Here is a 57671-nt window from a genome sequence, read left to right as displayed (position 1 = left end):
ACCAGACCAACGATGGCCAACCACCAGATGTGCCAGATCATCGCGAAACCGAACACGGTCAACAGAGCCCCCATGACCACACCGGTGGCGGTGTTGTTTGGCATGTGGATCGGCTCGTACTTGGCCGGAGCCTTGTATGCGGTGCCGTTTTCCTTGGCTTCGGTGAACGGGTCGATGCTTTCTGCTTTTGGCAGCACGGCAAAGTTGTAGAACGGTGGTGGCGAGGAGGTCGACCATTCCAGGGTGTGGGCATTCCACGGGTCGCCGTGCTCGCACATGTTCTGCGGCAGCTTGCGGTCACGGATACTCACGTAGAGCTGGATCAGCTGGCAGGCGATACCCGCAGCGATCATCACCGCACCGAACATGGCAACGTACAGGTACGGTACCCACTCAGGGTTGGTGGTGGCGTTCAGACGACGGGTCATGCCCATGAAGCCCAGTACATAGAGCGGCATGAACGCGACGAAGAAGCCGGAAATCCAGAACCAGAACGCTGCCTTGCCCCAACCTTCGTGCAGCTTGAAGCCGAACGCTTTAGGGAAGTAGAAAGCGAAACCAGCGATGTAGCCGAATACCGCGCCGCCGATGATCACGTTGTGGAAGTGCGCGATCACGAACAGGCTGTTGTGCAGTACGAAGTCAGCGCCCGGAATGGCCAGCAGTACGCCGGTCATGCCGCCGATGGCGAAGGTCACCATGAAGCCCAGGGTCCACAGAACCTGGCTGGTGAAACGCAGACGGCCCTGGTAGATGGTGAACAGCCAGTTGAATAGCTTCACACCCGTCGGGATCGAAATCAGCATCGTCGCCAGACCGAAGAAGGCGTTGACGCTGGCACCCGAACCCATGGTGAAGAAGTGGTGCAGCCAGACCATGAAGCCCAGGATCGAGATCGCGCCGCTGGCGTAGATCATCGAGTGGTGGCCGAACAGACGCTTGCCGGTGAAGGTCGAGATGACTTCGGAGAAGATCCCGAACGCCGGCAGAATCAGGATGTAAACCTCGGGGTGACCCCAGGCCCAGAACAGGTTGACGTACATCATTGGATTGCCACCAAGTTCATTGGTGAAAATGTGGAAATCCATGTAACGGTCAAGCGTCAGCAGCGCCAGGGTAGCGGTCAGGATCGGGAACGAAGCCACGATCAGGACGTTGGCCCAGGTGCAGGTCCAGGTGAAGATCGGCATGTCCATCAGCTTCATGCCAGGGGTACGCATTTTCAGCACGGTGGCCAGGAAGTTGACCCCCGTCAGCGTCGTACCCAACCCGGATAGCTGAAGTGCCCAGATGTAGTAATCCATCCCCACGCCCGGGCTGTATTGCAGGCCCGACAGCGGCGGATAGGCAACCCAACCGGTCTTGGCGAATTCGCCAACGCCCAGGGACAGGTTGATCAGCACCACGCCGGACACCAGCAGCCAGAAGCTCAGGGAGTTCAGGAACGGATAGGCAACGTCACGCGCGCCGATCTGCAGCGGCACTGCAAGGTTCATCAGGCCGGTGAAGAATGGCATCGCCATGAAGATGATCATGATCACACCGTGAGCGGTGAAGATCTGGTCATAGTGTTCAGGCGGCAGGTAGCCAGGCGAACCCTCGGTGGCCATGGCCAACTGGGTACGCATCATGATGGCGTCGGCAAAACCACGCAGCAACATGACCATGGCGACGACAATGTACATCACGCCGATTTTCTTGTGGTCGACCGAAGTCAGCCACTCGGTCCACAAATAGGTCCACTTCTTGAAGTAGGTGATTGCAGCGAACAGCGCCAGACCACCGAGCGCGATCATGGCGATGGTCACCATCACGATCGGCTCGTGGAACGGGACCGCTTCCCAACTTAATTTACCAAACATCGTTTACTCCTCTGCCCCGGCAGCTGAATGCGAACTCATGTCCATCCCTTCCATGGCGGCCATTTCGTGCTCTTTCTTCTCGTGGTGCATCGGCTTGCCCGGTTTCATACCTTCGTACTTGTCGACGATGATCTGGAACAGGTTCGGCGTGACCGAGGAGTAGAGCTCGACTGGGTTGTTCTGGCTCTGCTTGGACAGGGCTGCGTATTCAGCTTGTTCAAGCTGTTTAGGTGCCTTTTTGACTTCGCTTACCCAGGCGTTGAAATCTTCCTGAGAAGTAGCGATAGCTTTGAATTTCATGCCGGTGAAACCCGCGCCGCTGTAGTTGGCGGAGATACCGTCCATTTCAGCGTTCTGGTTGGCGATCAGATGCAGTTTGGTCTGCATGCCCGCCATCGCGTAGATCTGACCGCCCAGAGCAGGGATGAAGAACGAGTTCATCACGGCGTCCGAAGTGATCTTGAAGTTGATCGGGGTGTGCGCCGGGAACACGATCTTGTTGACCGTGGCAATGCCTTGTTCCGGGTAGATGAACAGCCATTTCCAGTCCAGCGCGACCACTTCAATGGTGACCGGCTTGACGTCGGATTCCAGCGGCTTGTAAGGATCCAGGGCGTGGGTCGACTTGTAGGTGACGTAACCCAGGGCAATGATGATCAGTACCGGAATAGTCCACACCGCGATTTCGATCTTGGTGGAGTGGGACCATTTTGGCGTGTAGACGGCGTCCTTGTTGGAAGCGCGATATTTCCAGGCGAACGCGAAGGTCATGAAAATGACCGGCACGACGACCAACAGCATCAGCAGCGTTGCGGTGATGATCAGGTTTCGCTCATCCAGGCCGACCTGGCCCTTGGGATCGAGCAAGGTCATGTTGCAGCCTCCCAGCAACAACGTGCCGAGCAGCGGCAATAAGCCTAGTAGTCTGGGGTACCTGTTTTTACTCATCTCACGACCTCTAAAGCAGCTTGCGCAATGCAGTTGGGTTTTGATCGCCAACACTTCACCCTGCCAAGGGTTGGCATTTTTCTTGGATTGAATAAGGGCCTGCCCGTCGCGCGTCAGACGCTGTTCGACTATTGCTGGGCCTGCGGTATGTTCTTATTCGAATTCGTGGTCAAGGGCCTTGTTACAGACCAATTCCATTTGGTGCGGAAAGTCGGAAGGCACCGACACCTGGGCATCGCATGAAGCCATCAGGCCTCTCGACACCCTATCTCTGCTCATGCGAGCAGTGCCGGGAATTCAGTGCGGGCGATTGTAGATATGTAGCGATTCATAAACCATGTCTCATCCCGAAATAATTTTTATCCGATCCAGCAACAATGATTAACGGTTTTTGCAAAAGTGGGCCATGGTATCGAAATTAATTCTCAACAAAAACACCAAAAAATGTAGGGCTACCATGCGAAGTTCAGACAGCTTCCGGGGCTCTGCACTCGCCTTCGACCCGGCTCTACCCCCTATGTGACAAGGGCTTTGGCCATTCGCCAGCCCCTGTTAAAACTGCCTGTTTCGAGGGATGAGCGCTGAAACCGGCAGTGGCTTGAACAGCTCGCTTTCGGTGCCTGGCGGCGCCCCGATTCAGCGTCTTGAAATGCCTTGCGACACTCGAGCTGTGACAACATGTCGCACACGTGTCGCACCCTTCCTTGTCGCGCATCATGGTCTTTTTACCTGACCTCTGAATATGCAAAACGCCCCGGCGTCTCACCGAGAACCGGGGCGTTTTTTTGTTTCCTGCAACGGTACGGCGAACAGCCTCAGCGCAGTGCTTTGCGATTACGCGAAGTGAGCAGCGGCACCAGCACCACGATCAGCACGAATGCCAGCAGCGCCCACTGCGCCAGCGACAAACCGAGGATCGGTGGGTACGGCGTCGAGCAGAAACCGTCAACCTGGAAGCCCAGCGGGAAGATCTTCGCCAGTGGCAGACCGTCGACGATCGGTTGCAGCACGTCGATGCCGCAGCTGACCGCCGGGTAAAACTGGGTATAGACGTGATGCCCGGCTACCCCAGCGCCCGCGATGGCGCTGATCACCACCAACGCTTCGAACAACGTGATGCTGCGGCGGGTGCGCATCGCAGCGCCAATGAACGCGAACAGCGCAATCAGCAACAATGCGTAGCGTTGCAGGATGCACAGCGGGCACGGCGCTTCGCCCAGAACCACTTGCATGTAAAGCGCGCCACCGATCAGCGCCAGACAGATAATGCCCAGCAACACCAGATAGCGCCGCTCACGCCCCAATCGCATCGTTTCCTCGCTCATCGCGTTTCCTTTTATGTCCGTGGATATCGGTTGCCCGGAAGTCTACACGCTGCCCCTGCCCTTTGAGAGTATTGAACGGGCCGGTGAAGTCGGGGGAATAAACGATAAACCGGTTAAGCACGGATTAACTTTTAAACGATTTTTAACCTTCTAGGCCGCGACGCGGCCTTCGCGAGCAGGTTCCCCTGCCTGTGAGACGGATCGCTTGCCTACTGCTTCCAGCGATCCGCCGCCGCATGATCGCTGTCGCGCCCTTCCACCCAGCGCGGGCCGTCACGGGTATTTTCTTTTTTCCAGAACGGTGCGCGGGTTTTCAGGTAGTCCATGACAAAGGCACAAGCATCGAACGCCGCCTGACGGTGGGCGCTGGCAGCGCCGACGAAGACGATCGGCTCGCCCGGCTCCAGCGCGCCGATGCGGTGCAACACTTCCAGCTTCAACAGTGGCCAGCGCTGCTCGGCCTCCGCGGCAATCTTGCCCAAGGCTTTTTCGGTCATGCCCGGGTAGTGCTCCAGAAACATCCCGGCGACGTCGAGGCCGTCGTTGAAGTCGCGCACGTAGCCGACAAAACTCACCACCGCACCGACGCCCACATTGGCCGCGTGCATGGCGTTGACTTCAGCACCCGGATCAAACGGCGCGCTCTGCACGCGAATCGCCATGGATCAGCCTCCGGTCACGGTGGGAAAAAACGCCACTTCATCGCCATCGCTCAGCGGTTCATCGAGCTGGCAAAGGTCTTCGTTGCGGGCACACATCAGGTTCTGCTCGCTCAGTACCTCGGCGCCGTCACGCTGGGCCAGTAGCGCGCGTACATCGTCGACCGTGGCGAAATCGCCTTCGACCTTCACCGAGTCCACTCCGAGCGCTTCACGGTAGCGGGCAAAAAACTTCACGGTGACGTTCATGGCTGATCCGCCTGGAAATGGCCGCTCTTGCCACCGAGTTTTTCCAGCAGCCGCACGCTCTCGATGGTCATGCCGCGATCCACGGCCTTGCACATGTCATAGATGGTCAGCGCGGCAACGCTGGCGGCGGTCAGCGCTTCCATTTCGACGCCGGTCTGCCCGGACAACTTGCAGCACGCCACGATACGCACAGTGTCGTCGCCTTCGACACTGAGCTCGACCTTGACGCCGGTGAGCATCAACGGGTGGCACAGAGGAATCAGATCGCTGGTTTTCTTCGCTGCCTGGATGCCGGCGATCCGCGCCACGGCAAACACATCCCCCTTGGGATGACCGCCGCTGACGATCATTTGCAGGGTTTCGGGCAGCATGCGCACCAGCGCCTGGGCCGTCGCTTCGCGGAACGTCGCGGCTTTTTCGGTGACGTCGACCATATTGGCGCGACCTTGGGAATCGAGATGAGTCAGCACAGGGTTACTCCTGATCAGGAGCGTCGATTGTAAACCTGTGGGTCAATTTTCCGCACGTTTGATTATCCGATCTCCACAATCCCACAGGGTTTTGTGTCGGACATAAAAAACCGGACGGCTTTGGGCCGCCCGGTTTGGGTGCGGGTTACAGATGCGATTCGGCGTATTCGGCCAGAATCGAACGTGGCACCCCTTGCAGGGTGATGTGTACACCGTTGGGGAAGTCTTTGAAGCGCTCGGTCAGATACGTCAGCCCGGAGCTGGTCGCGGACAGGTAAGGCGTGTCGATCTGCGCCAGGTTGCCCAGGCACACCACTTTGGAGCCGGCGCCGGCACGGGTGATGATGGTTTTCATCTGGTGCGGCGTGAGGTTCTGGCATTCATCGATCAGGATCAGACTCTGCTGGAAGCTGCGGCCTCGGATGTAGTTGAGGGATTTGAACTGCAACGGCACTTTGCTGAGGATGTAGTCGACGCTGCCATGGGTGTTTTCGTCATCCATGTGCAAGGCTTCGAGGTTGTCGGTGATGGCGCCGAGCCAAGGCTCCATTTTTTCCGCTTCGGTGCCCGGCAGGAAGCCGATTTCCTGGTCCAGCCCCTGCACGCTGCGGGTGGCGATGATGCGCCGGTAGCGTTTGCTGACCATGGTCTGCTCGATCGCCGCCGCCAGGGCCAGAATGGTTTTACCGGAACCGGCCGCGCCAGACAGGTTGACCAGGTGGATATCCGGATCGAGCAAGGCGTACAGCGCCAGGCTTTGATAGATGTCGCGCGGTTTCAGGCCCCAGGCTTCCTGGTGCAGTAGAGGTTCCTGGTGCAGGTCAAGGATCAGCAGCTTGTCCTCCTCGATCTCCTTGATCCAGCCGACGAAGCCCTGTTCATCGATGATGAACTCGTTGATGTGTACGGCGGGCAGGTTGTCGATCAACTGCACCTGGTGCCAGGTGCGGCCATGATCCTGCCGGGTTTCGACTTTGCTCACCCGATCCCAGAACGAACCGGTCATGGTGTGATAACCATTGGGCAGCAACGAAATGTCGTCGACCAGTTGGTCGGTGCTGTAGTCCTCGGCCGCAATCCCGCAAGCCCGGGCCTTGAGGCGCATGTTGATGTCTTTTGTGACCAGCACCACGGGCAGCTTTGCATCGCGCGCGCGCAGGTCGATCAACTGGTTGATGATGATGTTGTCGTTCAGATGCTCGGGCAGAATAATGTTCGGCTCGGTACGTTTGCTCATCAGAATTGACAGCAAACCCTTGGGCCCACTCTTGCCGCGCTGGATCGGAACGCCGAGTTCGACGTCTTCGGGGCTGGCATCGCCCAGGGTCTTGTCGATCAGGCGAATCGCCTGGCGGCATTCCGCGGCAACGCTGTGATGCCCGCTCTTGAGCTTGTCCAGCTCTTCAAGCACGGTCATCGGGATGGCGACGTGGTGTTCTTCGAAATTAAGCAGGGCGTTTGGATCGTGAATCAATACGTTGGTATCGAGTACATAAAGGATTGGCTGGTTGGAAGAAGAGCTACGTCCGTGATCATCCATACTCGGTCACCTTTGTGGGAGCCAGTCGACGCAATACCATGACAGTGCTGCGCCTCGAAGTGACTACCGAATTCACCTGTGGGTGAACTGCACACGCTGGGTCTTGGAAGACGCCACCTGTGTTGCAGGTTTCGGCGGTCTGTCTTCGTAATACTCCAAAACCTGTGACAGAAAAAAGCACTTTGACGCTTTTTTGAAGTTTATTTTTCAGAATGACCAATAGCACTTGGCGGACTGCCAGCACCCCGCTAAAGTCAGAAGTCCGCCTGTATCGAAATCCCTCCCAAAAGCGCCCCGGACTCAACGTTTACGCGGTTTTGCCCGTTTCAGCGAAATGCGCCCTGACAGTTTTCCCAACCGATGCCGCTTTGCGCCGTTTGCGTAATGAGCCAGGGCATCGCCGTTTTCAGCGCATCCTGCTTCACATTGAAGTTGATCACCCCGTGGCGCCACAGCAGCATCAGGGTCAACACCCGTTGTGCACTCTGATTGCCCTTGAGCTTGCCGGCGCCGTCCTGGGCATCGATATCCCATAACGCCACCTGCACACCCTGAGACTTGAAAAAGCCTTCAGCATCGGAGCGACGCTGGCCATCGGGCGGGCGGAATAACGGCACGTAGTTCTCCGGCAGCTTGCCTTTGACCAGCTCGACGCTGCGCCTCACCGAATCCTGCCAGTCTTGCCAGTGGCTGTGGGAGCGGAACTCCCAGCCTTGTACGCCAACGCATTGCTGCGAATAGGTGTCTTGCAGGCTGGCCACCGAACGTTCGGCCAGGCGCGCCTGAATGTCCTTACCGAGGACGAAGAATGTAGCGTTCATGTTCGACTTGCGCAGGTATTCCGTGGCCCAGGCCGTGTTATCGGGCGCGGCATTGGCAGCGCTGTCGAAGGTCAGCAGGAACAGGCGATCATTCATCGCATCGCCATTGCGCTCATAGTCGCCAAAACGATCGACTTCGCTGCTGGTCTGCGGGAACAGCGCGGCCTTGCGTAACTGCTCATCCAGATACTGGGCGTGGAATAGCCGACTCGGCTCGGCCCACTTGATGTAGTAGCTGTCGTCGCTGATCTGAAACTTGGCCGCTTGCTCACGCAGGGTGTCCATGTCCTCGACCAGGAAACAGAAGGAAGCATCCTGATCGCAACTCTGCTGGGCAAAGTTGTAGTTGCTCAGCAAGCGTTGCCACAGATGCTGGCGCAGGCGATTGACCGACTCCAGATTGAGGGTACGCAGGCCAAGGCGTTGAGCCAGGCTCGCTTCATCCAGGGATTCGCTGGCCAGCAAAACGCGGGCGAACATGAGGATTTCGGCCCGTGACGCGACGTCGAACAGCGTCGGATTGCTGAGTTGCTCAGGCCAGGTACTGCGATCCAGCGTCGCCACCTCGCCCGGCGCCGCCAGGGCGCCGAAACTCAATAGCGAGGCGAAGAATAGAAAAACGATACGCAATGGGATGTCTCCATAACAAAACCCGCGCGGCACTATAGCCGATCGCGGCTCATCGAACCCCTGTGGCGAGGGGGCTTGCCCCCGTCGGGTTGCGAAGCAGCCCCAAAAACTGCGTCCCCGTTCCTTCAGGTAAAACGCATGCAGCCGTTTTGCGACCGCTTCGCGGTCGAACGGGGGCAAGCCCCCTCGCCACAGGTTCTCCTCCCGCCATCAGGACCAAGCTCACCACCGATCACCTATGACACCCATAGCTGGAGTCAACACAGACAACCCCCTAGAATCGCCCCCACGATTAAAGGAGACGACTTCATGCTGATGGTGATTTCCCCCGCCAAGACCCTCGATTACGAAACACCGCCGGCGACCCAGCGCTTCACTCAACCGCAATACCTCGACCATTCCCAAGAGCTGATCCTGCAACTGCGCGACCTGACACCCGCGCAGATCAGCGAGCTGATGCATGTCTCCGACAAGATCGGCGGCCTCAATGCCGCGCGTTTCGGCAGCTGGACCCCGGCTTTCACCCCAGCCAACGCCAAGCAAGCCTTGCTGGCCTTCAAGGGTGATGTGTACACCGGCCTGAATGCACAAAGCTTCAGCGAAGCCGATTTCGATTACGCCCAACAGCATTTGCGCATGCTCTCCGGCCTGTATGGCCTGCTGCGCCCTCTGGACCTGATGCAGCCCTATCGGCTGGAAATGGGCACCAAACTGGCCAATGCCCGTGGCAAAGACCTGTACGCCTTCTGGGGCACGCGAATCAGCGAATGGTTGAACGAAGCGTTGGCCGATCAAGGCGATGATGTACTGCTGAACCTGGCCTCCAACGAGTACTTCTCGGCGGTCAAACGCAATGCCTTGAACGCGCGCATCATCAATACCGAGTTCAAGGATTTGAAGAACGGCCAATACAAAATCATCAGCTTCTACGCGAAAAAGGCTCGCGGGATGATGAGTCGCTTCGTCATCGAAGAACGCATCAATGACCCGGCCGTCCTCAAGCAGTTCGACGTTCAGGGCTATCGCTACAGCAGCGAGCAGTCTAAACCGGACAATCTGGTGTTCCTGCGCGATCACGCACCGGAGTAATCAAACCCCGCACCAAGTCGACGCACGATATCGGTTACTTCATCGTGCGTCGCCCTTTGATCATCGAACAACCCCCCTTCTTTCGCCGCTTTATTGGCGCCAAAAAACAAGCGCTCTCTTTTCTAACTTTAGTTTCACTCGACATTGATCATTTTTTTCCGTAGTGGCACAGATTTTTTTTGCTCGTAGTGGCAAAAAAGTATCCATGGCAATAATCACCCTATATATAAAGGGCGAAACGGCAAGTGCTATCAATATGAGAGCAGTGCCATCTTTTTCAATATTTCAAGAAATTTCAGAATTCGCGATGGATGGGCCGGAACTATGTCCAAATGCGCCGCTCATACCACCGGTAACGATTCTCTCGGCGATTGTGCGAGATAACTTACACAGACAAGAGACTCATATAGCGAAGTTGTCACACATACTATTGCTTACTGGGCCCCTTATTTGGGCAACACATGAAGGACAGGAGATAACGCACTATCACTATCCCCTACAAGGCCACGGCTGCGCCCCTATAAACGTGCTCACCCGAGCACCCAACCGCTTGATTCACGGGCCTTTGGCCTGGCTTTGAGCGCGCAAGACCTTTGCACGAATGTCTTCTGAACAGAGGATCGGCTGCATAACAGGGCAAGTCATAACAATAAGGCCTGGTTGCGCACACCTTGAGTGCACTTATTTAGACACTCGTAACTTCGTATGCCTGCACACGGCATTGTGGCGCCTTTAAGACGCACTTGCGAGTGCACTATGACCGCTGAACACCATTAACTCCGGCCATGTAATGGCTTGATAAAACACAGAGGTAATTGCGATGCGCATCAGCATATTTGGTTTGGGTTACGTCGGCGCAGTCTGTGCCGGTTGCCTGTCTGCACGGGGCCATGACGTCGTTGGCGTCGATGTTGCCAAAGACAAAATCGATATGATCAACGCCGGCCGTTCGCCTATCGTTGAACCGGGTCTGGGCGAACTTCTGGCACAAGGTATCGAGACTGGCCGTCTGCGCGGTACGACCAACTTCGCCGAAGCGATTCGCGACACCGACCTGTCGATGATCTGCGTTGGCACGCCGAGCAAAAAGAACGGCGACCTGGAGCTGAACTACATCGAGGCGGTGTGCCGCGAAATCGGTTTTGTCCTGCGTGACAAGACCACCCGCCACACCATCGTGGTACGCAGCACCGTGCTGCCGGGCACCGTGGCAAACGTGGTGATCCCGATCCTCGAAGACTGCTCCGGCAAGAAAGCAGGCATCGACTTCGGTGTAGCGGTCAACCCTGAGTTCCTGCGTGAAAGCACCGCGATCGCCGACTACGACCAGCCGCCAATGACCGTCATCGGCGAGTTCGACAAGGCTTCGGGTGACGTTCTGCAATCGCTGTACGAAGAGCTCGACGCGCCGATCATCCGCAAGGACATCGCCGTAGCCGAGATGATCAAGTACACCTGCAACGTGTGGCACGCCACCAAAGTGACCTTCGCCAACGAAATCGGCAACATCGCCAAGGCTGTCGGCGTCGACGGTCGCGAAGTGATGGAAGTAGTCTGCCAGGACAAGACGCTGAACCTGTCCCAGTACTACATGCGCCCTGGTTTCGCGTTCGGCGGCTCCTGCCTGCCAAAAGACGTCCGCGCCCTGACCTACCGCGCCGGTTCCCTGGACGTGGAAGCACCGCTGCTCAACTCGCTGATGCGCAGTAACGAGTCCCAGGTGCAGAACGCCTTCGACATCGTCTCCAGCCACGACAAACGCAAAGTCGCCCTGCTGGGTCTGAGCTTCAAGGCCGGCACCGATGACCTGCGCGAAAGCCCGCTGGTCGACCTGGCGGAAATGCTGATCGGCAAGGGTTACGACCTGAGCATCTACGACAGCAACGTCGAGTACGCCCGCGTTCACGGCGCGAACAAGGATTACATCGAGTCGAAGATCCCTCACGTCTCGTCCTTGCTCAACGCCAACTTCGACGACGTGATCAACAACTCCGACGTGATCATCCTCGGCAACCGTGACGAAAAATTCCGCGCCCTGGCGCAGGAAGCGCCACACGGCAAGCAAGTGGTCGATCTGGTCGGCTTCATGTCCAAAGCCACCAGCGTGAGTGGCCGCACTGAAGGCATCTGCTGGTAACCCGTCTGTAGGAGCTGTCGAGTGAAACGAGGCTGCGATATTTCCAGATCCACTTGAATCCCAAGCGAAAGATCAAAAGATCGCAGGCTTCGCCAGCTCCTACAGGGCTTCTGGCGTTATCCAAACCGGGTGGCGCCAGTTTTCACAAGCCTGCCTTAACCCAATCGGGCTCCGCCCGAGATCGAGACGGATGCAGATTATGCACAGGCTAAAGCACGGCCTACTTCAGGCCGCCGGTTGGCTGTTTTTTCTAAGTTTACTGATGGGCATCGCCATGGCGCTGCCTGTGTCCACGTTCGACTCCGAGTCGAAGGACTTCATCTTCCTGATCGGTATCGTCGGTATCTGGCGCTACTCGATGGGTGCCACGCACTTCCTGCGCGGCATGCTGTTTCTGTACGTGGTCTACCCGCACCTGCGGCGCAAAGTGCGCAAGCTGGGTAAAGCGGCAGACCCCTCCCATGTGTTTTTGATGGTCACCAGCTTCCGTATCGACGCGCTGACCACCGCTCAGGTCTACAGCTCGGTGATCCGCGAGGCCATCGACTGCGGCCTGCCGACCACCGTGGTGTGCTCCATCGTGGAAATGTCCGATGAGCTGCTGGTCAAGAGCCTCTGGAAGCGCATGAATCCACCCGCGAGCGTCAAGCTCGACTTCGTGCGTATTCCCGGCACCGGCAAGCGCGATGGCCTGGCCTACGGTTTCCGCGCCATCTCCCGCCACTTGCCGGATGACCGCGCCGTGGTTGCAGTGATCGATGGCGACACCGTTCTGGCCGAAGGCGTCGTACTCAAGACCGTGCCGTGGTTCCAGCTGTTCGGCAATGTCGGCGGCCTGACCACCAACGAGTTCTGCGAAGTGCGCGGCGGCTACATCATGAGCGAATGGCACAAACTGCGATTCGCCCAGCGCCACATCAACATGTGCTCCATGGCCCTGTCCAAGCGCGTTTTGACCATGACCGGCCGGATGTCGGTATTCCGCGCCACCGTGGTCACCAACCCGGACTTCATCGCCGATGTGGAAAGCGACTCGCTGCAACACTGGCGCCTGGGCCGCTTCAAGTTCCTCACCGGTGACGACAAGTCGAGCTGGTTCAGCCTGATGCGCCTGGGTTACGACACGTTCTACGTGCCGGATGCGGCGATCCATACCGTGGAACACCCGCCGGAAAAAAGCTTTATCAAGGCCAGTCGCAAACTGATGTTCCGCTGGTACGGCAACAACCTGCGACAGAACTCCCGCGCCCTGGGCCTGGGGATGAAACGTCTCGGTCTGTTCACCTCGGTGGTGCTGTTCGACCAGCGTGTGTCGATGTGGACGTCCTTGCTGGGCCTGACCGTGGCACTCATCGCCACCTTCAAGTACGGCACTGCGTTCATCCTGGTTTACCTGCTGTGGATCGGCATCACCCGCCTGATCCTGACCTTGCTGCTGTCCTGCTCCGGTCACCGGATCGGCCCGGCTTACCCGGCGATTCTCTATTACAACCAGATCGTCGGCGCGCTGGTGAAGATCTACGTGTTCTTCCGCCTCGATAAACAGTCCTGGACTCGCCAGCCCACTTCTCTGACCCGTGATCTCGCCAGCTTTCAACGTTGGTTCAACACCTGGTCGTCTCGGACCATGACCTTCTCCGCCGGCAGCATTTTTGTCGCCGTGCTGCTGATGATGGTCTGACCGAACTCGCCTGAATTAACTAGGAAATCGCCCATATGAATACCGCCGTCAACAGCAACGTAGTGCACGAATCCGAAGCCCAGCGCCAACACGCCCGCGTGAAAATTCCGGCCAAGCTGCGTTTCTTCGGCCCTGACCGGACCCCGGTTGAAGCCCGGGTCATCGACCTTTCCGCCGGCGGCCTGGCGTTCAACGCCGGTCAGCTGCCGCTGAAGGTCGGCGATGTGCACAAGGCCCGCCTGCAATTCGTGATCGATAACCTCGGCCTGGCCATGGACGTGGAATTGCAAATCCGCTCCGTCGATCGCCAGACCGGTCGTACCGGTTGCCAGTTCCAGAACCTGGAACCCCGGGACATTTCCACCCTGCGCCACCTGATCACCTCGCACCTGGCCGGTGACATCGTCAGTGTGGGTGAAATGCTCGCGACCCTGCAGCGCGACAACTTCACCAAGGCGCGCAAGGTCAAGGATGGCGGCCACGGCATGACTCCGTTCGGCCGTCTGAAAGCGGTGACCTTCAGCGCCGGTATCTTCGTGGTTGGCCTGGTGGCGTTCGGTTTCATTTTCAAATCGGTGTACGGCATGTACTTCGTCAGCCACGCCCAGGCCGGTCTGGTCAGCGTGCAAGGCATGAACATCACCATGCCGCGCGACGGTACCGTGCAGAGCCTGATCAAGGCCGACGGCGTTGCCGCCAAAGGCGCACCGCTGGCGACCTTCAGCACCAGCATGCTCGACGTGCTCAAGGGCCATCTGGACGAAAACCAACTGCAACCGTCCAAGGTTGAAGAACTGTTTGGCAAGCAAATGACCGGCACCCTGACTTCCCCGTGCGATTGCACCGTGGCCCAGCAACTGGTGGCTAACGGTCAATACGCCAACAAAGGTGACGTGATCTTCCAACTGGTGCCGCGCAATACCGAAGCCAACGTTGAAGCACGCTTCTCCTATCGCCAGTTCGGCGACGTGCGCCCAGGTACCTCGGTCAGCTTCCAGATCGCCGGCGAAGACCAGACTCGTACCGGCAAGATCGTCAGCAGCACCAGCCTGAAAAGCGAAGACCTGTCATCCGATATCCGCGTGCAGATCAAACCTGACGAGCCGCTGGACAGCGCACTCGCCGGTCGCCCGGTGGAAGTGAACAGCACCCGTGGCCCGAACCTGAACTGGCTGATCAACAAAGCCATGGCCGCCGGTCTTTAAACAGAGGACATGCCCGTGACGACTCCACAAATCCTCAGAACACCGCGCACCCACATAGGATCACTGTGTGCAGTTGCACTGGCCGTAAGCCTGGCCGGTTGCGCCGGCCTGCCCGACCAGCGCCTGGCCAATGAAGCCCTCAAGCGCGGTGATACCACGCTGGCGGCGCAGAACTATCAGCAACTGGCCGACCTGGGTTACAGCGAAGCCCAGGTTGGGCTGGCCGACATTCAGGTCGACAGCCGCGACCCGGCGCAGATAAAAAAGGCCGAGGCGACTTACCGCGCCGCAGCCAGCGTCTCACCGCGGGCTCAGGCTCGCCTGGGTCGCCTGCTGGTGGCCAAACCTGGCGCCACTGAAGCCGAACACCACGAAGCCGAAGCACTGTTGAAGAAAGCTGCGACCAATGGCGAAGGCAACACCCTGATCCCGCTGGCGATGCTGTACCTGCAATTCCCGCACAGTTTCCCCAACGTCAACGCACAGCAGCAGATCAGCCAATGGCGTGCCGAAGGCAAACCGGAAGCGGGTCTGGCCCAGGTGCTGCTCTATCGCACCCAGGGCACTTACGACCAGCACCTGGATGACGTGGAAAAAATCTGCAAGGCCGCGTTGAACACCACCGACATCTGCTACGTCGAACTGGCCACGGTCTATCAAAAGCGCGGCCAGCCCGAACAACAGGCCGAGCTGATCAAACAGATGCAAGCCGCTCACAGCCGTGGCGCGGTTTCTGCGCAACGTGTAGACAGCGTGGCCCGTGTGCTGGGCGACGCGAGCCTGGGCAAGACCGACGAGAAAACCGCTCAGTCTCTGCTCGAAGGCATTGCACCTGGTTACCCCGCGTCGTGGGTCAGCCTGGCGCAACTGCTCTACGACTTCCCTGAACTGGGCGACGTCGACACCATGATGAAGTACCTCGACAACGGTCGCGCCGCTGACCAGCCGCGTGCCGAACTGTTGCTGGGCAAGCTCTACTACGAAGGCAAAATGGTGCCGGCCGACGCCAAGGTCGCCGAAGAACACTTCCAGAAAGCCGTCGGCAAGGAAGTCGCCGCCGACTACTACCTCGGCCAGATTTACCGTCGGGGTTACCTGGGCAAGGTCTATCCGCAAAAAGCCCTGGATCACCTGCTGACCGCTGCGCGAAACGGCCAGAACAGCGCCGACTTCGCCATCGCCCAACTGTTCTCCCAAGGCAAGGGCACCCGGCCCGACCCGGTCAACGCCTACGTCTTCAGCCAACTGGCCAAGGCTCAAGACACCCCGCAAGCCAATGAACTTGCGCAAACCATCGAAGCGCAACTGCCGCCTGAGCGGCTGGCCGAGGCCCAACGCCTGTTGAAACAGGAACAGGCCATTCGTAGCACCGTGAGTCCGGACACGCTGGAACTGCACGCCCTGCAAGAAGAAGACGGCGAGGAATCCCTATGAAGCTCAATCCATTCGTTAAGGCCGGTATTGGCCTGACATTCGCCCTGCTGTGGTCGTGCCCGACCCTGGCGGCCCTGACCGAAGACAAGAACTTCGGCCTCGAAGTCAAAGTCACCGGCCAGTCCGAAGACGACCGTGACCTGGGTACTGCCAGTGGCGGCGACGTTAACGGCGTTGGCCTCGACCTGCGTCCATGGGTATATGGCGAAAGCGGCGCGTGGAGCGCCTACGCCATGGGCCAGGCCGTGACGTCCACCGACATCATCGAAACGGACACCCTGCAACAGTCCGACAATGACGGCACCCAGACCACCGACAACGGTGATCGCAAAACCAAGAAAAACTACCTGGCAATGCGTGAGTTCTGGGTTGGCTACAGCGGCCTCACGCCCTACCCTGGCGAGATCCTCAAGCTCGGCCGTCAACGCCTGCGCAACGACGACGGCCAATGGCGCGACACCAACATCGAAGCCCTGAACTGGACCTTCGACACCACCCTGTTGCGCGCCAACGTCGGTGTCGCCGAACGCTTCAGCGAATACCGCACCGACCTGAAAGAACTGTCGCCCAAGGACAAGGATCGCCTGCACGTTTACGGCGACGTTGCCGCCCAATGGTCACCGGGTAACTGGGTCGGCATTCGCGGTCATCACACCCACGATGACGGCAAGCTCGACTACCCGACCCCAGGCGTTGCCGGCGACTCTCTGGACAAGAAACAGAACGGCGACATCAGCTGGCTCGGCCTCACCGCCGACAGCGATGCCTACAACTGGCGCAACACCAACACCGTCAATTACTGGGGCAGCATCACCGGCATGAGCGGCGACCGCGACACGGTCAACCCGCTGAATGCCGACGGCACCCGCCCGGCAGAAGCCAAGCGTGGCGAAGACCTGAACGGCTGGGCCACCGATGTTGGCGTGCGTCTGCGCCTCGATCCGCAGTGGCAAGTTGGTGCAGCCTATGCCCGCGCCAGCGCCGAGTACGAACAGACCGGCCTGGAAAGCAACCGCTCGAACTACACCGGTACGCGCTCGCGGGTTCACCGTTTCGGCGAAGCCTTCCGTGGCGAAATGAACAACATGCAGACCGCTACCCTGTTCGGTTCCTGGATGCTCAACGACGAATACGACGCCAGCCTGATCTACCACAAATTCTGGCGTGTGGACGGCAACAAGCCGGTGGGCAGCAACGGCATCAACGCCGTTGAAAACAACACCGACGACGCGACCGGTGCGATCCTCTCCAGCACTTCCCTGCCGCTGGAAGATGGCAACAAAGACCTTGGTCAGGAAATGGACGTGGTCGTCACCAAGTACTTCAAGCAAGGCCTGCTGCCAGCGTCGTTGAGCCAGTCGATCGATGAGCCTTCGGCCCTGGTGCGCTTGCGTGGCGGCGTGTTCAAGCCCGGCGATGCCTACGGCAAAGGTGTCGACTCGTACATGCACCGTGCGTTTGTCGACGTGATCTGGCGCTTCTAATGCAAACCGCGAAGGGAGTGCCCGACATGAACAGCGCCAAGAAAGGCTCGATCAGCCTGCTGGCCGGCGCCCTGCTGCTGGCCAGCGCAGCAGCCTTCGCCACCGTCGAACCGGCCAAGCCTGTGCAACAGGGAAAACCGACGACCACGGCCAAAGGATTGCAACAGGCCAAGACCTACACCGTCAGCGACGCGCCAACCGCGCCGCTGGAGCTGGCCAAGCCGAAACTACCGGACACCTCTGGCTACACCAGCGAAGCCATCGCCGCGAAAATCGTGCGCACCAAGCCCGGCAAGATCAGCGTGCGCCGGATGATGCAGGAAGACGCCCTGAAGGACTTCATCGGCGGCGACAACAAGATGGCCGAGTGGGTGGTGCGTCAGCATGGCATCCCGCAGGCGATCTTCGTCGACGACGGCTACATGAACCTCAAGGATCTGGCCAGGAAGCTGCCCAAGCAGTACTTCAACGAAACCTCGCCGGGCGTGTTCCTGGCGAAGTTGCCGATCGTGGTCGGTAGACACGGCATCCTCGAAATCGACAAGCAGACCCAGGAGTTGCGCCTGTCCCAGGAGGCCGGTTCGTTCCTGGTCAACGACGGTCAGCTGTTCGTGCGTGACACCAAAATCACGGGCTGGCGCGAAAAGGATAACGGCCCGGCGACCTTCACCTCGCCCAAGGAATTCCGTCCGTTCCTGCTGGCCTGGGGCGGCACCGAGACCTACATCGCCAACAGCAAGATCGCCAGTTTCGGCTACGCCAACAGTAAGTCCTACGGCGTGAGTATTTCCCAATACACGCCGAACATGGCCAAGGTACTCAAGCGCCCAGAACCGACCGGCTGGATCGTCGGCTCCGAGTTCTCGGACATGTGGTACGGCTTCTACTGTTACGAAACCCGCGACTTCGTGGTCAAGGGCAACACCTACAAAGACAACATCGTCTACGGCATCGACCCCCATGACCGTTCCCACGGTCTGATCATCGCCGACAACACGGTGTACGGAACGAAGAAGAAGCACGGGATCATTATTTCCCGTGAGGTCAACGACAGCTTCATCTTCAACAACCGCAGCTACGACAACCATCTCTCGGGGCTGGTGATCGACCGTAACAGTGTGAACAACCTGATCGCCTACAACGAGATCTACAAGAACCACACCGACGGCATCACCCTCTACGAGAGTGCCGACAACCTGTTGTGGGGCAACAAGGTGATCAGCAACCAGCGCCACGGCATCCGTATTCGTAACAGCGTGAACATTCGCCTGTACGAAAACGTCTCGATGGCCAACGGCCTGACCGGGGTTTACGGGCACATCAAAGACCTGACCGACACCGACCGGGATATCAAGCTCGACCCGTTCGACGCCCAGGTGTCGCTGATCGTGGTCGGCGGTGAACTGGCCGCCAATGGCAGCGGGCCGCTGTCCATCGACTCGCCGCTGAGTGTGGAGTTGTATCGCGTGTCGATGCTCGCACCGACCAAATCCAGCGGCATCAGCTTCTCGGGGATTCTCGGCGAGCGCCAGGATGAAATTCTCGACCTGCTGGTGCGCCAGCAAAAAGCCGTGCTGATCGACCCTGTCGAACGCCAGACCGAAATGCGGGACTGAGGATAATTTTATGCACCCACACTTGATCAAATTACTCAGCCTGTCGGCCCTGACCGCGGGCATTCTCGCGGCCAGCACTGGCGTACGTGCCGAAGATGCCAAAGCACCCAGCTTCAAGGCCGATGATTGCTGCAACCTGTGCCCCGAAGCCCACGACCCGAAGAACTACACCACCCGCTATCAGCAGAACTTCACCACGTTGGTGCAGGCCCAGGGCGATTGGCTGTTCCGTACACAGGAAGACTTGCGCACCGAGTTCGACACCACGCCCGCCGGCTACAAACGCATGAAACAACTGCACGATGCGTTCAAGAGCAAAGGCGTGGAACTGGTCATCGTTTACCAGCCGACCCGTGGCCTGGTGAACCGCAACAAGCTGAACCCGGAAGAAAAAGCCAAGTTCGATTTCGACAAGGCGCTGACCAACTACAAGAGCATGCTCGGACGTTTCGCGCAGATGGGCTACGTGGTCCCGGACCTGTCGCCGCTGACCAACGAATCGCTGCCCGACACCCTGCCGGCGCACGATTTCTATTTCCAAGGCGACCAGCACTGGACGCCGTATGGCGCCCAACGCACGGCTAAAATCGTCGCCGAGAAGGTCAAGCAATTGCCAGCCTTCGCCGACATTCCCAAGCGTGAATTCGAAACCCATAAGTCGGGTCGCATGGGCAAGACCGGAACGTTGCACAAGATGGCCGGTCAACTCTGTGGCACCAGCTACGCGATCCAGTACATGGATCAGTTCACCACCGAGCCCAAGGGTGAAGCGGGCGATGGCGATCTGTTCAGTGATTCCGGCAACCCGCAGATCACCCTGGTCGGCACCAGCCACAGTGGCAAGAACTACAACTTCGCCGGTTTCCTCGAAGAGGCCATCGGCGCCGACATTCTCAACGTGGCATTCCCCGGCGGTGGCTTCGAAGGTTCGATGCTGCAGTACCTGGGCAGCGAAGAGTTCCAGACCAAACCACCGAAAATCCTCATCTGGGAATTCTCGCCGCTGTATCGCCTCGACCAGGAAACCATCTACCGCCAGATGATGGCGCTGCTGGACAACGGTTGCGAAGGCAAAGACGCGCAGATGAGCGCCAGCGCCACGCTCAAACCGGGCAAAAACGAATTGATGGTCAACAGCAAGAACCTGGACCTGCGCAACGGCGGTCACCAGGTCGACATCCGCTTCGCCGACACTTCGGTGAAAACCTTGCAAGCCACCCTCTGGTACATGAATGGGCGCCACGAGGACATCAAGATCGACAAACCGGAAACTTCCGACACCGACGGGCGTTTCGCCTTCGAGTTGCGCACGGACGAAGACTGGGCCTCGCAGAATCTGCTGGCCGTCGAAGTCCAGGGGCCTGAGAAAGCAGGCACCGCGCCGCAGAAAGTCGAAGCGAAAATCTGCAAACGCAACGTGTTCTCCGGCACCGGGCAGCGTACCGCTCAAGCCGGGCAATGAGGCTACCTCTTATGAACTGCATGCAAACCCGAACTTTGAAAAAGTTACTCGCGCCCTCCCTGCTGGCTCTGGCGATGTTCGCCGGCGCCACCCAGGCCGCCGCGCCACTGCGCCCGCCTCAGGGGTATTTCGCGCCTGTGGATAAATTCAAGACCGGCGACAAGAGCGAAGGCTGCGATGCGATGCCGACGCCCTACACCGGTGCCCTGCAATTTCGCAGCAAATACGAAGGCTCCGACAAGTCCCGTTCGACCCTGAACGAGGCATCGGAAAAAGCCTTCCGCGACACCACCGCCGACATCACCAAGATCGAGCGTGGCACCAGCAAGCGAGTGATGCAGTTCATGCGTGACGGTCGCCCGGAACAACTGGAATGCACGCTCAACTGGCTGACCGCCTGGGCCAGGGCCGATGCGTTGATGTCCAGGGACTTCAACCATACCGGCAAGTCCATGCGCAAATGGGCGCTGGGCAGCATGGCTTCGTCCTATATCCGCCTGAAGTTCTCTGACTCGCATCCACTGGCCACCCACCAGGAAGAAGCGCAGGTGATCGAAGCCTGGTTCAGCAAAATGGCCGATCAGGTGGTCAGCGACTGGGACAACCTGCCACTCGAGCAAACCAACAACCACTCGTACTGGGCAGCCTGGTCGGTGATGGCCACGTCAGTCGCCACCAACCGCCGCGACCTGTTCGACTGGGCCGTGAAGGAATTCAAGGTCGGCGCCAATCAGGTCGATGCCCAAGGCTTCCTGCCCAACGAACTCAAGCGCCAGCAACGCGCCCTCGCCTACCACAACTACGCCCTGCCGCCGCTGGCGATGATCGCCAGTTTCGCCCAGGTCAACGGTGTGGATTTGCGCCAGGAAAACAACGGCGCACTGAAACGCCTGGGTGATCGCGTGCTCGCCGGGGTGAAAGACCCGGATCAATTCGAGCAGAAAAACGGCAAGGACCAGGACATGACCGACTTGAAAGTCGATTCGAAATTCGCCTGGCTCGAACCGTTCTGCTCGCTCTACACCTGCCCGGCCGATGTGCTGGAACGCAAGCACAAGATGCAGCCGTTCAAGAGCTTCCGCCTCGGCGGCGATTTGACCAAGGTCTACGACCCGGCCAATGAAAAAGGCAAAGGTTCTTAAAGCTGACTGTATTCCCCTGTGGCGAGGGAGCTTGTTCCCGCTCGACTGCGAAGCAGTCGTAACCCAGTGAACGCGGATAGATTGAGACACCGCGTCATCAAGTTTCAGGGGCGCTTCGCACCCCAGCGGGAGCAAGCTCCCTCGCCACAGGTAAGTGCACAGCATGCAATACAACCACCCCGGTTTTCCGTGGGGGGTTTGGGGGGGCCTTGGCCCTTGACTGTTGGTTAAACATGGAGAGATCGGGATGGTATTTTCATCCAACGTGTTCCTGTTTCTGTTCTTGCCGATCTTTCTCGGCTTGTACTACTTGAGCGGGCAACGCTATCGAAACTTGCTGCTGCTGATCGCCAGCTACGTGTTCTACGCCTGGTGGCGTGTGGACTTCCTTGCGCTGTTCGCAGCCGTCACGCTGTGGAACTACTGGATCGGCCTGAAAGTTGGCGCCGCCGGTGTCCGGACCAAACCGGCCCAGCGCTGGCTGCTGCTCGGCGTCGCGGTGGACTTGTGCATCCTGGGCTACTTCAAGTACGCCAACTTCGGCGTGGAGAGCATCAACGCGATGATGACCTCGGTCGGTCTGTCGCCGTTCATCCTGACCCACGTGCTGTTGCCGATCGGGATCTCGTTCTACATCTTCGAGTCCATCAGCTACATCATCGACGTCTACCGCGGTGATACCCCGGCCACCCGCAACCTGATCGACTTTGCCGCATTCGTGGCGATTTTCCCGCACTTGATCGCGGGCCCTGTGTTGCGTTTCCGCGACCTGGCCGATCAGTTCAACAACCGCAACCCACACCCTCGACAAGTTCTCCGAAGGTGCCACGCGGTTCATGCAAGGTTTCATCAAGAAGGTATTCATCGCCGATACCCTGGCGGTGGTGGCCGACCATTGCTTCGCCTTGCAAAACCCGACTACCGGTGACGCCTGGCTCGGCGCCCTGGCCTACACCGCGCAGCTGTACTTCGACTTCTCCGGCTACAGCGACATGGCGATTGGCCTGGGCTTGATGATGGGTTTCCGCTTCATGGAAAACTTCAAACAGCCGTACATCAGCCAGTCGATCACCGAGTTCTGGCGTCGCTGGCACATCAGCCTGTCGACCTGGCTGCGTGACTACCTCTACATCACCCTCGGCGGTAACCGTAAAGGCACGCTGATGACTTATCGCAACCTGTTCCTGACCATGCTGCTCGGTGGTCTGTGGCACGGTGCGAACATCACCTACATCGTCTGGGGCGCCTGGCACGGCACGTGGCTGGCGATCGAAAAAGCCATTGGCCTGAACACTTCGCCGCGCAGCTTCAACCCGATCCGCTGGGCCCTGACGTTCCTGCTGGTGGTGATGGGTTGGGTGATCTTCCGCGCCGAAAACCTGCACGTTGCCGGTCGCATGTACGGCGCCATGTTCAGCTTCGGCGAATGGTCGCTGTCGGAACTCAACCAGGCCAGCCTCACCGGCCTGCAGGTGGCAACCCTGGTGGTGGCGTACGCAACCCTGGCGTTCTTCGGTCTGCGTGATTTCTACACCAACCAGCCACCGGTCAAGACCAAGCCTGCGGTCAACGTCGAAAACGACGGCCCTGCCGGCGCACAACCTGGCCTGATCAAAGCGGTGCCTGGGGATAACCCGGCGAGCATCCACCAGCCTGGCTACACCGTCGGCGTCGAAGCCCAGGTGCAACCGGCCTACTGGACTGCCGACTGGTCGCGTTACGTGATGCGCGCGCTGGTACTGCTGCTGTTCATCGCCTCGATTCTCAAACTCTCGGCGCAAAGCTTCTCGCCGTTCCTTTACTTCCAGTTCTGAGGGATCTGACTATGACCCGCTCATTACGCATCTTCTACATCGCCCTGTTCCTGGTGACCTTGCTGGTCCTGGGCCTGTGGTCGGTACGCAGCTTCTTCGGCTTCAGTACCAATGCCGATGCCACCGTGCTCAACGGTCGCTGGACCAAAGCCGTCGAGACCCACTACGACGACGAGTTTCCAATCAAGCGCCTGGGCACCAACCTTTGGGCCGCGCTGGATTTCAAACTGTTCAATGAAGGTCGTCCGGGCGTGGTACTCGGTCGCGATCAGTGGCTCTACAGCGATGAAGAGTTCCACCCGATCGTCAACGAAGAGTTGAACCTGCAAGGTAACTACGCGCTGGTCGAAGGCGTACGCCAGACCCTGAAAGAGCAAGGCGTGCAACTGGTGATGGCGATCGTGCCGGCCAAGGCGCGTCTGTACCCGGAACACTTGGGTGAAGAGAAGCCGGCGAGTATCCACGCCAATCTGTACAAGGACTTCCACGCTCGTGTGGCGGCCGACAAGATCCTCGCCCCCGACCTGCTCGGCCCGCTGCAAAAAGCCAAGCAGAACGGTCAGCAAGTGTTCCTGCGCACCGACACCCACTGGACCCCGGAAGGCGCGCAAATCGCCGCCGAAACCCTGGCCAAAACCATCGCCGACAAGGCTCCGCTCAGCGGCGAACCGCAAAACTTCGTCACCGAGCCTGCAGAGAAGGTGACCCACAAGGGTGACCTGCGCTTGTTCCTGCCGCTGGACCCGCTGTTCGAAAACCTGATGCCGGCACCAGAACCGTTGCAGAAGCGCAACACCGTGGCGGCCCAGGACCAGCCTGCCGGCGATGACGCGTTGTTCGCCAACACTGAAGTCCCGGTAGCGCTGATCGGCACCAGCTACAGCGCCAACCCGAACTGGAACTTCGTCGGTGCGCTGAAAGAAGCGCTGCACAGCGACGTAGTCAATTACGCCGAAGACGGCCACGGCCCGATTCTGCCGATGCTCAGCTACCTCAAAAGCGATGCTTTCAAGAACAGCCCGCCACAAGTGCTGATCTGGGAGTTCCCTGAACGATATCTGCCTGTGAATAACGAAATCGGCGACGCCGACCCGCAGTGGGTCGCAGAGCTTAAACAAGCCGGCGCGCGCCAACAAAACGTAGCTGCAAACACTAAATCCGAGACGCCCGACCGGGCGCAAAACTGAAAGAGAGGTACTTCCATGACTTTCACTACTACTCCTCGCCGTCTCGCCAAGACCTTAGCCCTCGTCGCCGGCATGGGCGTGCTGTCGATGCAGGCCTTCGCCGCGGGTGACTCCGCCCTCTACGGCCCGACCGCACCGAAAGGCTCCAGCTTCGTGCGGGTCTACAACGCCGGCAACGCCGAAGTCAGCGCCACTGTCGGCACCACCAACCTGAACGAAGTCGCGCCGCTGTCCAGCACTGACTTCAGCTTCATGCCGGGCGGCGACTACAGCGCCAAGATCGGCAGCCAATCCCTGCCGGTGAAACTGGCCGGTGATCACTATTACACCCTGGTCAACAACGCCAGCGGTGCGCCGCAACTGATCGAAGAGCCGCCGTTCAAGAACAAGCAAAAATCCCTGGTACGCGTACAGAACCTGAGCGACAAGGCCCTGACCCTGAAAACCGCCGACGGCAAGACCGAAGTGGTCCCATCCGTAGCGGCCAAGGGCCGTGGCGAGCGTGAAATCAACCCGGTGAAAGTCAGCCTGGCACTGTACGACGGCGCCACCAAAGTCGGCGACGTGAAACCGGTTGCCCTGGAACGAGGCGAAGCCGCGGTGCTGTACGTCACCGGCAGCGGCAGCAGCCTGTCGCCAGTGTGGGTGAAACGCCCGGTGGCGACGCGCTGATTAATTCTCCGAATTGACGCTCCCCCTGTGGGACTGGGGCGTCAATTCGGACACGGAACAAGAACAAGAGTGAAACGACAGAACGCAGTAGCTCTAACCAATCGATTTTAAAGGAGTAACAACATGATTCCGGTGATCTTGTCAGGTGGTAGCGGCTCACGTCTTTGGCCGCTTTCGCGTAAGCAATTCCCCAAGCAATTCCTCGCCCTGACCGGCGAACAAACGCTGTTCCAGCAAACCCTGGAGCGCCTGGTGTTCGAAGGCATGGACACCCCGATCGTGGTCTGCAACAAGGAACACCGTTTCATCGTCAACGAACAGCTGAGCGCCCGCAACCTGGACGTGCAGCGCGTGCTGATGGAACCCTTTGGCCGCAACACTTCGCCGGCCGTGGCCCTGACCGCGATGATGCTGGTCAATGAAGGCCGCGACGAGTTGATGCTGGTGCTGCCGGCTGACCACGTGCTGGAAGACCAGAAAGCCCTGCAACGCGCCCTGGCCCTGGCCACCGTGGCAGCCGAGCGCGGCGAGATGGTGCTGTTCGGCGTGCCGGCGACCAAACCGGAAACCGGTTACGGCTACATCAAATCCACCAACGATGCCCTGCTGCCGGAAGGCGTCAGCCGCGTCTCGCACTTCGTCGAAAAACCAGACGTGAAACGCGCTACCGAGTTCGTCCAGTCCGGTGGTTACTTCTGGAACAGCGGCATGTTCCTGTTCCGCGCCAGCCGTTTCCTCGAAGAGCTGAAAAAGCACGATCCGGACATCTACGATACCTGTGTACTGACGCTGGAACGTAGCGCGCAGGATGCCGATACCGTCGACATCGATGCCGCCACCTTCGCCTGCTGCCCGGACAATTCCATCGACTATTCGGTCATGGAAAAAACCCAGCGCGCCTGTGTTGTACCGCTGACGGCAGGCTGGAGCGATGTCGGTTGCTGGTCGTCGCTGTGGGAAGTGAATGAAAAAGACGCCAACGGCAACGTCACCAAAGGCGACGTGGTCATCCAGGACAGCAAAAACTGCATGATCCACGGCAACGGCAAACTGGTGTCGGTGATCGGCCTGGAAAACATCGTGGTGGTCGAAACCAAGGACGCCATGATGATCGCCCACAAGGACAAGGTCCAAGGCGTCAAACAGATGGTCAACACCCTCAACGAACTGGGCCGCAGCGAAACCCAGACCCACTGCGAAGTCTATCGTCCGTGGGGCTCCTATGACTCGGTGGACATGGGCGGCCGCTTCCAGGTCAAGCGCATCTCGGTCAAGCCGGGCGCGTGCCTGTCGCTGCAAATGCACCACCACCGCGCCGAACACTGGATCGTGGTCAGCGGCACTGCTGAAGTGACCTGCGACGAAAACGTGTTCCTGCTCACTGAAAACCAGTCGACCTACATCCCGATCGCCTCGGTTCACCGTCTGCGCAACCCGGGCAAGATTCCACTCGAGATCATCGAAGTGCAATCGGGCAGCTACCTGGGTGAAGACGATATCGAGCGGTTTGAAGATATCTACGGTCGCTCCACCCCGATCGAGCGCGGCGTGTCGGTGAAAACCATCGCGCAGTAACGCTCAGTAAGACAAGAAGCCCCCGTCCAGCCCGCTGCGTTCCCTATCCGCAGTGGGTTGGGTGGGGGCTTTTTCTATCCCTTCCATGTGGCACCCGATCTCGAGGCAATGGCCGCTGACCTTGGGTTGACCGCTCGAGTAGTAATTTTTACCAACTTGCTGGTCTTGTTTATTCTGTTCAGCGATTTGAGCGTCAGAAAGTTGCCCACGCCTCGTACATGCGAGGCGTCTTTCGACATGACCCCGACATCCGCGGCAATTTTCAGTTCGTTTGCCTTCAGCTGGGAAGCGGGGTTGGCCACCAAATACTCCACCCTGGCGTCTGTGTCATTACTGGCCGCCCCCATGCGCGTCGTGGTGGAAATTGCCGCAATTGCGTAGATTTGCCTGGTTCCCGCAGCTTTCAGCCTGTCCTCTTTCTTCAAAATCGCAAAGAACCTGTTCTCGACGATTTTTTTTGGCCAGGCACCTCCAGGATCCGCCTCGGTAATCTGGGGCTTCTGAAAATCCTTATTCGCCAACTTCAACATCTCTGATGAGATGCCTTCTCCAAGCTCCAGATTCATCCGGGTTTCACCTGTCTTGGAGTCCGTAAACATCCTCGAGGCATGCTTGAACACGCGCTTGTACTCCTTCAAGCTGCGTTTCAGCTCATCCTTGCCAACGGCGTATTTGACATCCACACCCACCTCCACCGCTTTGAACCCGGAGCTGGGTTTGAATTTTTCGGTCTTTTCGTCAAACATCACGACTTTTGCGCTCATTGCCTTAACTTTCAATCCCATCCGCTGCAGCTTGCCGATGTCGATTTCGTAGTCCCCCACTACATCGTGTTGCAGGCCAAATGAATCAATGAACGTCACCGGGTTATTCAGCACCATCAAGAACAAATTCAACCCATCCACCTCCCCCGCCGGATCCGCATTCAGCCAGCGCTGCAACCACGGGACGTAATAGCGGTACCCGTAGTAATAAAGCCCCGTTGCATCCCGTTCCTTGCCCGAATAACGAATGGTTTTATAACTCGCTTCAACGACGCCCGCCCCGGCAAACCAAGCCGTTTCGCCAAAGGGATAGTAAGTTTCCTGACTGATAATTCGCACGTCGTCGGCCAGTTCCAGCGTGCAGGATTTCAGGTGATCGACCAGGCTGTAGCGGTATTGATCGTTGGCGATACCGGACGGTGGCGCTGTTTCCCAATGCAGCACTCGCACGCTATTGAGTCCCGCCTGGGCGCTGATGACCTGCAATACTTCTCCCGTGCCGTTATCGCTGCGCATCTCAAGCCCCGGCAGATAACGCACTTCAGCCACCACGGTCCGGGCATTGGTCTGTAATGAGCGGATTTTGCGTACCCGCTGCCCACCGCCATCGTAGACATAGGACTCCCTGTCATTGAGCCCGGAGACGCGTTCCACCGGGCTGACAGACTGCAACTGATTACGCAGATCCCAATTCAGGATCCGTCCCTGATCCAGCTCCAGCAAATTGCCCTTGGCGTCGAACGCCGCGGCGATGTCCTCTTCGGTCGGCGGCACACCGTTGCGCCAGGGCAGACAACGATTGCTGTAGAGGGCCGCTTTCAGTTCGCGCCCCCGACTCTGCGTGCCGACGTGCGTCAGCGTCAGCAGGTTCCCGCCCTCGTCATAGCGGAAGGTCTGGCGATAGTTGCTGACCGCCGCCGGATCGACCCGCCCCACCGACACCGGCCCCTGCTGGAGAGTGCCCTCCTCCCAGCCGTAGGCTTCGATCAATTGATACAGGCTGTCGTAGATATAGCGACTGATGGGATCGATGCGCTGGTTATTGAAGTAACGCACCGACAGTGCCCTGTCCTCGATGCTCAGAACATTGCCCATCCGGTCATAATCGTAGATCAGGTGTTGCAACAGTCCGGCACTGGCATCCTGTGCCCGGCGCTCCATCAGCAGACCGTCTTCGGGGCGGTAAACGAGGGTCGTCTGTACGTTGTTACCAGCGGTTTCGTGTTCGACCTGACCCTGCGCGCTATACCGAATATCGCGCACCAGCGTTTGCCAGGTTGTCAGCCCATGGAGTTGCAGTCGCGCCTCACGCAACTGTCCATCAAGCGTCAGGTGGAAGGTCTGACGATTCTCCTTGGCATCGGTCTGTTCCAGCACATGCCCCTGTGGACCGAAACGCCACGTCGACGACGCACCGTCACCGGGCTCAAGCAGCCGCTCGCGATCGGCTTCCAACTCCGGCCAGTCGGGGGCAACAGGGTCCAGGGTGAAGTGACGGACTTGCCTCACGCATTGGCCGGTGATCGAAAATGCCTCGAACAGCTCCGTCCCGGCGGGATCGTCATGACGGATCAACTACCCGCATTGATTCTGGTCGCCATGATCGGGACCGCCATAGGTCATGCGTTCAATGGACCTTCGCGGCTCAGCTGTACCCTGCTCGATCACTGCCACGGGACGAAGCAGGTCGTCGTATTCAACCTCGCGTTGTGTACCTCGGCTGTCCCATGCCAGCAAAATCTCGTCGCCCAGACCGGGCAGGCTCAGTTGCAATCCAGCATCGACGCTGACGGTACAAAGCGCATGGCCGGACAGAGAATGCACGGTCGTTGAATTGGCGGGTGTCAGAGGATCTTCAACCTGCAATGCCCAAAGCCGCGGATCCCACTGTTTTATCGGGTGGCCCGCAGCATCATGGGCCGTGCGATTGATGCGTGCTTCAGTGGGCAGGTTTTCGACGGCGCGCCAATAATCCACCGAACGGATCGTCAAGCCGCGCGGGTCGACGACGGACAATTTTGGTGTTCTGTGGTGCATTCCCATTGCCATCGTCCGCCAAAATACTGCCCTGTTGACCAATGTCTTCTAACGTATCGAGAGCACTACAGGCTACTGTCAGAAATTGCAGTACCGACCGGCGGTAAATTGCCTTAATCACCGAATGTCCATTCCCGCGCCCCTTCGGTAGGATGGTGTTTATGAGTTCAAGGAGCATTCCCACATGTTCATCGGCGTCCTGCTGGTCATCACCTGGCTGATCCTTTTGCTGCGCTACCCGGCCAAGGCCGTGCCGGTTTCCATGGCTGCGGCTGTCGGATTGGCCCTGGTGGCGACCTGGGTGATCTGGCTGGACAACCGCGAAGTCAAGCAACTGGCACGCCTTGAGCTGCGCATCACCTACGCGCCCGAGCACTGCCCGGCGGATCGCCCATTGAAACTGACGATGAACAACGGCAACGACGTACCGCTGACCGAGTTGCGCTGGCGTGTCGCCGCTTATGCACCGGGCGATACGGTCAATCTGGCCGACAATCAATACGCCGCACCACGTTATCGCGGCCCCGGCGAATTGCAGGCCGGCGGCAATTGGGAAGACTGTTTGCCTATGCCGCCCCTGCGCCCCGGTTATCGCCCGCAAACCCTGGAGTTTCGCGCCGAGCGTTTGCAGGGTAGTTTCTCCGACTGATCCCCCTCTTCTTTTTGCACAAGGACCGCGCCATGCCCGTTGCGTTGATTACCGGTTGTTCCAGCGGCATTGGCCGCGCCCTCGCCGACGCTTTCAAAAGTGCCGGTTACGACGTCTGGGCCAGCGCCCGCAAGGCTGAAGATGTGACGGCCCTGACCGCCGCCGGGTTCACTGCCGTGCAACTGGACGTTAACGATGCCGCGGCGCTCGAACAGCTGAGCGAGCGGATCAATCAGCAACTGGGCGGCCTCGATGTGCTGATCAACAACGCCGGCTATGGCGCCATGGGCCCCCTGCTCGATGGTGGTGTGCCGGCCATGCAGCGGCAATTCGAAACCAACGTGTTTGCGATCGTTGGCGTGACTCGCGCGATGTTCCCGGTGCTGCGTCGCGCCAGGGGCCTGGTGGTGAACATCGGCAGCGTTTCCGGGGTTCTGGTCACGCCATTTGCTGGCGCCTACTGCGCCTCGAAAGCCGCGGTGCATGCCTTGAGCGATGCGCTGCGCATGGAATTGGCACCGTTCGGTGTACGGGTCATGGAAGTTCAGCCAGGGGCTATCGCCTCCAGCTTCGCCAAGAATGCCGGCCACGAAGCCGAGCAACTGATCACCGAACAGTCACCGTGGTTTCCACTGCGTGAAGGCATTCGTGCACGGGCCAAGGCCTCTCAGGACAAACCGACGCCGGCCAGTGAATTTGCCGCCGGTTTGCTCAAGGCTGTACAGCAAAGCAAACCGCCACGTCTGGTTCGCTTGGGCAATGGCAGCCGGGCGTTGCCGTTGATGGCGGGGTTGTTGCCTAAAGGGTTACTGGAGTCGGGGTTGATGAAGCGGTTCGGGTTGAAGGGGCAACTCTAAGACCGGCTTGCCCGCGAAGGCGTCGGAACAGACACCACAGAACTTCAGGAAACAACATGACCGACTACACCGAATACTTTGACGAAGTGATCCAGGCTCACATAGCCATCGAACAATGGTTGGCCGAAGAGCGAGACGAATCCGAGCTTGAACAATTGCTCCTGCGTTTTTCACCACAGTTTTCCATGATCTCGCCGTTGGGCCGGGTGCTGGATTTCGAGGCGTTGAACGAACTGTTTCTACTGGCGGGCGGGAAAAAGCTCGGGTTCAGGATTGAGCTCAGCGAGTTGCGAGGTGTCGCGCTGTACGACGATGGCGCAGTGGTGAGTTATCGCGAGCAGCAGACCGATGCGACAGGGCTGCATTCTGACCGGCGATCCTCGGTGGTGTTTGAAAAACAGGCCGATGGCAAGGTGGTTTGGCGGCATCTGCATGAGACGTTTTGTCAGGGCTGAAACCGTGCCCTTGTGGCGAGGGGGCTTGCCCCCGTTCGGCGGCGAAGCCGGCGCAAAACCAGAGCATGCGGTACATCTGGAAGAACGGGGTTGCAGGTTTTGGGGCTGCTGCGCAGCCCAACGGGGGCAAGCCCCCTCGCCACAAGGTTATTCGCCACTTTCTTGTTTCACCACAACGGTACAAGTAATCCCCGCCGCCAACAGCACGCCCTCCGGCACTTCATCAATGTGAATCCGCACCGGCACCCGCTGCGCCAGACGCACCCAGTTGAACGTCGGATTCACATCGGCGATCAACTCGCGGCTTTCCGGATTGTCACGGTCGTAGATCCCGCGGGAAATGCTTTCCACATGGCCCTTGAGCACTTCGCCGCTCATCAATTGTATGTCGGCCTTATCGCCAACCTTCACATGCGGCAGCTTGGTTTCCTCGAAGAAGCCGTAGACCCAGAACGAGTTCATGTCGACCACGGCCATTTTCGCTTCGCCGATGCGTGCGTAGTCGCCGCGATGGACGTTGAGATTGGTCACATAGCCGTCCACCGCCGCGCGCACTTCGGTGCGTTTGAGGTTCAGTTCGGCGGCTTCCAGTTGTGCCTGGGCGTGCTGGTAATCGGCCAGGGCCGAGTCGGCGATGTTGCTGGCGTCGTCGCGGTTTTCCCTGGAAATCACCAGGTTGTCGAGGTCGGCGCGGCGATGGGCGTTGACCTTGCGCATCTCCCACGTGGCTTTGCGCGAGGCCACCAGCGACTGCGCCTGTTTCACCGCGATGCGGTAGTGCTCGGGATCGATGCGCATCAGCAAATCGCCCTTCTTCACTAGCTGGTTGTCGCGCACCGGCACATCCACCACTTCCCCGGTCACGTCGGCAGCGACGTTGATGATATCGGCGCGCACCCGGCCGTCACGGGTCCAGGGGGTGTTCATGTAATGCACCCACAGGGTCCGGCCGATCCACAGGGCGAGGGCCAGCACCAGCAGGGTCGCGAGCAGGCTGAAAAGCTTTTTCATCAGGGCATTCTCAGTGTTAGAGAGTCAACGGTAGACAGTCAGCGCCAAGGCGCCGAACAGACAGGTAAACAGGCTCAGGCGCAGCAGCGCCGGGTGCCAGAAGAAGCGGTACAGGTCGAACCCGGACAGGCATCGGTCAAGTGCCCAGGCCAGCGCCGCCGCGATGAAAAACATCAGGGTCATGGTTGGCATATAGACGCCGTGGAAGGCGATTTCACGAGGCATGTTCAAGTCCTTGGGGCTTGGCGGTGGCATAGCTGGCAAGAGGCGATTGCGGATCAAGCAACGAAGTACGGATGAAGTGCAGGTAGCTCTTTACCCGGCGCAGGGCGGAAGTATCGAAGTGCGGCGCGAAGGGTTCATCGGTGGCTTGCACGCAGCTGATTGCATGGTCGACGGCGATCAATGCCCGGTCGAGATTGTTGTTATTGGGTTGCAGAAACAGCCGCACCAGCGAACGCCCCATCGCACGGATCGACTGACGCCACGGCTGGGACTCTGCATAAGCGGGATGCACCGGCAGAATCGCCTGTTCCTTGCGCAACTCGATGATCGCGTGGCCGATTTCCAGCACCACGAACATCCAGCGCAGCAAGTCCCGTTGCACCTGCGGTTGTCCCGCGGCAAGACCGTAGGCCTGGTGCAGAAGGTCCCGCGTGCGGCTTTCGAAACTTGACGCCAGGCCCTTGAGTTTGCCGCTGATGGCGTACACCACCTGCCCACGCAAATCCTGCTCCAGGCGCCGCCATAACCAGCGACTGTTGGGCGGCAGAATGATCGCCCCGGCCGCCGCGCACACCAGCATGCCCATGATCATGGCAATGTAGTCGTTGATGAAGGCGTAAGGGTTGTAAACCGTGAGGTTGTCCGGCACTGAACCGGTGCTGAAAAAGATCAGCAACCCCAGGCCAACCCCGGCGTATTGCGGTCGCGACGTCAGGAACGAGCCGAGTACGATGACTGGTGCGAGCATCACGCACAGCAATGGAAAGCCATCGATCCACGGGAAGATGAAAAACATCTCGGCGAAACCGATCAGCGCCCCGAGTAAAGTCCCGCAGGCCATCTGAAACGCCATGCGCTTGGGGTTCGGCGTCGCCGCTGAAAGGCCTACGGTAGCGGCGGCGATCAGGGTCATGGTCGCCCCGCTCGGCCACGCGGTGGCCACCCAGTAACTGCCAAGCACCACGAGGATGAACGCTGCGCGAATCCCCGACGCCGCCGAGGCCAGCCAGTTGGTTTGCGGGGTGAAGGGTTCATCCCAGCGCTCCCGCTCGTGGCTGTGATCGGCGAGCGACGCGTGGGTCTGTGCATAACTGTGCAGGTCATCGACGAAGCGATAAAGCAGCTCGTACGCGGTGTGGAAATCCAGCTGCTCGGCGTCGCTCGGCTCGCTCTCCTGAAAGCTCGACCGCAGGCTGCGCACTCGCGCCGGCAAGCCTTCCTTGTACTGGGCAAGCGCGGTGACCAGGCGCGCAGCATCGGGACTGGTCAGGGCGCGGCCACTGAAACCGTCGAGCACTTCGGCCAAGTCCTGCAACCCCGGTTTGATCGCCGCAACAACCTGATCGGTGCCGCTGCCGCGCAAGCGTTCGAGCAACTGATGCAGGGCATTGAAGCGCGTGGTAATGCCCATGAATTCGCTGTTCAAGCGACTGAGCCGACCATTGCGCCGACGCATGTGCGGGTCTTCGAACACCGTCACGCTGCGCAAGCCTTCCAGCCCGACGGCCTCGGCGATGAAGCGCACATTGTCAGCTTCGAAAGCTTCGCGTTGGCTACGACCGCGCAAGCCATTGGTGACGAATAAGGCAAACACACCGAAGCGTTGATACAACGCATTACGCATCGCGGCGCTGGCGGTTTGCGGCAGGATCGCGGCGCTGACCAGTGTCGAGCAGAGAATCCCCAAGGAGATTTCCAGCACGCGCCAGACTGCCGCCATGAACGCGCCGTCCGGATGCGCCAGAGCGGGCAATCCGACCATCGCCGCTGTATAACCGGCGAGTACAAATCCATAGGCGCGAAAGTTGCGATAACGCGCCGCGCCGGCCGAGCAAATGCCCACCCAGATCGCCAGCGAGCCGAGGAACAGTTCAGTGTTCTGCGCAAACAAGGCAATCAGCGCGACCATCACCGCCGACCCGGCCAACGTGCCGAGAAAACGATAGAAACTCTTGGCGAACACCTGGCCGCTTTGCGGTTGCATGACGATGAACACGGTGATCATCGCGGTGCGCGGTTGCGGCAGCTCCAGGCGCATAGCCAGCCACAAGGTCAGGAACGCGGCGAACAGCACCTTGAAAATGTAGACCCAGGTCACGCCGTCGCTGCGCGCCCAGTCGAAGAACCCCCGGCGCCATTCAAGGGAATACAGCCAGCGCAAAGGTGCGGGCAAGGGAGTCATGAAATTGTGCTCACTTAGGAAAGTCTTGAGACAAGCGAGGTCATGTGGCGAGCCAGCTTGCTCGCGCTGGGCTGCGCAGCGGCCCCAAAATGCTGGTGACCCATGCTGATTTCGTGAGTGCTGCGCACTCCAGCGGGAGCAAGCTCCCTCGCCACAAATTCGGGTGAACCTGAAATAGCATGCTCATTTCAAGATGCTCCCAAGCAGGGCTGGAGGTTTTGGCGCCTGGGTCTGGCTGTCTTTCGGCACGTCGTCGCCCGCACCGAGTCCACCGCCCAACGCGGTCACCAGCTCGGCATGAGCACTCAACCGTGCCGCCTGAACCTGCTGCTGCACTTGTTGCTGCTTGAACAGCAAGGTCTGCGCATTGAGCACGTTGAGGTAATCGGTGAGCCCACGCTGATAAGCGATCATCGCGATGTCGTATGTTTTCTGCGCGGTGGCCACCGATTCGGCGGCGAAGGCCTGTTGCTTGTCCATCGACTCGCGGCGGATCAACTGGTCGGAGATATTCTTCAGCGCATTGACCAGCGTCTGGTTGTACCTGGCCACGGCGATGTCATAACCGGCCGAGGCTTCACCCAACTCCGAACGCAAGCGGCCACCGTCGAAGATCGGCAACGAGATCGCCGGACCGACGCTGTAGTTCAGCTTTTTGCCCGTCAGAAACTCCAGCGCCCCGCCGCCGGTGGCCATGTAGCCGAGGCTGCCGACCAGGTCGACGTTGGGGTAGAAACCGGCGTGGGCCACCTCGATGCCCCGCGCCTGCGCCGCCACTTCCCAGCGACTGGCGACCACGTCCGGGCGTTGGCCCAGCAGTTCGGCGGGCAATGCCGAGGGCAGTTTCAGCGCTGTGCCCAATGACAGCGTCGGCCGCTGCAACTGCGCGCCCTCCCCCGGCCCCTTGCCGGCCAGTGCGGCAAGTTGGTTACGGCTGAGGGCAATTTCTTCATCCAGCGCATCGAGCTGGCGATGGGTTTCCGGCAATGGTGTTTCGGCCTGGCTGACTTCGAAATGCGTGCCGATACCACCGTTTAGACGCCTCGAAGCCAGATCAAGGATTTGCTGTTGCTGCTTCAACGTCGCCGCGACGATGTCCCGTTGTGCGTAATGCAACGAGAGCTCGATGTAGGCGCGCACGATGTTGTTCTGCAATTCGAGCTGGGCCAGCCGTGCCTCGGCGGCGCTCATGTGGGCCATGTCCACGGCGCGTTCGGTGGCGTTGCTTTCGCGGCCCCAAAGGTCGAGGGCATAGCTGAAACCCAGGGCGGCGTTGTTGTCCCAAGTGGTGGTATTGGCCAACTCGCCGGGGCCGTAGAACTGATCGGTGGGCCAGTTGTGGCGCTTGAGGGTGGATTGGCCATTGATCTGCAGCGACTCGGCGGACTCGGCGACACCGGCCATGGCTTTGGCCTGGCGGACGCGAGCGGCGGCCATGGCCATGCTCGGGCTGCCTTGCAGCGCGAGATCGATCCAGCGGTTAAGTTGCGGGTCGCCGTAGGTTTGCCACCATTGGGCGGTCGGCCAATGAGCGTCTTGCGCGGCGCTCTGAATGGCTGCGTCGGTGGCCAGTGAATTGGCCTCCAGTGCCTTGCCCTGTGGGGCAATACCGCCAGTTCCGATGCAGCCGCTGATTGCGAGGGTTAAAGCCAAAACATTGAGCGTCTTGAGCGCTCTGTTGATGCGACGCGGCACTGCTGCGATTTCCTGAGATGGAGAGGTACGGAGAACTTCTGGGAACGGGCTTTTTGTGGCGAGGGGGCTTGCCCCCGTTGGGTTGCGTAGCGACCCTAAAACCGGTCACCGCGATCTTCAATCAGAATGCGGTGACCGGTTTACGACTGCTGCGCAGCCGAACGGGGGCAAGCCCCCTCGCCACAAAAAGCCCGCACCTACAGGGGCGCAATTCTAGGGGTGGGCCTTGTTGGCGATAAGCCGGGATTCCTGTGAATCTTTGTTACCGTTAACGTGATAATCCCTTGGTCGCGTCTTTAGTCGCCTGTAAAGAATCAGCAACTTCGTGTCACAATTTGCCATCGCCAAAGAGAGCACCCCATGGACACTTTGCAAAACATGCGCGCCTTCAGCTGCGTGGCCGAGGCCGGCAGCTTCACCGCCGCCGCCGTGCAACTCGATACCACCACGGCCAACATCTCGCGCGCGGTCTCCAACCTGGAAGCCCACCTGCAAACCCGTCTGCTCAACCGCACCACCCGCCGCATCGCCCTGACCGAGGCCGGCAAGCGCTATCTATTGCGTTGCGAGCAGATCCTGGCTTACGTCGAAGAAGCCGAAGCCGAGGCCAGCGACGCCCACGCGCGCCCGGCCGGGCAACTCAAAGTGCACACCATGACCGGCATCGGTCAGCACTTCGTGATCGACGCCATCGCCCGCTACCGCAAGACCCACCCGGACGTGACCTTCGACCTGACCATGGCCAACCGCGTGCCGGATTTGCTGGACGAAGGTTATGACGTGTCCATCGTGCTCGCCAGCGAACTGCCCGACTCGGGCTTCGTCTCCCAGCGCCTGGGCATCACCTACAGCATCGTTTGCGCATCGCCCGCCTATGTAAAAGCCAACGGCTGCGCGCACAAACCCAGCGACTTGCTCAACCACGCCTGCCTGCGCCTGGTGAGCCCGGTGATTCCGCTGGAGAAATGGACCTTCGACGGCCCTGAAGGCCAGGAAATGGTCACCATCAACAGCTCACCGTTTTTGGTGAACTCCGCTGACGCGATGAAAACCGCGATCACCAGTGGCATGGGGGTTGGGATTTTGCCGGTGTATGCGGCAATAGAAGGGTTGCGCAACGGCACACTGGTGCGGGTGATGCCGAACTACCGCTCGCAGGAATTGAACCTGTATGCGATCTATCCTTCGCGGCAGTATCTGGATGCGAAGATCAAGACATGGGTTGAGTATTTGCGTGGGTCGTTGCCGGAGATATTGGCGGCGCACCAGGCGGAATTGGCGGCGTATGAATTGAGTGGGAGTTTGGGTGGGGTTCGGCTGGCGAATTGAGCTACAGACGGTCCTACAAATCGCCGGGATTCCGGGACGTTTCCGACGCGTTTTGACGGTTGGTGTGTGGGACGGGAGATGGGTAGGCTTTGGGGGTCGCTGACGCATCAGCGATCAGGTCTGGAAAACCTGGATCAATCCTTTACCTCAGCACATGGCATACTGCGGCGCTTTTTTCTGCTCGCAATGTTATGGCGGCTGTGCGCGGGAGACCTTCGGGTCTGCCGGGTTTTGGTTGGGATTGACCGGTTTTTCCAGTCCGCGCACGGCTGCCACCCTTTTGTCTGGAAAACAAAAAGTGGCAGCTCCATTAATCCCAGCATGGAGTAATGCACTTATGTTCAAGCCGACGCCAAATCCCCCTCACACCCCCAGCCACTTGTTCCAGGTTGCCCCCAACGCCACCACCGAAACCTTATTGGTCTACGCCTGCGAATCCCTCGCCTCGGCCAGCGTCATGGCCAGTGACTTCGCCGGGTTTCTCGAAGGCACTCATCGCAACACCATGCTGGGCATCCAGCAGGTCATCATGCTGGGCGAACTGGCGGTGAATCGAGTACTGGACAACATCGACCCACAAGACTGACCCGCACCTGCAGGAGTCGAGCTTGCTCGCGATGACGGTTCAACATTCAACATTGATGCTGGCTGCCCCATCGCAATCGCGAGCAGCTCGTTCCCACAATTGGATCGGTTTACATCTGTGGGAAATTGGTTGGCTGTCAGGCCGTCTTCGCGGGCAAGCCTCGCTCCTACAGTTGATCAGTGTGCATCTGCAAGGGATTGGTCGGCTGTCAGGCCGCCTTCGCGGGCAAGCCTCGCTCCTACGAAAAGCCACCGGCGTACACCGCCCGCCCCTCACCACTCAACAGGCCGAGCGTTAGCTCGCCTGCCGCTCTTGATCTTGATCCACCCGCCCCTTCAGGAGGCTGAGTGGAGGTATTCATCTGGGGATTGGCGCGCAGCGCCGTTCGACGCAGTCGAACTCATCGCATGTAGGTCGTAGCGAAGCAGACCGTAGGGCGATGCCCCCAGATGGATACCGGAGCGAAGGAACGCCGAGCCTTAGCGAGGGGCCGTATGTTTGGGGCGAGACTTTTTGGTTCCTTTTGTGGCGTTTGACAAAAGGGACTCGCCGTAAGGGCGAAACCGCCAGCCGCCGTTACCGCAGCAACGGATATGTACCCCACCAACCAAGAGCATGGTCGACCCGAAGGCCGCCAAGACCAAAACAAAGCCCCAAACTGACAGCGCCGTCAGTTACCGGTCACTTTCCTGACGGCCGAACAGGTTTATAAAGGAAGATACAAACCTGATAAAAAAACCCGACCCTCCAGCCCGGCGCCAAACTCGCATGCGAATTCAGAAAAAAACCGCCCTGCTTGCAGGTCTGCTGATCGCCCTGGCAGCGCTGGGCACCTGGTACCTCACCAAGCCCGCCACTGCCAAACTGGCTGCCCCCACCGCCATCCCCGTGCGGGTGGTCAGCGTCGCCGAAAAAGACGTGCCCCGCTACGTCAGCGGCATCGGTTCGGTGCTGTCATTACACAGCGTCGTAGTACGCCCGCAAATCGACGGCATTCTCACCAGACTGCTGGTCAAAGAAGGCCAACTGGTGAACCAAGGCGACCTGCTGGCCACCATCGACGACCGCTCGATCCGCGCCAGCCTCGACCAGGCCCGGGCGCAACTGGGTGAAAGCCAGGCGCAACTGCAAGTGGCGCAGGTCAACCTCAAACGCTACAAACTGCTGAGTGTCGACGATGGCGTGTCCAAGCAGACATACGACCAGCAACAAGCCCTGGTTAACCAACTCAAAGCCACCGCCCAAGGCAATCAAGCCTCTATCGACGCCGCTCTGGTGCAGCTTTCCTACACACAGATTCGCTCCCCGGTCACCGGTCGTGTCGGTATTCGCACGGTGGACGAAGGCAACTTCCTGCGCATGACTGACACCCAAGGCCTGTTCACGGTGACCCAGATCGACCCGATCGCCGTGGAGTTTTCCCTGCCGCAGCAAATGCTGCCAACCCTGCAGGGCCTGATCAACGATCCACAGCACACGCCAGTCAAGGCCTACATCGGTGCCGACACCGACGGCGAAACCGGCAACCTGCTGGGCGAAGGTCATCTGACCCTGATCGATAATCAGATCAACGCCAACACCGGGACCATCCGCGCCAAGGCCGAATTCGCCAACCCCGCACAGAAACTCTGGCCGGGTCTGCTGGTGACGGTAAAGATTCAGACAGCGCTGGATAAAAATGCACTGGTGGTACCGCCCACCGTCGTACAACGTGGCCTCGATCAACACTTCGTGTACCGGCTCAACGGCGACAAGGTCGAAGTCGTTCAGGTACAGATGGTTTATCAAGGCAGCGGCCAGGACATCATCAAAGGCGTGAAACCGGGCGATGTGCTGGTCAGCGACGGTCAGTCGCGGCTCAAGCCCGGCGCCACAGTGCAAGTGCTGACGGAGCCACCGCAAGTGGTGGGAACGGAGCCGAAACCATGAAGGGCCACGGTTCGATTTCCACGTGGTGCATCGATCATCCGGTGGCGACGGTTCTGTTGACCTTTGCCCTGGTGCTGCTGGGGGCGATCGCCTTTCCACGGCTGTCGATTGCACCGCTGCCGGAAGCGGAGTTCCCGACCATCCAGGTGGCTGCGCAACTGCCCGGCGCCAACCCCGAGACCATGGCCTCGTCGGTAGCCACACCACTTGAAGTGCAATTCAGCGCCATCCCCGGCGTGACCCAGATGACCTCAAGCAGCGCCCTGGGCTCGACCATCCTGACCCTGCAATTCACCCTCGATAAAAGCATCGACACCGCCGCCCAGGAAGTCCAGGCAGCGATTAACACTGCCGCCGGCAAACTGCCTAAAGACATGCCGAACCTGCCGACGTGGAGGAAGGTCAACCCGGCCGACAGCCCTGTGCTGATCCTCAGCATCAACTCGCCGCAAATGCCCGGTACCGAAGTCAGTGACCTGGTGGAAACCCTGCTCGCCCGTCAGATCAGCCAGATCGACGGCGTAGGTCAAGTCAACATTACCGGTCAGCAACGTCCGGCGATCCGCGTGCAAGCGTCGGCGGATAAACTCGCCGCCATCGGCCTGACCCTGGCGGACATTCGCCTGGCGATCCAGCAGACCAGCCTCAACCTGGCCAAGGGTGCGTTGTACGGCGCGTCGAGCATTTCGACCTTGTCCACCAACGACCAGCTATTCCACCCAGAGGAATACAGCCAACTCATCGTTTCCTACAAGAACGGTGCACCGGTTCATCTCAAGGATGTGGCCAAAGTCGTCAACGGTTCAGAAGACGCCTACATACAGGCCTGGTCTGACGGTCAGCCGGGGGTGAATCTGGTGATTTTTCGGCAACCGGGGGCCAACATCGTCGAGACCGTCGACCGTATTCAAGCGGCCTTGCCGACGCTGAAGGCCATGCTGCCAGCTTCGGTGCAGGTCAAAGTGTTGATCGACCGCACCCAGACCATCCGCGCCTCGTTGCATGAAGTTGAAATCACCTTGCTGATCGCGATCCTGTTGGTGGTGGCGGTGATGGCGCTGTTCCTGCGCCAGTTGTCAGCGACGCTGATCGTGTCAGCGGTACTCGGTGTGTCGCTGACCGCCAGTTTTGCCCTGATGTACATCATGGGCTTCAGCCTGAATAACCTGACGCTGGTGGCGATTGTGGTGTCTGTCGGGTTTGTGGTGGACGATGCGATAGTGGTGGTGGAGAACATTCACCGTCATCTGGAGGCCGGCGACGGCATGCGCGAGGCGGCGATCAAGGGTGCCGGCGAGATCGGCTTTACCGTGGTTTCCATCAGCTTCTCGCTGGTGGCGGCGTTCATTCCGTTGCTGTTCATGGGCGGCGTGGTCGGGCGTCTGTTCAAGGAATTTGCCCTGACCGCCACCTCGACCATCATGATTTCGGTAGTGGTGTCCCTGACGCTGGCGCCGACCCTGGCAGCATTGTTCATGCGCGCGCCGGCGCATCACGCTCATGGCAAACCGGGTTTCGGCGAGCGTTTGCTGGCGTGGTACGAGAAAGGCCTGCGCCACGCCCTCGCCCATCAGAAATTGATGCTCGGTGTGTTTGGCTTGTCCCTCAGCCTGGCGGTCGCGGGATATATTTTCATTCCGAAGGGTTTCTTCCCCGTGCAGGACACCGGTTTCGTCCTCGGCACCACCGAAGCGGCGGCTGACATTTCCTACGGCGACATGGTGAAAAAACACTTGGCGATGGCCGAAATCGTCGCCGCCGATCCCGCCGTCGAGACGTTCTCTCATTCGGTGGGCGTTTCGGGCAGCAACCAGACCATCGCCAACGGACGGTTCTGGATTTCACTGAAGAAACGCGGTGATCGTGACGTGTCCGCCAGCCAGTTCATCGACCGGATTCGCCCGCAATTGATGAAAGTCCCGGGCATCGTGCTGTACCTGCGCGCCGGGCAAGACATCAACCTCAGCTCCGGCCCGAGCCGCGCCCAGTACCAATACGTGCTCAAGAGCAACGACGGGGCACTCCTGAGCACATGGACCCAGCACCTGACGGAAAAACTGCGCAGCAACCCGGCATTCCGTGACATTTCCAACGACCTGCAACTGGGCGGCAGCATCACCCACATCAGCATCGATCGCAGCGCGGCGGCGCGTTTCGGCCTGACCGCCAGCGATGTCGACGAAGCGCTGTACGACGCCTTCGGCCAGCGGCAGATCAACGAATTCCAGACTCAGACCAACCAGTACAACGTGATTCTGGAACTGGACACCAAACAGCGCGGCAAGGCCGAAAGCCTCAACTATTTCTACCTGCGCTCGCCGTTGAGTGGAGAGATGGTGCCGCTCTCGGCGCTGGCGAAATTCGATGCGCCGACCATCGGCCCGCTGTCCATCGCCCATGACGGCATGTTCCCGGCGGCCAACCTGTCATTCAACCTGGCACCGGGCGTCGCGTTGGGCGATGCAGTGATCATGCTCAATCAGGCCAAGACCGACATCGGCATGCCGGTGGCCATCAGCGGTAATTTCCAGGGCGCAGCCCAGGCCTTCCAGAGTTCGCTGGCCAGCCAGCCGTGGCTGATTCTGGCGGCGCTGGTGGCGGTGTACATCATTCTTGGCGTGCTGTACGAAAGCTTCGTGCACCCACTGACGATCATTTCGACCCTGCCCTCGGCGGGGCTCGGTGCGGTGGTCATGCTGTGGATTTGCGGCCAGGACTTTTCGATCATGGCGCTGATCGGTCTCGTGCTGTTGATCGGTATCGTGAAGAAGAACGGCATTCTGATGATCGACTTTGCGCTGGAAGCCCAGCGCAACCGTGGCCTGCCGCCGGAAGAGGCGATCTATGAGGCCTGCATGACACGGTTCCGGCCAATCATCATGACCACCCTCGCCGCCCTGCTCGGCGCCCTGCCGCTGATGCTCGGCTACGGCACCGGCGCCGAACTGCGCCAGCCATTGGGGATCGCGGTGGTCGGCGGCTTGCTGGTGAGCCAGGCGCTGACGCTGTTCACCACGCCGGTCATATACTTGTGGCTTGAGCGGCTATTCCATCGGCCTAAGCCCGCACCGCTGCAGGCGATGGCGACCACAGACTGAGGCGGGGTCATGCGCGTTCTGATTATCGAAGACGAAGAAAAAACCGCGGACTATCTGCACCGTGGTTTGACGGAACAGGGCTACACCGTGGACCTGGCCGGCGATGGCGTCGAAGGCCTGCACCTGGCGCTGGAAAGCGATTACGCAGTGATTGTCCTCGACGTCATGTTGCCGGGCCTCGACGGCTTTGGCGTATTGCGTGCGCTGCGGGCACGCAAACAAACCCCGGTGATCATGCTCACCGCCCGCGAACGGGTTGAAGACCGCATCAAAGGCCTGCGCGATGGTGCCGACGATTACCTCGGCAAACCGTTTTCCTTCCTCGAACTGGTGGCGCGCCTGCAAGCGCTGACCCGCCGTAGCGGCGGCCATGAACCGGTGCAGGTGAGCATCGCCGATCTGTGGATAGATTTGATCAGCCGCAAGGCCACCCGCGCCGGCACACGCCTGGACCTGACCGCCAAGGAGTTTTCGCTGCTCAGCGTCCTGGCGCGGCGGCAAGGGGAAATCCTCTCGAAAACCGCCATCGCCGAGATGGTCTGGGACATCAATTTCGACAGCGACGCCAACGTGGTCGAGGTCGCGATCAAACGCCTGCGGGCCAAGCTCGACGGGCCGTTCGAAGAGAAACTGCTGCACACGATTCGTGGCATGGGTTATGTGCTGGAGAGCCGTGGTGTCCAGTAATAGCATTGCCCTGCGCCTGAGCGGGATGTTTACGCTGGTGGCGCTTTTGGTGTTCCTGTTGATTGGCGGTGCGCTGTATCAACAGGTCGACAAGGGCTTGGGCCTGCTGCCCGAAGCCGAACTCGACGCCCGCTACAGCGTGCTCGAATCGGCGCTCAACCGTTATGGCACACCCGAGCATTGGGTGAAGATCAACGCCAAGCTCAAGTTGCTGAGCGAAGAAGACAAGCGCATTCGCTTCTGGGTGGTCAGTGGCAATCCCGGTTATGAATACGGCCAACCCGACGCACCAATCCGCGCGTTCGCCCAAGGCCCGTTGGGCATGCGCGACATGGTGTTGCCCGACCATCCGTACCCGCTGAAAGTGCTGGTCACCGCGCTGCCGGCCAAGGACCAGCGGCCACCGCTGCGCTTTTTGATCGGCATCGACACCGAAACCTTTTACGAGACGCAGCACCACTTGCTGATCGCCCTGATCAGCCTGGCGATCATTGGGGTATTGCTGGCCTCGCTACTCGGTTATTGGGTAGCGCGGATCGGCCTCAAGCCGCTGATCAAGTTGTCGCAGGAAGCCCAACGCCTGGCGCCACCGCGGCTGTCCGGTCGCCTGCAACTGTCGCCATTGCCACCGGAACTGAACCAGTTCGTCAGTTCGTTCAACGCCACACTGGAGCGGGTCGAACAGGCCTACTCGCGTCTGGAATCGTTCAACGCCGACGTGGCCCATGAACTGCGCTCGCCGCTGACCAACCTGATCGGCCAGACCCAGGTTGCGCTGACCCGTGGGCGTTCAGCCGAACATTATTTCGAAGTGCTGCAATCGAACCTCGAAGAGCTCGAACGGCTGCGCTCGATCATCAACGACATGCTGTTCCTCGCCAGCGCCGACCAGGGCAGCAAGGCCACTAAACTGACGTCCACCTCTCTGGCCGATGAAGTGGCGACGACGTTGGAGTATCTGGACTTCATTCTTGAAGATGCGCAGGTTCAGGTTGAAGTCAGTGGCGATGCGCAGGTGCGAATCGAGATCGCCCATCTGCGCCGGGCATTGATCAACTTGCTGAGCAACGCGGTGCAGCACACCGAACCCGGGCAAGTGATTGAGGTGCGAATCGAAGTCGAGGAGCATCAAGTCAGCATCGGCGTCGCCAACCCGGGATCGCCGATTGCCAGCGAACACCTGCCGCGACTGTTCGAGCGTTTCTACCGGGTCGATGCGTCGCGCAGCAACAGCGGCAACAACCACGGCCTGGGGCTGGCGATCGTCAAGGCGATTGCGCTGATGCATGGCGGGGATGTGTTTGTGCGCAGTGACCATGGGATGAATACCTTCGGCATTCACCTCCCGGTTTAACCCCCCACCCCGATCCCTGTGGCGAGCGAGCTTGCTCGCGCTGGGCTGCGAAGCGGCCCCTAAACCGCGTTACATCGTGCACACCGCGCAAGCCAGTTTACGACTGCTGCGCAGCCGAGCGGGAGCAAGCTCCCTCGCCACAAAAATACCAAACCATCAAGATCGGGTAATGGTCGACTCCCCACAGAATGTCTTCTAAGCTCCAATTAGCAAAAGGCCAGCATGTTTTGCTGGCCTTTTTTTTATCCGGGATTTATATAGTCGCCTCTGGACGCGACTGGTTTCTGGGACTCTGCCCGATTCTTGTAAAAGAACTTTTTAACGCCTTATTTGCAGAAGTCAGAACCATGAGTGTGAGCAGTGCGAAATCTGGCGATCCGATCCGTTCAACGCGGTCGGAGCGGCTTCTGATTTTCGGCAGTTTATTGTTGGTGATTGCGATTCTGAGCATCGTGGCGTTCCTGCTGATCCGCGAACGCGCCAATGCCGAATTGTCCGCCGCTCGCGCCGCCAACAACATCGTGCAATTGATCGACGCCGATGTGCTGCGCAATGTCGAACTCTATGACGTGTCCTTGCTGGGTTTGATCGCTGCTTCCCAGCGTGAAGATCTGAAGAATGTTTCCCCAGCCATTCGCCATCTGGCCTATTTCGACCGCGCCACTGCCGCGCCGTACAAGGGCAACATATTGTTGCTCGATAATAACGGTGACGTGATCGCCGACTCGGCCTCGGTGGAGCCCCGGCAGGGCAACTATGCCGATCGTGAATACTTCGAGTCCCATGTGAACAACCCGGACCCGGGCATGTTCATCAGTCGCCCCTTCAGGGCCAGGTCGCCGGAACAGGATTGGCGCATCAGTTTCAGCCGCCGGCTGAACGGCACCCGGGGCGAGTTCCTGGGCGTGGCCGAAGCGGCCATGCGTTTGAGTTACTTCGATCAGTTATTCAACAGTTTGAACATCGGTCGTGACAGTACGGTCAATCTGATCAGCAAGGACGGAACTCTTCTGGCTCAGCAACCACGTCTGGCCGAAGAGCTGATCGGCAAGAACTTCAGTAACCGCCCCAATTTCCAGCGCATCGTCAAAGAAGGCAACGGCAGCTTCACCAGCATGTCCGATCGATACCATGACAAGCGCTTGTACACCTTCTCCAAAGTCGGGAACTTGCCGTTGATCGTCATCGTTGCACTGTCCAGCGATGAAGTCTTTTCGGCCTGGAAACGTACTGCGGTGGTGGTCAGCTTTGCCACTATTGCCCTGTGTGTGAGCTTGCTGTGGCTGACCTGGTTGCTCTGCCGGGAACTGCGTCGGCGCCAAAGTGCCGAGCTGGAATTGGCACAACTGGCCGCCACCGATCCCTTGACCGGTCTGGCCAACCGCCGAACCCTGGATCAGGCCCTGCGCCATGAGTGGTTTCGCGCTCAACGCTCCGGCCAGCCGTTGTCGATGCTGATGATCGATGTCGATCACTTCAAGGCATTCAATGATCGCCATGGTCATCAGGGCGGCGACGACGCCTTACGCTTGGTGGCCAAGGTCATCGGCAGCCACGTTCGACGGCCGGCGGATCTGGTTGCCCGTTACGGTGGCGAGGAGTTTTCGGTGATCCTGGCTGAAACCGACAGCAGCGGCGCGCAACAGATTGCCGACAACATCCGTGCAGCGGTCGAGCAGTTGCCGTTGGTGGGGGATGATGATTCTCCGATTACTGTCAGTATCGGTATCAGTACCTGGACGACGGCAACCGATATCAGCCTGGAGCAGTTGCTGTTTTTGGCGGACAAGGCGCTGTATCAGGCCAAGGAAAGTGGGCGTAATCGGGTGGTCGCTGCGTAGTGAAGTCTTCGGAGTGGCGACTGGCCCCCCAGTACTTTCCCGCCCACGTAAAAAAAAAAGGCCACCCAAAGGTGGCCTTTAAAAAACTAGAGAGGTTTTTTGCTTACACGGCCGCAACAGGACGCATGTAAGAGATCGGTGCGGTGCTGGCGTCTTCGAAAGTCACGACTTCCCAAGCATCTGTCTGCTCAATCAACTTGCGCAGCAGCTGGTTGTTCAATGCATGTCCGGACTTGAAGCCCTTGAACTCACCAATCAGGCTATTGCCCAGCAGGTAGAGGTCACCAATCGCATCGAGGATCTTGTGCTTCACGAATTCGTCTTCATAGCGAAGGCCGTCTTCGTTCAGTACACCATCCGCGTCGACCACAATGGCGTTTTCAACGCTGCCGCCGAGTGCGAGGTTGTGCTTGCGCAGGTACTCGATATCACTCATGAAGCCAAAGGTACGCGCGCGGCTGACTTCTTTTACGAACGAAGTGCTGGAAAAATCCACGCTTGCACTTTGTGTGCGGTCACGGAAAACCGGGTGATCGAAATCGATCTCGAAGCTCACTTTGAAACCTTCGAAAGGGACGAAAGTGGCGCGCTTGTCGCCGTCTTCCACTGTCACTTCCCGCAGGATCCGGATGAACTTCTTGGCGGCGTCCTGCTCTTCCAGGCCGGCCGATTGAATCAGGAATACGAAGGGTCCAGCGCTACCATCCATGATCGGGACTTCGGACGCGGAGAGCTCGACGTAGGCGTTATCGATGCCCAGGCCAGCCATGGCCGAGAGCAAGTGCTCCACCGTGTCCACTTTGACATCACCGTTAACCAGTGTGGTCGACATAGTGGTTTCGCCAACGTTTTCCGCGCGGGCAGGAATCTGCACCACTGGGTCGAGGTCAGCACGACAAAACACAATGCCAGTATCGACAGGCGCTGGCTTGAGGGTCAGGTAGACCTTCTCCCCGGAGTGCAGGCCGACACCTGTGGCACGGATAATATTCTTCAGGGTGCGTTGTTTAATCATGGCATGGGCCGCTTCAGCGCAAATTGCGAACTGGTATCAACAAAGGCTGGCGATGATAGCAGACCAGACCTTTGCTGAACACCAATCACCCTAATACCCCTGATACATTTCATCAATCGGCCTGACGACGCAGGAAAGCCGGGATGTCCAGATAGTCTAGATCATCTTGCGGGTTCATCTTCGCGGCAGTCGCAGCACCGGCCTGAGCCTGGTTGCGCATGACGGTCGGACGGTCCAGGTCACGGTAGTTCACCGCAGGCTGTTCCTGACGAACAGGGGCTTGTTGTTGCGGCTGGGCAGCCATGGAGGTGTGAACGGTGTTGTCGATGACCTTCACAGGTTTCTCGATTTTAGCGCCCAGACCTGTGGCAACCACAGTCACGTGCAGCTCGTCGCGCATGTCCGGATCGATAACGGTACCGACCTTGACCATCGCGTGCTCGGAAGCGAAGGCTTCGATGATGCTACCCACGTCGGAGTACTCACCCAGGGACAGGTCAGGACCGGCGGTGATATTCACCAGGATGCCGCGTGCACCTTGCAGGTTCACGTCTTCGAGCAACGGGTTGCGAATGGCCGCTTCGGTGGCTTCGCGTGCACGGTTCGGACCGCTGGCGCAGCCAGTGCCCATCATCGCCATGCCCATTTCGCTCATCACGGTACGTACGTCGGCAAAGTCGACGTTGATCATGCCCGGACGCTTGATGATGTCGGAGATACCGCGAACGGCACCGGCCAGTACATCGTCGGCCTTGGCGAAAGCCGACAAGAGGCTTGCGTCTTTACCGAGGATGGTCAGCAGCTTCTCGTTGGGAATGGTGATCAACGAGTCGACGCTTTCAGACAGCAGACGAATACCTTCGTCGGCGAGCTGCATGCGCTTGCGACCTTCGAACGGGAACGGACGGGTCACCACCGCAACGGTGAGGATCCCCATTTCCTTGGCCACTTCGGCGATGATTGGCGCAGCACCGGTACCGGTACCACCGCCCATGCCGGTGGTGATGAACACCATGTTGGTGCCCTGCAGGACTTCGGCAATGCGCTCACGGTCTTCGAGAGCGGCCTGACGACCTACTTCAGGGTTGGCACCAGCGCCCAGACCTTTGGTCACGCTGGTACCCAGTTGCAGGATGGTCCGCGCACTGATGCTTTTCAGCGCCTGGGCATCAGTGTTGGCGCAGATGAATTCAACGCCTTCAATGTTGCTCTTGACCATGTGATTGACAGCGTTGCCGCCGCCACCGCCAACACCGATAACTTTAATTACCGGGCTTGCGGGGATGTTGTCTACGAGTTCGAACATTTTCCCTCTCCTTACGTTCTCTAGTTTTTTTCGCCTACTGCTGTCTCTACAACGGTGTCGCGGTAAAGCTTTAGAAATTGCCTTGTACCCAGCTCTTGAGGCGATCGAGCAAGGCGGCTTTCGGTTCGTCATTGCTGTAGCTGTCGCGGCTACCGATGCCCGAGAACGAAATCCCGTCGGACTGCTTCTGCAGGCCGTACATCAACAGGCCAACGCCAGTGGAATAGATCGGGTTGCGGACCACGTCGTCCAGGCCCTTGACGCCATGGGGCACGCCCAGGCGAACCGGCATGTGGAAGATTTCCTCGGCCAGTTCCACGGCGCCTTCCATCTTCGATGTACCGCCAGTCAGCACGATGCCGGCCGGGATCAGATCTTCGTAGCCGCTGCGACGCAGTTCGGCCTGGATCAGGGTGAACAGCTCGTCGTAACGCGGCTCGACCACTTCGGCCAGGGCCTGACGGGACAGCTCGCGCGGTGGACGGTCGCCGACACTCGGCACCTTGATGGTTTCGCCGGCACCGGCCAGTTTGGCCAGGGCGCAGGCGTAGCGAATCTTGATTTCTTCGGCGTACTGGGTCGGAGTGCGCAACGCCATGGCGATGTCGTTGGTCACCTGGTCACCGGCAATCGGGATCACCGCGGTGTGGCGGATCGCGCCTTCGGTGAAGATCGCGATGTCGGTGGTACCGCCGCCGATGTCCACCAGGCATACGCCCAGTTCTTTCTCGTCGTCGGTCAGCACCGAATAGGCGGAAGCCAGTTGCTCGAGAATGATGTCGTCGATTTCCAGGCCGCAGCGGCGCACGCATTTTTCAATGTTCTGTGCGGCGTTGACGGCGCAGGTAACCACGTGAACCTTGGCTTCCAGACGCACGCCGGACATGCCCAGCGGCTCGCGAACGCCTTCCTGGTTATCGATCACGTAATCCTGCGGCAGGGTGTGCAGCACACGCTGGTCAGCCGGAATTGCCACAGCCTGGGCTGCATCAAGGACGCGCTCGAGGTCGGCGGAGCTGACTTCGCGATCACGAATCGCCACGATGCCGTGGGAGTTCAGGCTGCGGATGTGATTACCGGCCACGCCGACGAATGCCGAATGGATCCGGCAACCGGCCATCAGCTGCGCTTCTTCGATCGCGCGCTGGATCGACTGGACGGTGGACTCGATGTTCACCACTACGCCTTTTTTCAGGCCGCGGGACGGGTGAGTACCGATCCCGACGATTTCGAGCGTGCCATCGTCCGCGACCTCGCCTACCAGTGCCACCACCTTGGAGGTACCGATATCGAGACCGACGATCATTTTGCCGCTTTGCACGTTTGCCATGGGTCCTGCCTCTTCTTAATTCTTCGCGACAGCGGGTTGGGCTGTCGTCGGCGCTACAGGTTCCCGCCAGCCAACGGCCAGGCCGTTGGCGTAGCGCAGATCGATGCGCGCAATGTTCGTAATCTGCTCTTTGAGCGTCTTGTCATAGATGGCGATGAAGCGGCGCATCTTTTCCACCAGGTTGCCGCGTCCCAGCAGCAGTTCGATTCCCGGGCCCGCGCTGCCGGCGCCGGTGGTCAGGAACCAGCTGCCTCGTTCACGCAACTCCAGGCGTGCAATCGAGAAGCCCAATGGCCTGAGCATCTGGCTCAGTACCTGATATTGCTGCATCACTTGCTGCTGAGCCCGCTGTGGGCCGAACAGCTGCGGCAGGTGTTCGTAGTTCGCCAGCTCGCGCGGGGTGAACGCCTGTCCCTGGTTGTTCAACAGCGACTCATCACCCCAACGGGCTACCGGCAGTTGTTCTTCCAGGCGAATCACTACCTGATCCGGCCACACCCGACGCACTTCGGCGTGGGCAATCCATGGCATCTGTTCAAGCTCGGTGCGCATGCTCGCCAGGTCGATGGTGAAGAAGCTCGACGCCACGTACGGGGCGATCCGCTGCTGCACCGCTTGCTGGCTGATGTAACTCAAATCACCCTGCACCGCGATTTTGGTGATCGGCCGGTCGGCGTACGGCAGCAAACGCTGTGCGCCTTCGTAAGTGCCGAACCCCAGCGCGACCAGCAGCACGGGCCAGAACAGGCTTTTCAGAAAACCAAAGTTGGCTTTCGGCAGGCGCGCAGACATCGGCTCTTTGGCCACCATTCGGCTGGCACCCCGCGGCACCGGCTTGCGGCCGGGTGCGGAGGGCTGATGACGTAGCTGTGCGCCTTGCATGGTCTTAACCTCTTGTCGGCTCTTGGTTACCGGCAGCGTTGCCGGTAACACTGGCGGCCAGAATCGCCAGAACCAGTTGCTGGAAATCCAGGCCGGCGGCACGGGCCGCCATCGGCACCAGGCTGTGATCGGTCATGCCCGGTGCGGTATTGACTTCCAGGAACCAGAACTGCCCGTCGGCGTCCTGCATCACGTCTGCCCTGCCCCAACCGGCGATACCCAGCGCCTCACAAGCCTTGGCCGTGAGGTCCATGAGTTCTTTTTCTTTGTTGCTGTCCAGGCCACACGGGATCCGGTACTGGGTATCGGAAGCCACGTACTTGGCGTCGTAGTCGTAGAAACTGTGCGTCGTGCCCAGGGCAATCGGTGGCAACACCTGGTCACGCAGGGTGGCGATGGTGAACTCCGGACCGTGAATCCATTGCTCGACCAACACTTGCGAATCGTAGGTACTGGCCGCTTTCCACGCCTCGATCAACTCGGGTGCGGAAGTCACTTTGGCCATCCCGATACTGGAACCTTCATGGGCCGGTTTGACGATCAACGGGAAGCCCAGTTCCGTGGCCGCCGAAATACAATCGGCCTCAGAGCTCAGTACCGCGTGGCGTGGCGTCGGAATACCGAGGCTGTGCCAGACCTGCTTGGTGCGCAGTTTGTCCATGGCCAGTGCCGAGGCCAGGATGCCGCTGCCGGTGTACGGAATGCCCAGGCACTCGAGCAAGCCCTGCATGCTGCCGTCTTCACCGCCACGACCGTGGAGGATGATGAAGGCGCGGTCGATTTTTTCGTTCAGCAGACGCTGCAGAAGGTCATCGCCCACATCAAGACCGAACGCGTCCACACCGGCGCTTTGCAGTGCTTCGAGCACCGCGTTACCCGACTTCAGGGACACTTCACGTTCGGCACTCTTGCCGCCGAACAGCACGGCGACGCGACCGAAGTCTTTCGGCGCAATAGTGGAGACGAGGTTGGCGTAAGCAGCAGTCATTTCAACTTCCCCTCAACCGGTGCAGCAACGGCTCCGGCAAACAACGGACTGTTCAACAGTTTGGGTGCGAGACCGCCGATATCACCGGCGCCCTGGCACAGCAGAATGTCGCCGGCACGCAGCAGCGGCTTGACGATCGGCGCAAGGTCGACGCCGCGCTCGATGTAGATCGGGTCGAGCTGACCGCGCTGACGGATGCTGTTGCACAGCTTGCGGCTGTCGGCGCCCGGAATCGGCTCTTCGCCAGCCGGGTAGACTTCCATCAGCAGCAAGACGTTGGCGTCGGCCAGTACATTGACGAAATCGTCGTACAGATCGCGTGTGCGGCTGTAACGGTGCGGCTGGTAGACCATCACCAGACGGCGCTCCGGCCAGCCACCGCGTACGGCTTTGATCACGGCCGCGACTTCGGTCGGGTGGTGACCGTAGTCGTCCACCAGCATCACGCTACCGTCTTCAACCTGCAGTTCGCCGTACACCTGGAAGCGGCGACCGACACCCTGGAACCCGGACAGGCCCTGGACAATGGCTTCATCGCTGACACCTTCGTCGGTGGCGATGCAGATGGTTGCCAGCGCGTTAAGCACGTTGTGGTTACCCGGCATGTTCACCGAGACATCCAGCGGCTCGCGGTCAGGACGCAGCACGGTAAAGAAGGTCTGCATGCCTTGCTGGCGCACATTGATGGCGCGCACGTCGCAGTCATCGCCGAAACCGTAAGTGACCGTCGGACGTTTCACCTGCGGCAGGATTTCACGCACCACCGGATCGTCCAGGCACACCACCGCCAGACCGTAGAACGGCAGGTTGTGCAGGAACTCGACGAAGGTTTTCTTCAGTTTGTTGAAGTCACCGTCGTAGGTCGCCATGTGATCGGCGTCGATGTTGGTGACCACGGCCACCAGCGGCTGCAGGTGCAGGAAGCTGGCATCGCTTTCATCGGCTTCGGCGATCAGGTAGCGGCTGGTGCCGAGCTGGGCATTGGTGCCCGCGGCATTCAGACGGCCACCAATGACGAACGTCGGGTCCAGGCCACCGGCGGCGAACACCGAAGCGATCAGGCTGGTGGTGGTGGTTTTGCCGTGGGTACCGGCGACGGCGATGCCGTGGCGGTAGCGCATCAGCTCGGCCAGCATCTCGGCCCGCGGCACCACCGGAATCCGGCGTTCCAGGGCGGTGGCGACTTCCGGGTTGGAGGTGTTCACGGCACTGGAAGTGACCAGCACATCGGCGTTCGCAGCGTTCTCGGCACGGTGGCCGATATAGACGTGGGCACCGAAGGATTCGAGACGCTCAGTCACCGGCGATGCTTTCAGGTCGGAACCGGACACTTCATAGCCCAGGTTCAGCAACACTTCGGCAATGCCGCACATGCCCACGCCGCCGATACCGACGAAGTGGATGCGACGGATGCGGCGCATTTCCGGTTGTGGCATGGCTTTCTTGTTTTCAACCATGGGCCACCTCCAGGCAAGTATCGACCACGTTACGGGTGGCATCGGGTTTGGCCAGGCGGCGTGCCGCGGTGGCCATGTCGTTGAGTCGTTGCGGTTGCATCAAGACCTCTGTCAGGCGAGCGGCAAGATCCGCTGCGCCAGTCGTTCTTTGCGGCATCAGGAAGGCAGCGCCTTCGCGGGCCAAATAATCGGCGTTGCGGGTCTGGTGATCGTCGATCGCGTGGGGCAAAGGCACCAGCATCGAGGGCAGACCGGCGGCGGCCAGTTCACTGATGGTCAGCGCACCTGCGCGGCACACCACCAGGTCGGCCCAGCCATAGGCTTGGGCCATGTCTTTGATGAAAGGCTGCACTTGCGCCTCGACGCCAGCCGCGCGATAGCGCTCTGCAGTCACCTCATCGTGGTTTTTGCCGGCCTGATGAAACACGTCCGGGCGCAGGTCGGGGGCGACTTGCGACAGGGCTTCAGGCAGCAACTTGTTCAACGGCTCTGCGCCCAGGCTTCCGCCCAGGATCAGTAAACGCGCCTTGCGACCAGCTAGGGCTGGTCGCGGTGTTTCGAGGAACAGCTCGGTGCGCACCGGGTTACCGGTGGTCCGACGGCTGTTCGACAGGGTAAAGGTGTCGGGGAACGCTTCACAGACTCGGGCGGCCAACGGCACCAGCAACCGATTGGCGGTACCGGCCACGGCGTTCTGCTCATGAACGATCACCGGCACGCCGGCCAGTTTGGCTGCGACGCCGCCAGGGCCGGTCACATAACCACCGAAACCGACCACGCAGACTGGCCGCAGCTGACGGATGATCGCCCGCGCCTGCCAGATCGACTTGAGCAACATGAACGGTGCCTTGAGCAGGGACAACTTGCCCTTGCCACGCAAACCGCTGGCATTGATCCGATGCAATTGAAGACCGGCTGCCGGCACCAGATCGTTTTCGATCCCGCGCGGCGTACCGAGCCAGTGCACGGTGTAACCGCGGGCCTGGAACTCGCGAGCGCAGGCCAGCGCCGGGAACACGTGGCCCCCGGTGCCGCCGGCCATGATCAGTACGTTAGCGCCCATGGCTCGGCTCCTCGGCGAAGTCGCTCTCATGGAATTCCATCTCTTCGCTGCCCAGGTGGGTTCGACTCTCCCACTCGATACGCAGCAACAAGCCAAGACAGGCACAGCAGATCACCAACGAACTGCCGCCATAACTGAGGAATGGCAGGGTCAGCCCCTTGGTTGGCAGCAGCCCGACGTTCACCCCGATGTTGATCAGGAACTGACCAATCCACAGGAACGACAGGCCGTACGCGATGTAGGCGGCAAAGAACTGCTTGGCCTTCTCGGCCCAATAACCGATGTACATGCCACGAATACAAACAAAGACGAACAGCGCCACCGTGCACAAAGAACCCACCGCGCCCAGCTCTTCGGCCAGGACCGAGAACACGAAGTCGGTGTGGGCTTCCGGCAGGTAGAACTGTTTCTGCACACTGTTGCCCAGGCCAACGCCCAGCCATTCGCCGCGACCGAAAGCGATCAAGGCTTGAGACAGCTGATAACCAGCACCGAACTGGTCGGCCCACGGATCGGCAAAGTTGGTCAGGCGCGCCATTCGATACGGCTGCATTTGAATCAACAACACCACCGCCGCGACAGCCAGGACCACCATCAAGGAAAAACGGAACAGCCCGACGCCGCCCAGGAACAGCATCGCCGCAGCAGCCCCCATCATCACGACGGTGGCACCGAAGTCTGGTTCCATCAGCAACAGACCCGCCATCGGCAGCAGCACGATGAAAGGCTTGAAGAAGCCCATCCAGCTTTCACGCACTTCTTTCTGGCGACGCACCAGATAACCGGCGAGGTAGATCACCACAAACACCTTGGCGATCTCGGAAGGCTGAACGTTGAAGAAACTGAAGCCGATCCAGCGCATCGAACCGTTCACTTCACGGCCGATCCCGGGGATGATCACCATCACCAGCAAACCGAACGCACCAATCAGCATCAACCAGCCCAGGCGTTGCCAGGTCGCGATCGGAATCATCAGGGTGACGACGCAGGCACCAAGGCCCAGCACCACGTATATAAGGTGGCGAATCATGTAATAAAAGGCACTGCCCGACTGCACCGCCGCCACTTCTGTCGAGGCCGATGCAATCATGACCAGACCCAGGCCGAGCAGCGCCAGGCAGCCGGCGAGCATCGGGAAATCGAGGTCGATGCCGCGCCCGGTGATAATCGGCGACGGGTACGGCTTGATGATGTTTCTCAAGCTCATGCCAAGTCCTCCACGGCGCGGACAAACTGATGACCGCGATCTTCGTAGTTCTTGAACATGTCGAAACTGGCGCAGGCCGGCGACAGCAGCACCGCGTCGCCCGGCTGGGCGATAGCGCGGCATTGCTCGACCGCTTCGATCAGCGAGCCAACGCGAATCAGTGGCACGGCATCGCCGATGGCCTCGCCGATCTTGTCGGAATCACGGCCCATCAAAATGACGGCGCGGCAGTTGGCCGCCACCGGATCACGCAAATCCTTGAATTCGGCCCCCTTGCCATCGCCACCGGCGATCAGCACGAGTTTGCCGTCGATGTCCGCGCCCAACCCTTCGATGGCCGCCAGTGCGGCGCCAACGTTGGTGGCTTTGGAATCGTTGTAGTAGCTCACGCCATTGAGGTCACGGACCCACTGGCAGCGATGCTCGAGCCCGGCGAAATTGCGCAGGGCCGAAAGCATGGCGTCGAACGGCAGGCCGACGGCGTGGCCGAGCGCCAATGCCGCGAGGGCGTTGGACTGGTTATGCGCGCCACGAACTTTCAACTCGCGCACCGGCATCAGGTTCTGGAATTCGAAGGCCAGGCACTTCTCGCCATCCTCTTCCCGGATGCCGAAGGCCTTGAAGTCGGGTTTGTTCAAACCGAAGGTCCAGCATGGCTGACCTTCACCCATCAGCGGACGGCTCAAGGCGTCCTGACGGTTGACCACAAACTGCCTCGCCCC

The 57671-nt window shown here is 59.6% G+C and carries 43 protein-coding genes and 2 pseudogenes (2 of these 45 cut by a window edge); 23 read left to right on the top strand and 22 right to left on the bottom strand.

What is annotated here, in order from left to right:
* The 8 genes from cyoB to ACZ9BB_RS00730 all read right to left on the bottom strand — a co-directional run.
* Window positions 1-1862 carry the 5' portion of a cytochrome o ubiquinol oxidase subunit I gene (gene cyoB, locus ACZ9BB_RS00765; protein ID WP_476212123.1) on the bottom strand. The gene continues 169 nt to the left of window position 1, outside the view, so only the first 1862 of its 2031 coding nucleotides appear in the window; it begins with the start codon at window positions 1860-1862; the stop codon falls past the left edge of the window.
* A 3-nt stretch (window positions 1863-1865) separates the two neighbouring features.
* A complete protein-coding gene (cyoA, locus tag ACZ9BB_RS00760; RefSeq protein WP_476212122.1) occupies window positions 1866-2810 on the bottom strand; it encodes a ubiquinol oxidase subunit II in 945 nt (314 codons plus the stop codon).
* Between the two features lie 815 nt (window positions 2811-3625).
* Window positions 3626-4135 carry a disulfide bond formation protein B gene (locus ACZ9BB_RS00755; protein ID WP_476212121.1) on the bottom strand — a complete coding sequence of 170 codons (510 nt, stop codon included), beginning with the start codon at window positions 4133-4135 and terminating at the stop codon, window positions 3626-3628.
* Window positions 4136-4344: 209 nt separating this feature from the next.
* Window positions 4345-4797: a molybdopterin synthase catalytic subunit MoaE gene (gene moaE / locus ACZ9BB_RS00750; protein WP_476212120.1), complete on the bottom strand. Its 453-nt coding sequence runs from the start codon at window positions 4795-4797 to the stop codon at window positions 4345-4347.
* Between the two features lie 3 nt (window positions 4798-4800).
* Entirely contained in the window at window positions 4801-5043 is a 243-nt protein-coding gene (gene moaD / locus ACZ9BB_RS00745; RefSeq protein ID WP_007896406.1) for a molybdopterin converting factor subunit 1, read from the bottom strand.
* Window positions 5040-5513 carry a cyclic pyranopterin monophosphate synthase MoaC gene (moaC, locus tag ACZ9BB_RS00740; protein WP_476212119.1) on the bottom strand — a complete coding sequence of 158 codons (474 nt, stop codon included), beginning with the start codon at window positions 5511-5513 and terminating at the stop codon, window positions 5040-5042. The genes moaD and moaC overlap by 4 nt, the downstream gene beginning before the upstream one ends.
* 145 nt (window positions 5514-5658) lie before the next feature.
* Entirely contained in the window at window positions 5659-7053 is a 1395-nt protein-coding gene (locus ACZ9BB_RS00735; RefSeq protein ID WP_476212118.1) for a PhoH family protein, read from the bottom strand.
* A gap of 326 nt (window positions 7054-7379) precedes the next feature.
* On the bottom strand, window positions 7380-8504 hold the full coding sequence (locus ACZ9BB_RS00730) for a polysaccharide deacetylase family protein (protein ID WP_476212117.1): 1125 nt from the start codon (window positions 8502-8504) through the stop codon (window positions 7380-7382).
* A gap of 309 nt (window positions 8505-8813) precedes the next feature.
* Between ACZ9BB_RS00730 and yaaA the strand changes: the two genes are divergently transcribed.
* From yaaA to ACZ9BB_RS00665, 13 genes and pseudogenes are all read left to right on the top strand, one after another.
* Window positions 8814-9593, top strand: a complete 780-nt coding sequence (gene yaaA / locus ACZ9BB_RS00725; RefSeq protein ID WP_476212116.1) for a peroxide stress protein YaaA — start codon at window positions 8814-8816, stop codon at window positions 9591-9593.
* Window positions 9594-10413: 820 nt separating this feature from the next.
* Complete coding sequence (locus tag ACZ9BB_RS00720; RefSeq protein WP_476212115.1) at window positions 10414-11730, top strand: nucleotide sugar dehydrogenase; 1317 nt, start codon at window positions 10414-10416, stop codon at window positions 11728-11730.
* A gap of 199 nt (window positions 11731-11929) precedes the next feature.
* The gene (alg8, locus tag ACZ9BB_RS00715) at window positions 11930-13411 is read left to right on the top strand and encodes a mannuronan synthase (RefSeq protein WP_476212114.1); all 1482 of its coding nucleotides are present in this window, start codon (window positions 11930-11932) and stop codon (window positions 13409-13411) included.
* 35 nt (window positions 13412-13446) lie between these two features.
* A complete protein-coding gene (locus tag ACZ9BB_RS00710) occupies window positions 13447-14616 on the top strand; it encodes a PilZ domain-containing protein (RefSeq protein WP_476212113.1) in 1170 nt (389 codons plus the stop codon).
* A 9-nt stretch (window positions 14617-14625) separates the two neighbouring features.
* Window positions 14626-16050 carry an alginate biosynthesis TPR repeat lipoprotein AlgK gene (algK, locus tag ACZ9BB_RS00705; protein WP_476212112.1) on the top strand — a complete coding sequence of 475 codons (1425 nt, stop codon included), beginning with the start codon at window positions 14626-14628 and terminating at the stop codon, window positions 16048-16050.
* Window positions 16047-17534 (top strand): alginate export family protein, encoded by a 1488-nt coding sequence (locus tag ACZ9BB_RS00700; RefSeq protein ID WP_476212111.1) that lies wholly within the window; start codon window positions 16047-16049, stop codon window positions 17532-17534. The genes algK and ACZ9BB_RS00700 overlap by 4 nt, the downstream gene beginning before the upstream one ends.
* Window positions 17535-17560: 26 nt before the next feature.
* Window positions 17561-19150 carry a mannuronan 5-epimerase AlgG gene (algG, locus tag ACZ9BB_RS00695; RefSeq protein WP_476212110.1) on the top strand — a complete coding sequence of 530 codons (1590 nt, stop codon included), beginning with the start codon at window positions 17561-17563 and terminating at the stop codon, window positions 19148-19150.
* A gap of 10 nt (window positions 19151-19160) precedes the next feature.
* Complete coding sequence (locus tag ACZ9BB_RS00690; RefSeq protein ID WP_476212109.1) at window positions 19161-20612, top strand: alginate O-acetyltransferase; 1452 nt, start codon at window positions 19161-19163, stop codon at window positions 20610-20612.
* 11 nt (window positions 20613-20623) lie between these two features.
* Window positions 20624-21754: a mannuronate-specific alginate lyase gene (locus tag ACZ9BB_RS00685; RefSeq protein ID WP_476212108.1), complete on the top strand. Its 1131-nt coding sequence runs from the start codon at window positions 20624-20626 to the stop codon at window positions 21752-21754.
* A gap of 247 nt (window positions 21755-22001) precedes the next feature.
* Window positions 22002-23568 (top strand): annotated as a pseudogene (locus ACZ9BB_RS00680) (MBOAT family O-acyltransferase).
* 11 nt (window positions 23569-23579) lie between these two features.
* A complete protein-coding gene (locus tag ACZ9BB_RS00675) occupies window positions 23580-24755 on the top strand; it encodes an alginate O-acetyltransferase (RefSeq protein ID WP_476212107.1) in 1176 nt (391 codons plus the stop codon).
* Window positions 24756-24770: 15 nt separating this feature from the next.
* Window positions 24771-25427, top strand: a complete 657-nt coding sequence (locus ACZ9BB_RS00670; protein ID WP_476212106.1) for an alginate O-acetyltransferase AlgF — start codon at window positions 24771-24773, stop codon at window positions 25425-25427.
* Between the two features lie 123 nt (window positions 25428-25550).
* A complete protein-coding gene (locus tag ACZ9BB_RS00665; protein WP_476212105.1) occupies window positions 25551-27002 on the top strand; it encodes a mannose-1-phosphate guanylyltransferase/mannose-6-phosphate isomerase in 1452 nt (483 codons plus the stop codon).
* Between the two features lie 74 nt (window positions 27003-27076).
* Here ACZ9BB_RS00665 and ACZ9BB_RS00660 read toward each other — a convergent pair.
* A pseudogene (locus ACZ9BB_RS00660) lies at window positions 27077-29809 on the bottom strand (RHS repeat domain-containing protein).
* Between the two features lie 178 nt (window positions 29810-29987).
* Between ACZ9BB_RS00660 and ACZ9BB_RS00655 the strand changes: the two are divergent.
* The 3 genes from ACZ9BB_RS00655 to ACZ9BB_RS00645 are packed head-to-tail and all read left to right on the top strand — an operon-like array spanning window position 29988 to window position 31764.
* Window positions 29988-30452, top strand: coding sequence for a multidrug transporter (locus ACZ9BB_RS00655; protein WP_476212104.1), 465 nt, complete (start codon window positions 29988-29990; stop codon window positions 30450-30452).
* A 32-nt stretch (window positions 30453-30484) separates the two neighbouring features.
* Complete coding sequence (locus tag ACZ9BB_RS00650) at window positions 30485-31309, top strand: SDR family oxidoreductase (RefSeq protein ID WP_476212103.1); 825 nt, start codon at window positions 30485-30487, stop codon at window positions 31307-31309.
* A gap of 56 nt (window positions 31310-31365) precedes the next feature.
* A complete protein-coding gene (locus ACZ9BB_RS00645) occupies window positions 31366-31764 on the top strand; it encodes a DUF4440 domain-containing protein (RefSeq protein WP_476212102.1) in 399 nt (132 codons plus the stop codon).
* A gap of 147 nt (window positions 31765-31911) precedes the next feature.
* On the opposite strand, the gene ACZ9BB_RS00640 is transcribed toward ACZ9BB_RS00645, so the two are convergent.
* The 4 genes from ACZ9BB_RS00640 to ACZ9BB_RS00625 all read right to left on the bottom strand — a co-directional run bounded on the left by ACZ9BB_RS00640 (window position 31912) and on the right by ACZ9BB_RS00625 (window position 36877).
* On the bottom strand, window positions 31912-32775 hold the full coding sequence (locus ACZ9BB_RS00640; protein WP_476212101.1) for an efflux RND transporter periplasmic adaptor subunit: 864 nt from the start codon (window positions 32773-32775) through the stop codon (window positions 31912-31914).
* A gap of 24 nt (window positions 32776-32799) precedes the next feature.
* On the bottom strand, window positions 32800-33000 hold the full coding sequence (locus ACZ9BB_RS00635) for a DUF1656 domain-containing protein (RefSeq protein WP_008010624.1): 201 nt from the start codon (window positions 32998-33000) through the stop codon (window positions 32800-32802).
* A complete protein-coding gene (locus ACZ9BB_RS00630) occupies window positions 32990-35182 on the bottom strand; it encodes an FUSC family protein (RefSeq protein ID WP_476212100.1) in 2193 nt (730 codons plus the stop codon). Before ACZ9BB_RS00630 ends, ACZ9BB_RS00635 begins: the two co-directional genes overlap by 11 nt.
* Window positions 35183-35365: 183 nt before the next feature.
* A complete protein-coding gene (locus ACZ9BB_RS00625) occupies window positions 35366-36877 on the bottom strand; it encodes an efflux transporter outer membrane subunit (protein WP_476212099.1) in 1512 nt (503 codons plus the stop codon).
* Window positions 36878-37237: 360 nt separating this feature from the next.
* Between ACZ9BB_RS00625 and ACZ9BB_RS00620 the strand changes: the two genes are divergently transcribed.
* The 7 genes from ACZ9BB_RS00620 to ACZ9BB_RS00590 all read left to right on the top strand — a co-directional run bounded on the left by ACZ9BB_RS00620 (window position 37238) and on the right by ACZ9BB_RS00590 (window position 47701).
* Window positions 37238-38206 carry a LysR family transcriptional regulator gene (locus ACZ9BB_RS00620; RefSeq protein ID WP_476212098.1) on the top strand — a complete coding sequence of 323 codons (969 nt, stop codon included), beginning with the start codon at window positions 37238-37240 and terminating at the stop codon, window positions 38204-38206.
* A gap of 337 nt (window positions 38207-38543) precedes the next feature.
* Entirely contained in the window at window positions 38544-38792 is a 249-nt protein-coding gene (locus ACZ9BB_RS00615) for a DUF6124 family protein (RefSeq protein ID WP_476212097.1), read from the top strand.
* Between the two features lie 768 nt (window positions 38793-39560).
* Complete coding sequence (locus ACZ9BB_RS00610; protein WP_476212096.1) at window positions 39561-40721, top strand: efflux RND transporter periplasmic adaptor subunit; 1161 nt, start codon at window positions 39561-39563, stop codon at window positions 40719-40721.
* Window positions 40718-43819, top strand: coding sequence for a multidrug efflux RND transporter permease subunit (locus ACZ9BB_RS00605; protein WP_476212095.1), 3102 nt, complete (start codon window positions 40718-40720; stop codon window positions 43817-43819). The genes ACZ9BB_RS00610 and ACZ9BB_RS00605 overlap by 4 nt, the downstream gene beginning before the upstream one ends.
* Window positions 43820-43828: 9 nt before the next feature.
* On the top strand, window positions 43829-44506 hold the full coding sequence (locus tag ACZ9BB_RS00600) for a heavy metal response regulator transcription factor (RefSeq protein ID WP_476212094.1): 678 nt from the start codon (window positions 43829-43831) through the stop codon (window positions 44504-44506).
* Window positions 44496-45860: a heavy metal sensor histidine kinase gene (locus tag ACZ9BB_RS00595; protein WP_476212093.1), complete on the top strand. Its 1365-nt coding sequence runs from the start codon at window positions 44496-44498 to the stop codon at window positions 45858-45860. The genes ACZ9BB_RS00600 and ACZ9BB_RS00595 overlap by 11 nt, the downstream gene beginning before the upstream one ends.
* A gap of 347 nt (window positions 45861-46207) precedes the next feature.
* The gene (locus ACZ9BB_RS00590) at window positions 46208-47701 is read left to right on the top strand and encodes a sensor domain-containing diguanylate cyclase (protein ID WP_476212092.1); all 1494 of its coding nucleotides are present in this window, start codon (window positions 46208-46210) and stop codon (window positions 47699-47701) included.
* 103 nt (window positions 47702-47804) lie between these two features.
* Here ACZ9BB_RS00590 and lpxC read toward each other — a convergent pair whose 3' ends face one another.
* From lpxC to murD, 9 genes are all read right to left on the bottom strand, one after another.
* On the bottom strand, window positions 47805-48716 hold the full coding sequence (gene lpxC, locus ACZ9BB_RS00585) for a UDP-3-O-acyl-N-acetylglucosamine deacetylase (RefSeq protein WP_007939852.1): 912 nt from the start codon (window positions 48714-48716) through the stop codon (window positions 47805-47807).
* A gap of 112 nt (window positions 48717-48828) precedes the next feature.
* A complete protein-coding gene (gene ftsZ, locus ACZ9BB_RS00580; RefSeq protein WP_476212091.1) occupies window positions 48829-50022 on the bottom strand; it encodes a cell division protein FtsZ in 1194 nt (397 codons plus the stop codon).
* Window positions 50023-50092: 70 nt separating this feature from the next.
* Window positions 50093-51352, bottom strand: coding sequence for a cell division protein FtsA (gene ftsA / locus ACZ9BB_RS00575; protein WP_476212090.1), 1260 nt, complete (start codon window positions 51350-51352; stop codon window positions 50093-50095).
* A gap of 15 nt (window positions 51353-51367) precedes the next feature.
* Entirely contained in the window at window positions 51368-52234 is an 867-nt protein-coding gene (locus tag ACZ9BB_RS00570; protein ID WP_476212089.1) for a cell division protein FtsQ/DivIB, read from the bottom strand.
* Window positions 52235-52238: 4 nt separating this feature from the next.
* Window positions 52239-53222, bottom strand: coding sequence for a D-alanine--D-alanine ligase (locus ACZ9BB_RS00565; RefSeq protein ID WP_476212088.1), 984 nt, complete (start codon window positions 53220-53222; stop codon window positions 52239-52241).
* Window positions 53219-54679 (bottom strand): UDP-N-acetylmuramate--L-alanine ligase, encoded by a 1461-nt coding sequence (gene murC, locus ACZ9BB_RS00560; RefSeq protein WP_476212087.1) that lies wholly within the window; start codon window positions 54677-54679, stop codon window positions 53219-53221. Before murC ends, ACZ9BB_RS00565 begins: the two co-directional genes overlap by 4 nt.
* Window positions 54672-55742 (bottom strand): undecaprenyldiphospho-muramoylpentapeptide beta-N-acetylglucosaminyltransferase, encoded by a 1071-nt coding sequence (gene murG, locus ACZ9BB_RS00555; RefSeq protein WP_007904335.1) that lies wholly within the window; start codon window positions 55740-55742, stop codon window positions 54672-54674. Before murG ends, murC begins: the two co-directional genes overlap by 8 nt.
* Window positions 55732-56949: a putative lipid II flippase FtsW gene (ftsW, locus tag ACZ9BB_RS00550; protein ID WP_476212086.1), complete on the bottom strand. Its 1218-nt coding sequence runs from the start codon at window positions 56947-56949 to the stop codon at window positions 55732-55734. The genes murG and ftsW overlap by 11 nt, the downstream gene beginning before the upstream one ends.
* Window positions 56946-57671, bottom strand: the 3' portion of a protein-coding gene (gene murD / locus ACZ9BB_RS00545; RefSeq protein WP_476212085.1) for a UDP-N-acetylmuramoyl-L-alanine--D-glutamate ligase. It continues 621 nt past the right edge of the window; the window shows 726 of its 1347 coding nt (coding positions 622-1347); the start codon falls outside the window, past its right edge; the stop codon is at window positions 56946-56948. The genes ftsW and murD overlap by 4 nt, the downstream gene beginning before the upstream one ends.

This window comes from Pseudomonas sp. TE3552, from assembly GCF_056278945.1.
Note: the sequence above shows the minus strand (reverse complement) of the source record. Positions and strands in the feature narration are given on the sequence as shown.

What these genes read in the sequence shown, in the direction of transcription:
- ACZ9BB_RS00720 (WP_476212115.1), top strand. Translation starts at nt 10,414, where the DNA reads ATGCGCATCAGCATATTTGGTTTGGGTTACGTCGGCGCAGTCTGTGCC.
- ACZ9BB_RS00710 (WP_476212113.1), top strand. Translation starts at nt 13,447, where the DNA reads ATGAATACCGCCGTCAACAGCAACGTAGTGCACGAATCCGAAGCCCAG.
- moaD (WP_007896406.1), bottom strand. Translation starts at nt 5,043, where the DNA reads ATGAACGTCACCGTGAAGTTTTTTGCCCGCTACCGTGAAGCGCTCGGA.
- ACZ9BB_RS00690 (WP_476212109.1), top strand. Translation starts at nt 19,161, where the DNA reads ATGCACCCACACTTGATCAAATTACTCAGCCTGTCGGCCCTGACCGCG.
- ACZ9BB_RS00755 (WP_476212121.1), bottom strand. Translation starts at nt 4,135, where the DNA reads ATGAGCGAGGAAACGATGCGATTGGGGCGTGAGCGGCGCTATCTGGTG.
- ACZ9BB_RS00615 (WP_476212097.1), top strand. Translation starts at nt 38,544, where the DNA reads ATGTTCAAGCCGACGCCAAATCCCCCTCACACCCCCAGCCACTTGTTC.
- murC (WP_476212087.1), bottom strand. Translation starts at nt 54,679, where the DNA reads ATGGTTGAAAACAAGAAAGCCATGCCACAACCGGAAATGCGCCGCATC.
- ACZ9BB_RS00620 (WP_476212098.1), top strand. Translation starts at nt 37,238, where the DNA reads ATGGACACTTTGCAAAACATGCGCGCCTTCAGCTGCGTGGCCGAGGCC.
- ACZ9BB_RS00665 (WP_476212105.1), top strand. Translation starts at nt 25,551, where the DNA reads ATGATTCCGGTGATCTTGTCAGGTGGTAGCGGCTCACGTCTTTGGCCG.
- ACZ9BB_RS00590 (WP_476212092.1), top strand. Translation starts at nt 46,208, where the DNA reads ATGAGTGTGAGCAGTGCGAAATCTGGCGATCCGATCCGTTCAACGCGG.
- yaaA (WP_476212116.1), top strand. Translation starts at nt 8,814, where the DNA reads ATGCTGATGGTGATTTCCCCCGCCAAGACCCTCGATTACGAAACACCG.
- murG (WP_007904335.1), bottom strand. Translation starts at nt 55,742, where the DNA reads ATGGGCGCTAACGTACTGATCATGGCCGGCGGCACCGGGGGCCACGTG.
- moaE (WP_476212120.1), bottom strand. Translation starts at nt 4,797, where the DNA reads ATGGCGATTCGCGTGCAGAGCGCGCCGTTTGATCCGGGTGCTGAAGTC.
- ACZ9BB_RS00685 (WP_476212108.1), top strand. Translation starts at nt 20,624, where the DNA reads ATGAACTGCATGCAAACCCGAACTTTGAAAAAGTTACTCGCGCCCTCC.
- ACZ9BB_RS00670 (WP_476212106.1), top strand. Translation starts at nt 24,771, where the DNA reads ATGACTTTCACTACTACTCCTCGCCGTCTCGCCAAGACCTTAGCCCTC.
- ftsW (WP_476212086.1), bottom strand. Translation starts at nt 56,949, where the DNA reads ATGAGCTTGAGAAACATCATCAAGCCGTACCCGTCGCCGATTATCACC.
- ftsA (WP_476212090.1), bottom strand. Translation starts at nt 51,352, where the DNA reads ATGGCAAACGTGCAAAGCGGCAAAATGATCGTCGGTCTCGATATCGGT.
- ACZ9BB_RS00655 (WP_476212104.1), top strand. Translation starts at nt 29,988, where the DNA reads ATGTTCATCGGCGTCCTGCTGGTCATCACCTGGCTGATCCTTTTGCTG.
- ACZ9BB_RS00735 (WP_476212118.1), bottom strand. Translation starts at nt 7,053, where the DNA reads ATGGATGATCACGGACGTAGCTCTTCTTCCAACCAGCCAATCCTTTAT.
- algG (WP_476212110.1), top strand. Translation starts at nt 17,561, where the DNA reads ATGAACAGCGCCAAGAAAGGCTCGATCAGCCTGCTGGCCGGCGCCCTG.
- ACZ9BB_RS00600 (WP_476212094.1), top strand. Translation starts at nt 43,829, where the DNA reads ATGCGCGTTCTGATTATCGAAGACGAAGAAAAAACCGCGGACTATCTG.
- cyoA (WP_476212122.1), bottom strand. Translation starts at nt 2,810, where the DNA reads ATGAGTAAAAACAGGTACCCCAGACTACTAGGCTTATTGCCGCTGCTC.
- lpxC (WP_007939852.1), bottom strand. Translation starts at nt 48,716, where the DNA reads ATGATTAAACAACGCACCCTGAAGAATATTATCCGTGCCACAGGTGTC.
- ACZ9BB_RS00675 (WP_476212107.1), top strand. Translation starts at nt 23,580, where the DNA reads ATGACCCGCTCATTACGCATCTTCTACATCGCCCTGTTCCTGGTGACC.
- ACZ9BB_RS00635 (WP_008010624.1), bottom strand. Translation starts at nt 33,000, where the DNA reads ATGCCTCGTGAAATCGCCTTCCACGGCGTCTATATGCCAACCATGACC.
- algK (WP_476212112.1), top strand. Translation starts at nt 14,626, where the DNA reads ATGCCCGTGACGACTCCACAAATCCTCAGAACACCGCGCACCCACATA.
- ACZ9BB_RS00570 (WP_476212089.1), bottom strand. Translation starts at nt 52,234, where the DNA reads ATGCAAGGCGCACAGCTACGTCATCAGCCCTCCGCACCCGGCCGCAAG.
- ACZ9BB_RS00565 (WP_476212088.1), bottom strand. Translation starts at nt 53,222, where the DNA reads ATGACTGCTGCTTACGCCAACCTCGTCTCCACTATTGCGCCGAAAGAC.
- ftsZ (WP_476212091.1), bottom strand. Translation starts at nt 50,022, where the DNA reads ATGTTCGAACTCGTAGACAACATCCCCGCAAGCCCGGTAATTAAAGTT.
- ACZ9BB_RS00605 (WP_476212095.1), top strand. Translation starts at nt 40,718, where the DNA reads ATGAAGGGCCACGGTTCGATTTCCACGTGGTGCATCGATCATCCGGTG.
- ACZ9BB_RS00650 (WP_476212103.1), top strand. Translation starts at nt 30,485, where the DNA reads ATGCCCGTTGCGTTGATTACCGGTTGTTCCAGCGGCATTGGCCGCGCC.
- ACZ9BB_RS00700 (WP_476212111.1), top strand. Translation starts at nt 16,047, where the DNA reads ATGAAGCTCAATCCATTCGTTAAGGCCGGTATTGGCCTGACATTCGCC.
- alg8 (WP_476212114.1), top strand. Translation starts at nt 11,930, where the DNA reads ATGCACAGGCTAAAGCACGGCCTACTTCAGGCCGCCGGTTGGCTGTTT.
- ACZ9BB_RS00645 (WP_476212102.1), top strand. Translation starts at nt 31,366, where the DNA reads ATGACCGACTACACCGAATACTTTGACGAAGTGATCCAGGCTCACATA.
- ACZ9BB_RS00630 (WP_476212100.1), bottom strand. Translation starts at nt 35,182, where the DNA reads ATGACTCCCTTGCCCGCACCTTTGCGCTGGCTGTATTCCCTTGAATGG.
- ACZ9BB_RS00610 (WP_476212096.1), top strand. Translation starts at nt 39,561, where the DNA reads ATGCGAATTCAGAAAAAAACCGCCCTGCTTGCAGGTCTGCTGATCGCC.
- ACZ9BB_RS00640 (WP_476212101.1), bottom strand. Translation starts at nt 32,775, where the DNA reads ATGAAAAAGCTTTTCAGCCTGCTCGCGACCCTGCTGGTGCTGGCCCTC.